Annotated in this window: 48 protein-coding genes and 1 pseudogene (1 of these 49 only partly in view); 37 read left to right on the forward strand and 12 right to left on the reverse strand. The window is 47.3% G+C overall.

What is annotated here, in order from left to right; all coding sequences use genetic code 11:
• Positions 1-867: the 5' portion of a sodium:proton antiporter NhaD gene (gene nhaD, locus R4537_RS00470; RefSeq protein WP_071178962.1), read on the reverse strand. It extends 567 nt beyond the left edge of the window; the window shows 867 of its 1,434 coding nt (coding positions 1-867); its start codon is at positions 865-867; its stop codon lies beyond the left edge, outside the window.
• A gap of 392 nt (positions 868-1,259) precedes the next feature.
• Here nhaD and R4537_RS00475 point away from each other — a divergent pair, with 392 nt between their 5' ends.
• Positions 1,260-1,991 carry a nucleoside recognition domain-containing protein gene (locus R4537_RS00475; protein ID WP_000083620.1) on the forward strand — a complete coding sequence of 244 codons (732 nt, stop codon included), beginning with the start codon at positions 1,260-1,262 and terminating at the stop codon, positions 1,989-1,991.
• Positions 1,988-2,455: a YjiG family protein gene (locus tag R4537_RS00480; protein WP_000073204.1), complete on the forward strand. Its 468-nt coding sequence runs from the start codon at positions 1,988-1,990 to the stop codon at positions 2,453-2,455. Before R4537_RS00475 ends, R4537_RS00480 begins: the two co-directional genes overlap by 4 nt.
• A gap of 217 nt (positions 2,456-2,672) precedes the next feature.
• Here the strand turns inward: R4537_RS00480 and R4537_RS00485 are convergent, their stop codons facing one another.
• On the reverse strand, positions 2,673-3,974 hold the full coding sequence (locus R4537_RS00485; protein ID WP_071178963.1) for a dicarboxylate/amino acid:cation symporter: 1,302 nt from the start codon (positions 3,972-3,974) through the stop codon (positions 2,673-2,675).
• 264 nt (positions 3,975-4,238) lie between these two features.
• Positions 4,239-5,132 carry a DMT family transporter gene (locus tag R4537_RS00490; protein ID WP_071178964.1) on the reverse strand — a complete coding sequence of 298 codons (894 nt, stop codon included), beginning with the start codon at positions 5,130-5,132 and terminating at the stop codon, positions 4,239-4,241.
• A gap of 229 nt (positions 5,133-5,361) precedes the next feature.
• Here R4537_RS00490 and R4537_RS00495 point away from each other — a divergent pair, with 229 nt between their 5' ends.
• Positions 5,362-5,658 carry a DUF134 domain-containing protein gene (locus tag R4537_RS00495; RefSeq protein ID WP_071178965.1) on the forward strand — a complete coding sequence of 99 codons (297 nt, stop codon included), beginning with the start codon at positions 5,362-5,364 and terminating at the stop codon, positions 5,656-5,658.
• A gap of 170 nt (positions 5,659-5,828) precedes the next feature.
• On the opposite strand, the pseudogene R4537_RS00500 reads toward R4537_RS00495, so the two are convergent.
• Positions 5,829-6,011: pseudogene (locus R4537_RS00500) on the reverse strand (triacylglycerol lipase); the annotation flags it as partial.
• Positions 6,012-6,313: 302 nt separating this feature from the next.
• Between R4537_RS00500 and R4537_RS00505 the strand changes: the two are divergent.
• The 3 genes from R4537_RS00505 to R4537_RS00515 all read left to right on the forward strand — a co-directional run bounded on the left by R4537_RS00505 (position 6,314) and on the right by R4537_RS00515 (position 8,920).
• A complete protein-coding gene (locus R4537_RS00505; RefSeq protein WP_080483442.1) occupies positions 6,314-6,670 on the forward strand; it encodes a winged helix-turn-helix transcriptional regulator in 357 nt (118 codons plus the stop codon).
• A 276-nt stretch (positions 6,671-6,946) separates the two neighbouring features.
• Positions 6,947-7,636, forward strand: a complete 690-nt coding sequence (locus tag R4537_RS00510; RefSeq protein ID WP_071178966.1) for a hypothetical protein — start codon at positions 6,947-6,949, stop codon at positions 7,634-7,636.
• A 42-nt stretch (positions 7,637-7,678) separates the two neighbouring features.
• A complete protein-coding gene (locus R4537_RS00515; RefSeq protein WP_071178967.1) occupies positions 7,679-8,920 on the forward strand; it encodes a zinc-dependent metalloprotease family protein in 1,242 nt (413 codons plus the stop codon).
• A gap of 12 nt (positions 8,921-8,932) precedes the next feature.
• On the opposite strand, the gene R4537_RS00520 is transcribed toward R4537_RS00515, so the two are convergent.
• Positions 8,933-9,649 carry an NUDIX hydrolase gene (locus tag R4537_RS00520; RefSeq protein WP_000637375.1) on the reverse strand — a complete coding sequence of 239 codons (717 nt, stop codon included), beginning with the start codon at positions 9,647-9,649 and terminating at the stop codon, positions 8,933-8,935.
• A gap of 398 nt (positions 9,650-10,047) precedes the next feature.
• On the opposite strand from R4537_RS00520, the gene pncB reads away from it, so the two are divergent.
• Together pncB and R4537_RS00530 are read left to right on the forward strand one after the other, a co-directional pair.
• Complete coding sequence (pncB, locus tag R4537_RS00525) at positions 10,048-11,355, forward strand: nicotinate phosphoribosyltransferase (RefSeq protein WP_071178968.1); 1,308 nt, start codon at positions 10,048-10,050, stop codon at positions 11,353-11,355.
• A gap of 31 nt (positions 11,356-11,386) precedes the next feature.
• Positions 11,387-12,427, forward strand: a complete 1,041-nt coding sequence (locus R4537_RS00530; protein WP_071178969.1) for an oxidoreductase — start codon at positions 11,387-11,389, stop codon at positions 12,425-12,427.
• 36 nt (positions 12,428-12,463) lie between these two features.
• Here R4537_RS00530 and R4537_RS00535 read toward each other — a convergent pair whose 3' ends face one another.
• The 3 genes from R4537_RS00535 to R4537_RS00545 form a co-directional block, all read right to left on the reverse strand.
• Positions 12,464-12,820 carry a rhodanese-like domain-containing protein gene (locus R4537_RS00535; RefSeq protein WP_001249602.1) on the reverse strand — a complete coding sequence of 119 codons (357 nt, stop codon included), beginning with the start codon at positions 12,818-12,820 and terminating at the stop codon, positions 12,464-12,466.
• Positions 12,821-12,834: 14 nt separating this feature from the next.
• The gene (locus R4537_RS00540; RefSeq protein ID WP_071178970.1) at positions 12,835-14,391 is read right to left on the reverse strand and encodes an EAL domain-containing protein; all 1,557 of its coding nucleotides are present in this window, start codon (positions 14,389-14,391) and stop codon (positions 12,835-12,837) included.
• Positions 14,392-14,567: 176 nt separating this feature from the next.
• Positions 14,568-15,218, reverse strand: a complete 651-nt coding sequence (locus R4537_RS00545; RefSeq protein WP_071178971.1) for an HAD family hydrolase — start codon at positions 15,216-15,218, stop codon at positions 14,568-14,570.
• A gap of 189 nt (positions 15,219-15,407) precedes the next feature.
• Between R4537_RS00545 and R4537_RS00550 the strand changes: the two genes are divergently transcribed.
• Positions 15,408-17,186 carry a SulP family inorganic anion transporter gene (locus tag R4537_RS00550; RefSeq protein WP_080483446.1) on the forward strand — a complete coding sequence of 593 codons (1,779 nt, stop codon included), beginning with the start codon at positions 15,408-15,410 and terminating at the stop codon, positions 17,184-17,186.
• A 41-nt stretch (positions 17,187-17,227) separates the two neighbouring features.
• Here the strand turns inward: R4537_RS00550 and R4537_RS00555 are convergent, their stop codons facing one another.
• Positions 17,228-18,907, reverse strand: a complete 1,680-nt coding sequence (locus tag R4537_RS00555; protein ID WP_071178972.1) for an RluA family pseudouridine synthase — start codon at positions 18,905-18,907, stop codon at positions 17,228-17,230.
• A gap of 764 nt (positions 18,908-19,671) precedes the next feature.
• On the opposite strand from R4537_RS00555, the gene R4537_RS00560 reads away from it, so the two are divergent.
• The 21 genes from R4537_RS00560 (at position 19,672) to R4537_RS00660 (ending at position 46,753) form a co-directional block, all read left to right on the forward strand.
• A complete protein-coding gene (locus R4537_RS00560) occupies positions 19,672-19,956 on the forward strand; it encodes a type VI secretion system PAAR protein (protein ID WP_000526403.1) in 285 nt (94 codons plus the stop codon).
• A gap of 67 nt (positions 19,957-20,023) precedes the next feature.
• A complete protein-coding gene (locus R4537_RS00565) occupies positions 20,024-20,944 on the forward strand; it encodes an SEL1-like repeat protein (RefSeq protein ID WP_071179042.1) in 921 nt (306 codons plus the stop codon).
• A 429-nt stretch (positions 20,945-21,373) separates the two neighbouring features.
• Complete coding sequence (gene tssB, locus R4537_RS00570; protein WP_071178973.1) at positions 21,374-21,880, forward strand: type VI secretion system contractile sheath small subunit; 507 nt, start codon at positions 21,374-21,376, stop codon at positions 21,878-21,880.
• Between the two features lie 43 nt (positions 21,881-21,923).
• Positions 21,924-23,399, forward strand: a complete 1,476-nt coding sequence (gene tssC, locus R4537_RS00575) for a type VI secretion system contractile sheath large subunit (protein ID WP_000108140.1) — start codon at positions 21,924-21,926, stop codon at positions 23,397-23,399.
• Positions 23,400-23,401: 2 nt separating this feature from the next.
• A complete protein-coding gene (tssE, locus tag R4537_RS00580) occupies positions 23,402-23,839 on the forward strand; it encodes a type VI secretion system baseplate subunit TssE (protein ID WP_000220999.1) in 438 nt (145 codons plus the stop codon).
• A 5-nt stretch (positions 23,840-23,844) separates the two neighbouring features.
• Complete coding sequence (gene tssF / locus R4537_RS00585; RefSeq protein ID WP_057643641.1) at positions 23,845-25,614, forward strand: type VI secretion system baseplate subunit TssF; 1,770 nt, start codon at positions 23,845-23,847, stop codon at positions 25,612-25,614.
• Positions 25,578-26,594, forward strand: coding sequence for a type VI secretion system baseplate subunit TssG (tssG, locus tag R4537_RS00590; RefSeq protein WP_000510174.1), 1,017 nt, complete (start codon positions 25,578-25,580; stop codon positions 26,592-26,594). Before tssF ends, tssG begins: the two co-directional genes overlap by 37 nt.
• 2 nt (positions 26,595-26,596) lie before the next feature.
• Complete coding sequence (tagH, locus tag R4537_RS00595; RefSeq protein ID WP_071178974.1) at positions 26,597-28,084, forward strand: type VI secretion system-associated FHA domain protein TagH; 1,488 nt, start codon at positions 26,597-26,599, stop codon at positions 28,082-28,084.
• Positions 28,085-28,086: 2 nt separating this feature from the next.
• The gene (gene tssJ / locus R4537_RS00600) at positions 28,087-28,563 is read left to right on the forward strand and encodes a type VI secretion system lipoprotein TssJ (protein ID WP_001045312.1); all 477 of its coding nucleotides are present in this window, start codon (positions 28,087-28,089) and stop codon (positions 28,561-28,563) included.
• 6 nt (positions 28,564-28,569) lie between these two features.
• Positions 28,570-29,904, forward strand: coding sequence for a type VI secretion system baseplate subunit TssK (gene tssK, locus R4537_RS00605; protein WP_000458007.1), 1,335 nt, complete (start codon positions 28,570-28,572; stop codon positions 29,902-29,904).
• 2 nt (positions 29,905-29,906) lie between these two features.
• Positions 29,907-30,680 (forward strand): type IVB secretion system protein IcmH/DotU, encoded by a 774-nt coding sequence (gene icmH, locus R4537_RS00610; RefSeq protein ID WP_000083407.1) that lies wholly within the window; start codon positions 29,907-29,909, stop codon positions 30,678-30,680.
• Between the two features lie 25 nt (positions 30,681-30,705).
• Positions 30,706-33,315 carry a type VI secretion system ATPase TssH gene (gene tssH / locus R4537_RS00615; protein WP_071178975.1) on the forward strand — a complete coding sequence of 870 codons (2,610 nt, stop codon included), beginning with the start codon at positions 30,706-30,708 and terminating at the stop codon, positions 33,313-33,315.
• A gap of 2 nt (positions 33,316-33,317) precedes the next feature.
• Complete coding sequence (gene vasH / locus R4537_RS00620; RefSeq protein WP_071178976.1) at positions 33,318-34,910, forward strand: sigma-54 dependent T6SS transcriptional regulator VasH; 1,593 nt, start codon at positions 33,318-33,320, stop codon at positions 34,908-34,910.
• The gene (vasI, locus tag R4537_RS00625) at positions 34,907-35,563 is read left to right on the forward strand and encodes a type VI secretion system-associated protein VasI (protein ID WP_071178977.1); all 657 of its coding nucleotides are present in this window, start codon (positions 34,907-34,909) and stop codon (positions 35,561-35,563) included. Before vasH ends, vasI begins: the two co-directional genes overlap by 4 nt.
• Before the next feature lie 9 nt (positions 35,564-35,572).
• Positions 35,573-36,982, forward strand: coding sequence for a TssA family type VI secretion system protein VasJ (gene vasJ, locus R4537_RS00630; RefSeq protein WP_071178978.1), 1,410 nt, complete (start codon positions 35,573-35,575; stop codon positions 36,980-36,982).
• A gap of 15 nt (positions 36,983-36,997) precedes the next feature.
• A complete protein-coding gene (tssM, locus tag R4537_RS00635; protein WP_071178979.1) occupies positions 36,998-40,543 on the forward strand; it encodes a type VI secretion system membrane subunit TssM in 3,546 nt (1,181 codons plus the stop codon).
• Between the two features lie 50 nt (positions 40,544-40,593).
• Positions 40,594-41,856: a type VI secretion system ImpA family N-terminal domain-containing protein gene (locus R4537_RS00640; RefSeq protein WP_071178980.1), complete on the forward strand. Its 1,263-nt coding sequence runs from the start codon at positions 40,594-40,596 to the stop codon at positions 41,854-41,856.
• Between the two features lie 255 nt (positions 41,857-42,111).
• Entirely contained in the window at positions 42,112-45,225 is a 3,114-nt protein-coding gene (tssI, locus tag R4537_RS00645) for a type VI secretion system tip protein TssI/VgrG (protein WP_071178981.1), read from the forward strand.
• The gene (locus R4537_RS00650) at positions 45,212-45,595 is read left to right on the forward strand and encodes a hypothetical protein (RefSeq protein ID WP_071178982.1); all 384 of its coding nucleotides are present in this window, start codon (positions 45,212-45,214) and stop codon (positions 45,593-45,595) included. Before tssI ends, R4537_RS00650 begins: the two co-directional genes overlap by 14 nt.
• Positions 45,596-45,824: 229 nt before the next feature.
• Positions 45,825-46,283, forward strand: a complete 459-nt coding sequence (locus R4537_RS00655; protein WP_338952847.1) for a hypothetical protein — start codon at positions 45,825-45,827, stop codon at positions 46,281-46,283.
• Between the two features lie 101 nt (positions 46,284-46,384).
• Positions 46,385-46,753 (forward strand): hypothetical protein, encoded by a 369-nt coding sequence (locus R4537_RS00660; RefSeq protein ID WP_055064149.1) that lies wholly within the window; start codon positions 46,385-46,387, stop codon positions 46,751-46,753.
• A gap of 147 nt (positions 46,754-46,900) precedes the next feature.
• On the opposite strand, the gene R4537_RS00665 is transcribed toward R4537_RS00660, so the two are convergent.
• Positions 46,901-47,161, reverse strand: a complete 261-nt coding sequence (locus R4537_RS00665; protein WP_000799239.1) for a DUF3012 domain-containing protein — start codon at positions 47,159-47,161, stop codon at positions 46,901-46,903.
• 283 nt (positions 47,162-47,444) lie between these two features.
• Here R4537_RS00665 and rbsD point away from each other — a divergent pair, with 283 nt between their 5' ends.
• The 7 genes from rbsD to R4537_RS00700 all read left to right on the forward strand — a co-directional run bounded on the left by rbsD (position 47,445) and on the right by R4537_RS00700 (position 54,629).
• Positions 47,445-47,864 carry a D-ribose pyranase gene (rbsD, locus tag R4537_RS00670; RefSeq protein ID WP_000749918.1) on the forward strand — a complete coding sequence of 140 codons (420 nt, stop codon included), beginning with the start codon at positions 47,445-47,447 and terminating at the stop codon, positions 47,862-47,864.
• A gap of 26 nt (positions 47,865-47,890) precedes the next feature.
• Positions 47,891-49,393, forward strand: a complete 1,503-nt coding sequence (gene rbsA / locus R4537_RS00675; RefSeq protein WP_071178983.1) for a ribose ABC transporter ATP-binding protein RbsA — start codon at positions 47,891-47,893, stop codon at positions 49,391-49,393.
• Between the two features lie 14 nt (positions 49,394-49,407).
• Positions 49,408-50,391, forward strand: coding sequence for a ribose ABC transporter permease (gene rbsC / locus R4537_RS00680; RefSeq protein WP_000107607.1), 984 nt, complete (start codon positions 49,408-49,410; stop codon positions 50,389-50,391).
• 60 nt (positions 50,392-50,451) lie between these two features.
• Positions 50,452-51,330, forward strand: coding sequence for a ribose ABC transporter substrate-binding protein RbsB (gene rbsB, locus R4537_RS00685; protein ID WP_000737176.1), 879 nt, complete (start codon positions 50,452-50,454; stop codon positions 51,328-51,330).
• Positions 51,331-51,468: 138 nt separating this feature from the next.
• Positions 51,469-52,389 carry a ribokinase gene (gene rbsK, locus R4537_RS00690; RefSeq protein WP_071178984.1) on the forward strand — a complete coding sequence of 307 codons (921 nt, stop codon included), beginning with the start codon at positions 51,469-51,471 and terminating at the stop codon, positions 52,387-52,389.
• Between the two features lie 10 nt (positions 52,390-52,399).
• Entirely contained in the window at positions 52,400-53,419 is a 1,020-nt protein-coding gene (locus R4537_RS00695; RefSeq protein ID WP_071178985.1) for a substrate-binding domain-containing protein, read from the forward strand.
• A gap of 136 nt (positions 53,420-53,555) precedes the next feature.
• Positions 53,556-54,629 (forward strand): DUF1566 domain-containing protein, encoded by a 1,074-nt coding sequence (locus R4537_RS00700; RefSeq protein WP_071178986.1) that lies wholly within the window; start codon positions 53,556-53,558, stop codon positions 54,627-54,629.
• Positions 54,630-54,746: 117 nt separating this feature from the next.
• Here the strand turns inward: R4537_RS00700 and glpQ are convergent, their stop codons facing one another.
• Positions 54,747-55,814 carry a glycerophosphodiester phosphodiesterase gene (glpQ, locus tag R4537_RS00705; protein WP_080483450.1) on the reverse strand — a complete coding sequence of 356 codons (1,068 nt, stop codon included), beginning with the start codon at positions 55,812-55,814 and terminating at the stop codon, positions 54,747-54,749.
• A 153-nt stretch (positions 55,815-55,967) separates the two neighbouring features.
• Positions 55,968-57,326: a glycerol-3-phosphate transporter gene (gene glpT, locus R4537_RS00710; protein ID WP_000462373.1), complete on the reverse strand. Its 1,359-nt coding sequence runs from the start codon at positions 57,324-57,326 to the stop codon at positions 55,968-55,970.
• Positions 57,327-57,671: the final 345 nt, after the last annotated feature.

Below are 57,671 nucleotides of genomic sequence, written 5' to 3' on the forward strand. Positions count from 1 at the left end.
GAGCCCCATCATCATGCCGATCACTGGCGGGAAGTGAAATAATGCATGGAAAGTGATGGCGGAGAGGATGGTAAAGAGGAACAGAATGACGATGCGTTTTGCTCCGCGTTTAAGCTCGACCACTTCTTGAATGCTGGAAGGCGTTTGATGTGGGACAAAGAGCGACATGATCAATGCAGGCACCAGATAGTTGGCTAAGGATGGGAGAAACAGATCCATAAACTCAAGGAAGCTGACATGCCCAGCCTGCCACACCATAAGGGTGGTGATATCGCCAAAGGGGCTGAAGGCTCCTCCCGCGTTGGCAGCAATCACGATATTAACGCAAGCTAAACTGACGAATTTAGGGTTTTCACCACCGACTTTCAGTACCACGGCACACATCAATAGCGCGGTAGTTAGGTTATCGGCAATAGGAGAAATGAAAAAGGCCAGCCAACCTGTTATCCAAAATAGAGTGTGAAAATTAAAGCCTCTGTTGATCATCCACGCTTTGAGTGCATCAAACAGACGCCGCTCTTCCATCGCGCTGATGTAGGTCATGGCGACCAATAAAAATAGCAGTAGCTCTGCGTATTCAAGCAAATTGTGTTCTAACGCCTGACGAGCTACCTCGGTCGAGCCTGTTTGTTGATAAACATAGCCAATCATGGCCCAAATCAGCCCAGCAGCCAGCAATACTGGTTTCGATTTACGTAGTTGCAGATACTCTTCCAGCATTACCAAGGTATAAGCGATGGCGAATATCAGGAGCGCAGCATAACCGATCGTCGAGTGGGTGAAATCTAAAGCTTGTCCATCTGGGGTAGACGCTAAACTGAGTGGCGAAAAAAGCGTAAGAGAAAGTAGTGCGATCCGGCCCGTCATAACAAAACTCCTGTTGATATCCCCTTCTATTGAAGATCGGCTTCAAGTTTTAAGGTGGTGATGGGAGAAAGTCCTGAGAAAGAGTAGACCTATGCGGAATTTGAAGTTGTGACTTAGCTTAGAAATGGTTGTTTATTCATCATTTTTTAGCAAGGTGCGATTTGCTTAACATTAGAAAAGGGGTGGATGCCATAGATGGCGTGAAGTGGTTTGTTGTGGTTTTAGGCTGAAATAAATTAATTCATCATGCTTTCTCGTATTGTTTTAACAAAATAAAATTTTATTTTTCATTGTGAGATGAGTTTCATCGACTCATTGACCTCGATCATTATCTCTAGCACGCAATCCGTGCACCATGACGTCCAATCTGTTCCAACTTCATAGAGGTAATTATGAGTCAATCGACAGCGCAGGAGCGAAAAGTGACTTGGGGATGCTACATTGCGTTAGCCTTCGCCGTAGTCTTTTTTTCTGGCTTGCTGCAATCCAACCAGTGGTATGGAGTATTTGATTTCACCACGTTAAACGGTGCCTTTGGCAAGGTAGCTTACAACGTGAGTGAAACGGCCGACGGCCTGCAAGTGGCGACCACTTCTTTGCGTGGTCAAGGCGGTAGCGGTGCGCGTGATGGTTTTCTTTTCGCACTGACCTTAATTCCAACCGTGATGTTTGCATTAGGCATGATCAATGTGCTGGAACATTACGGTGCGCTCGATGCGGCACGTAAGCTACTGACTCCTCTGCTTCGTCCAATCATGGGCGTTCCGGGTAATTCAGGTTTAGGGCTGATTGCTTCTTTGCAAAGTGCTGATGCGGGTGCGGCGATGACTCGTCAGCTCAAAGATGAAGGACATATGACTAAGCGTGAAGCGGATGTGTTTACCATGTTCCAATTCTCTGCAGGGGCCACCATAGTTAACTTTTTCTCATCGGGTGCGGTGCTGTTTACGCTCACGTTAGCGGATGGTTCCGCAGCGGTCACTTCTTCTATCGGTCTTGCGGTTGGTGTGATGTTTATCTTCAAAATTGTCGGTGCCAACCTGTTCCGTCTCTACCTAAATCTGACGGAAGGCAAAGAAGAATCATCTAACCCAGAGACCCAACTAGAGGAAGCGACCCGATGAGTAACGTCAATATGAAAAAGCCAATGGTGACGGATATTTTTGTCGAAGGGGCGAAGAAAGGCTGGGTAATTGCGACGACGTCTACTGTACCTAATGTATTGATGGCGTTTGTTATCATCAAAGCGTTGCAAATTACCGGCGCGCTAGAGCTGATGGGGACAGTATTTTCTCCTGTGATGGCGGTCTTTGGATTGCCGGGTGAAGCGGCTGCGGTGTTGATTGGTGCATGGATGTCGATGGGCGGCGCTGTGGGTGTGGTGATCACCTTGTTTGACCAAGGGATTTTGAATGGTACGCACATCGCAATTTTGGCTCCCGCTATCTATCTGATGGGTTCACAAGTGCAATACATCGGCCGTATTCTTGGTCCGATTGGTACTGAAGGGCGCTACATCCCAGTGATGATTGGTATTTCAGTATTGAATGCGTTTGGTGCGATGTGGGTGATGAACCTGTTTTTATAATCAGCTATACCCTTCCTACTTGAAGCTGCAGCGGTGTTGGCTACGTTCGTTCACCCCAATCACATAGTGTATCTATGCTCATGGGGATGCACTCACTTGCCGCCTACCTGCAACTCCAAGTAGTTTGGGTATAATCTCCTCGCTAAAATAGAAAAGGCCTCGCACAGTGCGAGGCCTTTTTTCTATGTCACATTCAATGAAAATGAAGTCGCTAAGTTTACTGAGCTTGAGATAAGTGAACCGCTTCTTCTTTTTCACCCGCTTTTGGATCGGCAAAGCGAGCTTCATCAAAGGCGTTTTCAGATTTCGCCACAATACAAGAGACACAGGCATCACCAGTGATATTCACCGCAGTGCGGATCATATCCAGTAGGCGATCGACACCCATAATCAGCGCAATCCCTTCCAGTGGCAGACCCACTTGGTTAAGTACCATGGCGAGCATAACTAAGCCAACGCCAGGGACACCCGCGGTGCCGACAGAAGCCAGCGTCGCGGTCAGGATCACCATCAGGTAATCGGTCATAGTGAGATCGATATTAAAGGCTTGCGCAATAAATGCCGTCGCCACACCTTGCATGATCGCAGTGCCATCCATGTTCACTGTTGCACCGAGAGGTACGGTGAAGGAGGCCACTTTGTTATCCACGCCCAAACGGTTTTTCACCGTTTCCATGGTGATAGGAATGGTGGCATTCGATGACGCTGTCGAAAATGCAAACATAATCGCATCTTCCATTTTGCGGAAAAACACCATTGGATTCAGGCCTGCGAAGGTTTTTAGCATCAACCCATAGGTGACGAAGGCATGCAGTAACAACGTCCCCGTAAGCACCACAAAGTATTCCGCTAAATTCAAAATTGCGCCAAGTCCGAGTCCGGTGAAGAGCTTGGCCATCAAGAAAAATACGCCGTAAGGAGCCAAGTGCATCAGCATCGCAACCAGTTTCATGATCACTTCGTTGAGATCATTGAACACCTGAGCAATGCGCTCTCCGGGTTTGCCAGCAGCACTGATCGCCACACCAAACAGAACGGCAAAGATAATGATTTGCAAGGTATTGCCTTGTGCCATTGCACTGATTGGATTGGTTGGGAACATATCCACAATCACTTTACCCAGAGACGGGGCTTCCGCAGAGGCAAAACTGCTGGCGGCGGTTAAATCTGCCCCTGCTCCTGGTTGAAACAAGCTGCCCATAGTGAGCGCAAGAGTAATGGCAATCGCGGTGGTGGCGAGATAAAAACCTAAGGTTTTACTGCCCATTCTGCCTAGCGTAGAGAGATCTTTGAGTGAGCTCGTGCCACAAACCAGTGAAACAAACACCAGTGGTACGACTAACATTTTCAAGCTGGCGATAAAAATCTTGCCGCCAACATCAAACAGTCCATTAACGATATATGCGTCTACAAATCCATTTCCTGCAAACAGGGCGCGAATCGCAAATCCAGTCAAAATACCGGCTACCATACCAAGGATGACCTTAGCGGTGAGCGATAACGGTTTTTTGGTATTCATCCAGAACACTCCTTATAGTTTTTCGCTCTGACATCATTGCAAAGCGAGCCGGAGGTTAGCAGGCGTAATCAAAAACTCGAAAATAAAAAGCAAATCTCGCTGTTTGGTTGTGATCTTTATCACTTAAATGGCTGGTTTTTGTCGTATTTGGTAACAAAGTTTTAGTTTTAAATCTTACCTTTATTATCAAATGCAACATATAAGTTTGTATATGCAACAAAAATCGCCATTATCATCGGGTGAAAATGGCGTGGGTGAAGAGGATTAATGCGGTTGGGGTTGGTGTGAAGTTAGGGCGCTACGTAGAGAAAAACCGGTAACCAACATGGTACCTGCCAAGACTAATAGAGTACCAAACAGGGTATTGAGCCCTATCGGTTCATCAAGGATCCAGTAGCCCCACAAGATGCCAAAAACGGGGATGAGGAAGGTGACGGAAAGTGTGGATGCCGCACCAATGGCTTTCACCAAACGGAAATAGATCAAGTAGGCTAGCCCAGTACAAATGACCCCAAGCAATATCACCGCTCCCCATTCAAGGCTGGAAGGCGTTTCACGTAGAGGAACAAACCACATCAGTGGGGCAACCCATAAGCATGCGGCCCACATACTGCCATGAGCATTTTCAAAAGCGGAGACTTGTGGTGCTTGTTTGGTGTAGTTGGTGGCTAAGCCGTAACTGGCTGCTGCGAGCCCGGCGCATATCATTGGTAGCAGAGCTTGATTTCCTATCGCCACCATATCCCATCCTACAATAACCGCCACACCGCTTACGCCTAACAGAAGCCCAGCCACCGCTTTACGGGAGAGGGGAGTACCATGCCAGAGAAAGCCAATCACTGCTCCCCAAATGGGTGCTGTGGAGTTGAGTATGGAGAGTGTTGACACATTTAGAGTTAACGCCGCATAAGCAAACAGTAAAAAGGGAACGGCGGTATTGATTAAACCCAAAATCAAAAAATGTGGCCAATGCTGGCGTATCGGTAGTGATCGCCTAAATAGTTGCGCCACCAAAAAGAGACTGAGCGCGGCAAATCCTACGCGAGCTTCTATCAGGTAAGCGGGACCAAAGCTGTGGGCAGCAATACGCATAAAAAGAAATGATCCGCCCCAAATCGCAGCCAAACAGAGCAGTTGCAGAAAGTTCACCAACGACATACTTCTCCCTCCCTCAATCTAAACTGCACTCACTCTCGGCTACAAAGCGAAAATATGCAATCAGCAAATCGATTGGATTGCCAGAAATGGCGTGTGTTCTGTTAAGTGGGCAGTTTATGCGGCCAATTGGACTAATGCCTGAAGTTATGCTGTCTGAGTCATCTGTCAGTTGAATTCCCTCTGCATTTGCTTTTCAATGGCCCGGTGAATAGCAAAAGGAATCTTTCTCGTGGCTCGTCCTAAAATTCCGCGCCGAATTGAGTGTCACCCGCCAGCATCGTGTTTTAAACCCAATGGTGTTCCTATCAGCCAACTCGATAGTGTTGAGTTAGCCCCAGATGAACTGGAAGCATTGAGATTAGTTGATCAGCTTGGCTTGCAGCAACAGCAGGCTGCATTGCAAATGCAGGTATCACGACAAACCTTAGCCAATCTGGTCAAAGCAGCACGTTTTAAGGTGGTCGATTGCCTGCTTCATCAAAAAGCGCTTTATATTCAAGCTATTGATAATAAGTCATCGGGTTAAGCTATTAAACCAATTGGGATAAACAGCCTGCTAAATGCCAGAGTGAGTGATAGATTGTCTGTCACAGAACCGCTGTGACCAACCACTTTCTCCTTCTATCCATGCGTTGAGAGTGGTTCTTTTGCCAAGCGCATTATTCACCTGGCTCCCCCGAATAGAGGCTTATCATCTCATTCGGGTTTTTTTTCATGCTGAAATTGATTGTGGCGAATAAAGTAGTCAATTTGACGGGCGGTTTTATGGCTGTAAACCAATCCAGTATGGCTTTGATGCAACAGAAGATGATCAGTCATTCCTGAGATTTGAGTCTCGGCAACCGTGACCGTGCCATCACACATTCCTGCAACTCCAAGTCGTTTGGCTAAAGGCCAAGAGAAAGTTCACCATGATGATTGCTTGTTCAAAAAATCAGAATAAGACTTAATGTAAATTATCGTATTTTTATGATTTTTTGTTGCAAATATGTTTCTTGTATATTGATTATTGGATATTCATATAATGAAAGCACTAATTACCGTTTTATAATATGTAGATAAAAGGAAACATAATCCACCTACTAACTATTTGTAATCGGATTATCGATGAGCGAATAATTTTAATAAATCTATTCCAGTGTTATGATGGAAAATCAAACACAGCAAAATAGAGAATATTCGTGGACGTAAATATCAAATCACCAAGAATACCCATTAATGATACGGTTGCCTTACAGCAGTTAGAGAGAATATCAATGAAGTGGGTCACGCATATACTTTGGCATTTAGACTCTTCTGAGTCCGCTCGTTTTGGTGAACTTCAATATTCATTGAATGGCATTTCAGCAAAAATGTTAAGCCACAGATTGAAGATGCTTGAAGAGATTGGCTGGGTATGGCGTGAGCAGCAGCCTACCATACCCGTTACGGTTTATTACGGCTTGACCAAATCGGGTAGAGTCGTGGCGAACGGATTATATCGGTGGATAGATCATGTCATCGAAAATGAACGAGAACCACTTTTAGAATGTACTTAAGTAACGAATTCACTCACTTTAGCCTGCAATCTCCTTTGCAGGCTTTTATTTATCTAATCTAGACTGTTTTAAATATGTCATGAAATATTCAAATCAATGTCATGAATTAAATTATGATAAATATACGTATTGATAAAATTTGATCACCATTCAGTGATTTATTTAATTCCATTATGTTGTTTTTTATTTCTGGTACAAAGTCACACAATCTAGATTGTGATCCTATGTCGTTTTTATTTATAACAACAACACTTATTCATCACGGATGTGTATCAAATGAAGCTATCAAGATTGTTATTTTTATCGTTTGTTGTTCTATTATTTTTAGGTATTTCTTTACTCTATTTTACCTATTCAAGTACACCGCGTACTAACTTGCCTGATGAGCGACAGGAGCACGTCATCGCTCCGAAACCAGCACCTGAGATTGAGTTATCGATTCATGAACACCCTGCTGTTGAGCTTGAGTCAACGGAAAATCGGGTAGTGAATGAGCAGGAAGAAGTGCAAGAGCTAGGTGAAGATCCTCGCGTGACCGAGCCACAAAACGTAGAGCAAGTCTGGCAGCCCATCAATCCTACGCCTGAACTGGCAGACCTGAAGCCGAAGAGCCAAGCCGTCACTGATATTCAAGCGATTGAATTTGAAAATATCGATCAGTTTCGCGTGTTAATGGCGGGGGATTCAGCCACTTTGCAGCTTCCAAATGGAGAGAGTATTCGAGTTCTGATTGATGAGGCGCAAACTCAAGCTCAAGGCATACAAACATGGGCCGGAAACTTTGAGACGCAGGGTGGCACTTTTCCGGTGACGTTCACTTTTGGCCAACATTCCATCATGGGTTTTATTGGTCATCCCCAAGGTTCTATCAAAATAGAAGGGGTCGGACACCAAGCATGGGTGTACCAAGTCCCTGATAGCCACGGTTTCGAGCACGATACGCAATCGCACGATCGCGCTCATTAACCTCGCGCTTATCGCGCATTTACACAAAAACTAGGAGTTATTATGAAAAAGGCGTCATTGGCACTGGCCGTAAGTGTCGGACTTTGCTCACCCGCGATTTGGGCTACGACCCAAATTGATGTATTAGGCTTATACACCCCAGATACTGCGAAAGGGTTTAAGCAAGAGCATGTCGCTCAAATGCAGCACAGCGTGAACGTAGCGAACAAAGTCCTGAAAGACAGTGGTCTGGACATCAATGTTAATTTAGCCGCAACCAAAGAAGTGCAATACGACACACAACCGGGATTGAAGAAATCTCAGAGTGAAGTGCTCTATGCTGCAACTCCATCTAATCGGCTCGACCCAGCTTTTGCGGATGTTGAAGCTTACCGTCAACAAGTTGGGGCGGATATGGTGGCTATTTTTCGCTACCTTAATGTCAATAACTCGCCCGATTATGAGCGTCTCTCGAATGGTGGTTACTCAATTAGCTGTGGTTTGGCTTGGATTGTGGCTCCTTCAGCGTGGAAATATCCACAAAATGCAAAGAAAAGCATGTATAGCCATAGCTATTTAAATGAGTGTGGCGCGGAAACCTTTATCCATGAATTAGGGCATAACTTTGGTCTTCAGCATGCTCATGAGCAGTATCAAAATAAAGATGGTTCACTCTATCTTCCACATCTTAAAGATGGCACGGAAGTCGATGCTTATGGCTATGGGATTAAAGGGCAATTTGCCACCATCATGGCATACCCGCACTTATTTGGCGTGGGGCGCAGTTATAAGTTCTCTAGCCCCAATTTACAGTGTGAAGGTGCTCCTTGTGGTGTGAAAGATTATGCCAACTCAGTACGTGCGATAGGCCTCACGGCCCCACATATTGCGCAAGTTTACACGGGCACAAATCCTCCGGTTGATGATGGAAATCCCGGGGATACAGAACCGACAGACAATACGAATAACGTTTTTACGATAAAAGGCCCGCTTGCATTACCGGATATGAAGATCCTGACTTTGCCGATCGTGGTAAGTGCTCAGCAATCCAGCACAGCACAGGTTGCGATTGACATTACCCATGAATACCGTGGCGATCTGAGCATTAGGCTGTATGCTCCAGATGGAAGCTATTGGGTATTGAAGCAAGCAAACCGTTATGATCGTGGCCAAAGTTATAAAGTGCAATTCACGCTAAATGATGTTGATCCGTCTGCTGCTGAAGGAGAGTGGCGTCTTGAGATCCAAGATCACTTCGGTGGTAAATTGGGCACCTTGAACCAGTTCCAAATCACCTTCCCGTAAGTGTTTAGTTTTTTAGCCACGCAAGCAAGTTTGAAAATAGATGACTTCGTTACTGGCTAAGCGATAAACCGTCGCAGGTTTGCCGCCTTTACCTTTGCTAGAGGCGGCAATTTTATTGGTACTGACAATTACCCCGGTATCGATCAGCCGACGTTTTACCGTCATGCGATTGACGTCCACTCCGAATTTGGCGTAAGCCTCAATAATATCCGCCACCAAAAACTCCTGCTCAAGTGAAAACAGCACTACTGAAGTGTACTCAACCGCTGCGCGCAGTTTTTTCCATGCATGCTGAATTTGCGCCACATGATCAAACGCCAGCACTTGTTTACCTTGCAAAATCGTCTCTAGTGCAAACCAATTAACACGGCTCTTATCCATCCCAGCCTCTTCAATCTGCGTGACGTTGGAATGATTGAGCAGGGCATAGTGAGAAATACTGATGCTCCAACCGCTTGGGTCGCGCTTAGGATTACCGTCCACCAAAGGATCACTGATGAAGTTGGGGTAAGTATGGATTTTCTGGCGGCAGATGCGCCGACGCGCAGAATCAAAATCTTTGTCAGCGGGTTCGCCACCTTGTGCGCTGAGATCCTCATCAAACACCCAACCACCGGGAATCGCCCAAAGACCGCAATCAGGGCGGTTTGGATTGCTGCGTTTGACCAACAAGGTCTCAATGCCCTTGGGGGCAAGGCGCAAACAGATCATATCAATGGTGACAATCATACAAGGTTCCTACATTAGGGTGCGGCTATTCTAGGTAACTGAATGGTAAGGGTCAAATGTAAATAACAAAATGTGATTAACCGAATATTGGGCAGTTTATAGCAGACTGAATACCATATACCCTTCCTACTTGAAGCTGCAGCGGTGTTGGCAGCATTCGCTCACCCCAATCACATAGTGTACCTATGCTCATGGGGATTCACTCATTTTCCGCCTACCTGCAACTCCAAGTAGTTTGGGTATAGAAGGCGTGCTGGCTGTGCTTTAACCGAAGATTCCTTCTCTTTATTGTGGGTTTGTCACAAAAGTTGACAAACATAGAGGGCTCCATTATCGTGCCTGCAAAAGTTAGCAACAAAATGTTACTAACATCCGAAGTGTACTGAAGGACGGCAATCATGAATCCACGCCTGTTTTCTCCCCACATCATTCGTAGCCTGCTCGATCTTGATGCTTATAAAATCAATATGATGCAAGCGATACACCATTTTTATCCGGATGTGTCGGTGCGCTATGAATTGATTGTGCGCAGTGAAGAGGATGCTAGCGGACTTCTTGATGCCATCCGTCAAGAGATAGCTCATCTTGGCACATTGCGCTTTTCGGATGCCGATATTCATTATTTGACTCAGCATGCGCCGCATCTCAAAGCGACCTTCTTGCAATCGCTGCGTTACTTCCATTTTGTGCCTCAAGAGCAAGTAGAAATGGGGATTGTCAAACAAGGTGGAAAACAGCAACTGCGGATCAGTATTCGTGGCAGTTGGCGTGACACGATTTTGTATGAAACCTTAGTCATGGCGATCGTATCTGAAGTACGCAGCCGTCAGCGTTGGGCTGAGGTGCCTGCTGATTTACCACTGAAGGTGCTCAAAACCAAGCTTGAACAATTAAAAGCGGAGATTGAGCGTCGTGGGATCAACAACTTTTCTTTGACCGAAATGGGGACCCGCCGCCGCTTTTCTAGCCAAGTGCAGCGTGATGTGTTGGCTTGCCTGAAGCAAGAGATCCCACAATGGGTGCTGGGTACCAGCAACTACCATTTCGCTCGTGAATTTGATTTAAAGCCGATTGGCACCATCGCCCATGAATGGTTTATGGGGCATCAAGCTTTGGTTAATGAGCGCGATTCACAACAAGTGGCGTTAGAGCGCTGGTTGACGGCGTTTGATGGCATGCTCGCCATTGCCCCGACCGATACTTTAACCATCGATGCCTTCTTGAATGATTTCAACCGTCATTTTGCAAACGCTTATGATGGTGTACGCCATGATTCGGGCTGCCCATTCCGTTGGGGGGATAAAATGATTGCCCACTACCAGCAGTTGGGGATTGATCCCACCACCAAGCTTTTCATTTTCTCGGATGGTTTGGATTTCGGGCAGGCACTGGATCTGTGTGAATATTTTGCTGGGCGAGTGAAGATTTCTTTCGGGATCGGCACCTTTTTAACCAATGATTTAGCGAATTGGCGTAATGCGGCGGGGGTTGAGTATCGCCCACTCTCGATTGTGATTAAGCTTGCGGAGTGTCAAGGTCGCCCGGTGGCGAAAATCAGCGATCAACCGGAAAAAGCCATGTGTGAAGATCCGATCTTTTTGGCCAATCTCAAACGGCGCTTTAACATCGAATTGGATGTGGATGCGCTTATCCAAGAGCTGCGTCATCAAAAGCGTTCACCACGACACTATATTTCAGCGGCCTAATCGCCCGCGAAGCCATTGGAGGCGACTTGCTATGCCCAATACCCCACTTAAGGTTGGCGTTATCGGTTATGGATACTCTGCGAAAACGTTTCATTTGCCGTTTATTGACACGTTAGAATCGCTCACCTTAAGCGCGATCAGCTCTAGCCAGCAGCCAGTGGTACAAGAAGATTGGCCACAGATCGCCTACTTTGATTCGGCGCAGCGGCTCATCACAGAAAGTGATGTCGACTTGGTGATTATCACCGCACCAAATGATGTGCATTTTCCTCTGGCGAAACTCGCTTTAGAGCATGGCAAGCACGTGATTGTCGAAAAGCCGTTTGTGACGCAGATTGAACAAGGCCGCACCTTGATTGAGCTCGCGAGGCAGCAAGGGCTGTTATTGAGTGTCTTCCACAATCGTCGTTGGGACGGGGATTTTTTGACAGTCAAAAAGCTGATTGAGCAAGGACAACTCGGTGACGTGAAGGTATTCGAATCACACTTTGATCGCTATCGTCCTGTGGTTCGTCAGCGTTGGCGGGAACAAGCGCAAGAAGGGGGCGGCATTTTGTTTGATTTAGCGCCCCACTTACTGGATCAAGCCTTAGTGTTGTTTGGTCTTCCGCAGTCGTTATCCGCAGATTGCCGGATGATGCGACCAGAGGCCACCACCATAGATTATTTTGATCTGCAATTGTATTACCCACAGCATGTGGTGCGCTTACACGCGAACTTGTATAGCCCAGAGCCTAATGTGCGTTATCAAGTCCTCGGCAGCCTAGGTAAATACGTGAAATATGGCTTAGATCCGCAGGAAGATCGTTTGAAAGTCGGAGAGCGTCCTACTCACCCTCTGTGGTCGCAGGAAATGTCCGAACAATATGGCATCTTGTATCACGCAGAGGGGAGTGAAAACGTCATCACTGAGCTTGGGGGGTATCAGCACTATTTTGCACAAGTGGTTGAGGCAACCCGAAACGGTGCATCCAATCCCGTGAGTGCAGAGTCGGCGCTGCAATCGATCCAACTGATTGAGTTAGCGTTAGAAAGTAGCGCCAAAGGCCAACGCTTAGCGGTGACTCTCTAACGTTAAAGCACTCACGCTTTAGGCTAAGCAGCGCAGCTATTTGTTCGCTGCTTGGCGCATTTCTTCATAACCACCACCGTTATGCACTCGAGTATAGCCCTGTTCAATCAAATATTTCTGAGCGATGCCAGAGCGATTGCCACTGCGGCAGTAGAGCACGATAGGGCGCTCTTTCTCGATGGCGTTAAACGCGGTTTCTACCTCGCTCAGTGGCCAGTTTAGTGCTGTATCGAGGTGCCCTTGCGCATATTCTTCGACGGTTCGAACATCAATCAAGAGCGCACCTTCATTGACCATCTGCCATGCGAGCTCTGCGCGCTCGGAAGCTTGAGCTCCAGAGCTAAACCAAGCACTCAATAAGGCCAATAACGCTTTTAATCCATTTTGCCGCATAACGGGTTCCTTCATTATGTTTTGCTTGTGGCAAAGTCTAACGGTATCGAGGGTTGTTTTTCAAATGCCAAAACTTGCTCTAATGGCATCGGTTTGGCGTAAAAATAGCCTTGAATCCAAAACACATTTCGTTCTGCTAAGTAATCAACTTGGTATTGGTGCTCAACCCCTTCTGCGATGACTTCAATGTTTCCTCCTTGAGCGGAAGCGATGATCGAATCTAATACACTGATTTTTACATCGTGGGTGTTGATGGTATCGACGAACATTTTGTCGATTTTGATGCTACTGATTTGTAAGTTTTGTAGATAAGCAAAGCCACCGTAGCCAGTACCAAAATCATCAATTTTAAACTGATACCCTTTCTTCAAGAGGTAAAACACTTCCTCTTGCGCTTGAGTCATGGCCTTGATCGGGACTCGTTCGGTAAGTTCAAATTTAAGGCGCTCACTGTATGGCCAATGTAGCTCTTCCAATAAATGTGTTAGATGGTGTTGCTCAAGGTGGTCGGCTACCACATTGATACTCACCCAACGTTCGGCTGGGAGCAGCGCGAGATCGCGATAGACTTGTTGAATAAGTTGGTTGGTGATCTTGACGACCAAGCCAGAATCTTCTGCTACAGAGATGAAAAGGCTGGGTGGTACAAGTTGGTGGCCTTTTTGCCAGCGTAGTAGCACTTCGTAACCTACGACCTCTTGCGTTCTTGAATCGACAATGGGCTGATAATAGGGAATAAACTCTTCATCTCTGATGCCTTTTTCAATCAAGCCTTCAATAGAATTACGATAGTTACGTAAAATCAAATAGCTTGCTGAGAGAAACACGCCAAGCAGTACTGCGAGAGGGATCCCCCAAGTGAAAACCTGTTGTCGTGCAAAAGTGAGTAAAGTCTCACCAGCAAGCAGGGTTTGTTCACTATGGAAAGGAGCGTTACCCGAATGCTGGCGAATAGAAAGCGGATTGGATTCCCCTAGTATGGCGATGTTGCCGCGCTGAATGGCCAACTCACTGAGCATAGGATCCAAAAACTTAAACTGTAAGTAAAAACAATTAGAGCAAGGTTCGCGAAGCAGCTCTTGCGCCCAACTGCCATCGACTACCCAAAAGACGCGGCCTCTTGGTTCGCTATATTGGATCAACAATTCTCGTGAAGCTGTTTGGGTTTTAGGTGTTGCAGAGAGAGTGAAGCCCATCGGCTCAGAGGCCGATGAATCCGCCGCAAGAGCAATCGGATAACCTACGGTGGAACAGCCATCACCTTGTGCATTTTCAATGCCGATCAAACGAACAAATCGGTTGTAAAACTGTGGGTCGCGGATTAGCTGTAGATCATGGCTGCTACAAGTAAACGTCAGCGACTGGACTTGTTGCGTGATCATACTGTCTAAAGCCAGACTGCGTTGCTCAAGATATTGATTAATTTCAGCAAATTTCTGATTAAGCAGATGTTGTGCGACAAGCGGAGCCCAGAGCGGCTGAGCCAATAAAAAAATAATCAAGGGTGAGAGTAGAATGGCAAACGCGATTCTCATCGGTGCTTTTGAAATCACAGTCTTTTCCTTAGCCATTATAGAGCGTCAGCGTGGCAGATAGGTCCAAACTATGTAACACAATGAAATGCAAAGCAATGCATTGATAAGTTTTGTTTATGAAAGCCGTCCTTGGCTCTCACTAAAGGCCAAAAGCTGTGCAAATGTGTGCCAGATAAATGGGTCATTTACTTGCCGCCTGTCAGCAGCAGCTCCTAGTCATTGGCGGATAGCAGATCAATCACCTCATTTAGGCTAGTGCAAATAGGATGACCAAGAGCGATGACCTCGGGGCTCGGTTTGACTAAATCTGGGATCTGGAAAGCTTGCATTTGCGCTGCCATAGCGGCTTTAATGCCATTATTCGAGTCTTCAAACGCAAAGCATTGTTGAGGTTTGACCCCTAAGCGCTCTGCCGCAAGTAAATAGATCTCTGGATGAGGTTTACCTTGAGTCACTTCACAGCCCGTGGTGATGTTCGCAAAATAGTGATCTAAACCAGCCAATTGCAACTTGATAAGCGCCACTTCTTTTTGAGTGGAGGTCGCGACAGCGGTTGGTATTGAACGGGCTTTCAGCCACTCAAGAAGTGCGATCACCCCATCTTTATGTGGTATGGCTTCATGCATAACCACTGCGTTATAACGCTGCCGCCACTCGTTATGTAACCTTGGCAAATCTTCACCGTAAGCTTGGCTCAAAATGCCATTAATGGTTTGGGCATTACAGCCGATCACCGAGAGATAGACCTCTTGCTGAAAAGGCAATCCACAAGCGGTACACGCTTCTTGAAAGACTCGCATACAGACACGTTCGGTATCGAGCAGTAGACCATCCATATCAAAAATAGCGGCTTGAAATTTCATCGTTCCCACCTACCACAAAAAAGTGAGCGGCTATTGTCCCATACTTTCCTGATGTAAGAGAACCCAAAACTTAGAACTGCAGTGGTTGGATCAGTACATAAGGGTATTTTAGATCAGTAAATTAGCGAGAGAGTTGCGGTAATTTCCGCTAAACTATGTTGCAAAACAATGACGATTTAGTGTCAGCAGGTGAATGAAGTGAAAGCAGTGTGGATAAGGCAGTGGTTCCCCGGACTCTACCAATTTAAAGATTATCAACGGGGATGGTTAACCGATGATGTGCGAGCAGCCTTTTCTGTTGTGGCTGTAGCGCTGCCTGTAGCGATCGCTTATGCGCAGTTAACCGGTGTGCCTGCTATTGTCGGACTTTATTCGTGTGTTTTGCCTATGTTGGTCTATGCGCTGATGGGTACCTCACGCCAATTGATTGTGGGGCCAGATGCTGCCACTTGCGCGGTGATTGCGGCTGTGGTGACCCCTCTTGCCGCCGGAGATACCACGAAGCACTGGCAACTGGTGATGACCATGACCGCCATGACCGGATTGTGGTGCATATTGGCGAGTCGGCTAAAACTGGGCATTTTCGCCGATTTTCTCTCAAGGCCGATTTTATTAGGTCTACTCAATGGTGTGGCGTTGACGATTATTGTCGGTCAGTTTGCCAAAGTGTTGGGGCTCAAGTATGAAAAACGTTATCTGCTCGAACGGATTGTTGAAGCGCCAGAGCTGCTGTATTCCTTGCATTGGCAAACGTTGTGCTTGAGTGCACTCACTTTAACGATTTACTTAGTGGTTAAGCGCTGGCAGCCGAGATGGCCAGCGGCGATGTTTGCTATCATGGTTGCGGCCTTATTAGTGTGGGCATTGAATCTTGAAGGCGTGGGTGTGCAAGTGGTGGGGGTTATCCAAGGCGGTTTACCTGAGTTCCAAGCTCCGGTTTTTGATTTAGGGATCAGCCGTGAACTCGTTATGCCTGCACTCAACTTAGCTATGGTGAGCTTTGTGAGTATGATGCTCACCGCTCGCAGCTTTGCGGCCAAAAATGGCTACGATATTGATGCGGATAAAGAATTCCGAGCGCTTGGTGTAGCGAATGTCGCCGCTGCTTTTTCGCAAGGCTTTGCGATCAGTGGTGCCGATTCCCGTACCGCAGTCAATGACGCCAATGGTGGTAAATCGCAACTGGTTTCGGTCATCGCAGCCTTGTTTATTGCGCTGGTGGCGGTTTTTGCTTATCAGCCTTTGCAATTTATCCCTGTCGCGGCTTTGGGTGTGGTGCTGATCATCGCCTCATTGTCACTGCTCGATTTAAAAGGCGTTTGGAATTTAAGAAAGCGCGATAAAGATGCGTTTTACCTCGCACTCATCACCTTTATCGCTGTGTTAGTGATTGGAGTTATTCCTGGGATCACCTTGGCGGTACTGCTGGGTTTATTCCAATTTCTCAAATTGGTGATGCGCCCCACTGATCAAATGATGGGATTGGATGAGGAAGGAACGCTACGCACACTCGATGGTTCTGAGAAAGCAAAACCGATCCCCGGCATGGTGATTTTCCGTTTTAATTCACCGCTGACCTATTTTAACGCGCCTTATTTTAAGCGGCGTATTCTCGATCAGACGGAGCGTGAAGGCACCCAAGTGGGTTGTGTGATCATTGATGCCGTGGCCAGTTTTACCCACTTAGATCTGAGTGTGATGGCGATGCTAGCTGACTTACATGGCATCCTGAAAAAACGCGGTATCCGTCTCATTCTGGCGGGACGCAAGCGCAGTTTACGCCATTGGTGTGACCTTACTGGGATCAATACTGCAGAAGGTGGAATTGTCCTGCGTGCCGATATGTACTTAGCCATCAAACTAAGTGGTTGTTACTTAAGTGCGATGGAAGAAGGCCATGTCCCTGCGGTACAGAAGGAGCCAGACATCAGTGTGCTGTTAAAACCAACCACGACCGAAGTGGCTTAAGAATGGTTAGGGGCTCAAGTGGAGCCCCTTTCCTTATTCGGTTAAAAATCTGCTTCGACTTGGAAAGTCATGGGTTGCTTAGTGTAGGGATGAGCAAAGCTCAGCTGTTCGGCATGCAAAAACAGACGTTTGTCTTGCAAGCCATACAAATCGTCACCGACGATCGGCGCATTTAAGCCAAGATGATGGGCACAATGTACTCGCAATTGATGGGTACGTCCTGTATGTGGGTAGAGGTAAACACGAGTTCGGTTTTGCTCCACTTGCACGGTTTCCCAATGAGTGAGTGCGGGCTTACCTTGTTGCCAACACACTTTTTGTCTTGGTCTATCATCCAGATCGCCACACAAAGGCAACTGGATCTCACCTTGTGTTTCGCTCAATTTTCCTTCGATAAGCGCGACATAGCGCTTTTGGACGGCACGAGAAATAAACTGCTTTTGCAACTGTTTGTTAGCACGTCGCGTCAGCGCAAATACCAAGAGGCCAGATGTAGACATATCGAGACGATGTAGGGCAAATACCCCTTCTGCTTGGGTAAATTGAGCCTTTAAGCGCGTCAATACAGAATCATGCACATGCACACCGGGTACAGAGAGAAATTCAGCAGGCTTATTGACCACCACGATGGCGTCATCTTGATACACAATGGTGATGTCTTGACCTTGCGCCGGATTGCTGAGCAGAGGATTATCTTCCAGAGGCATCCCTTCTAGCATGTGCGCTAAAATCGGTTGGCATTTGCTCTGACAAGCAGGGTAGAACTTCTTATGCTGACGAATTTCCGATTTGGGGGAGCGCCCCCACCAGAATTCTGCCAATGCAATAGGGCGCAGCTGATGTTGGAACGCATAGTGTAATAGTTTTGGAGCCGCGCACTCGCCTGAACCTGCGGGTGGGAGCGGGTTTTTGGTCACGGAAAATAGCTCAACCAAATCTTTTTCAACACCACGGATATTGGCAAAACGATAGGCTGAGAAAAGCTTTTGCTGCAGCGCCGCAGAGCGCTGTTTACGTTGCTGTTTCAGTTGCTCAATGCGCATGAGTTTATGATCTAACCTATGCTGTAAAGCTGCGATACGCTGTTCCCACTCTTGTTTGAGGCTCTGTAATTGGCGCTTTTGTTGCACACTTTCTTCCGCTAAACGAGCCAACAGAGTGTGTTTTTCTTTTTCTGGTAACGCTTCTGCTTGTAAGCGTTGCTGTTTTCGAAAGTGACGCTGCTTGCTGAGCAATGTACGCCGATGGCTCAGCTCATGCTCGGCTTGTAACTGAGATTGCTTAAGGGCACTAGCGAGTTCTGCAAGCTCCGGATCAGTTTCTTGCTCTCGCACTTGTTGGTTAATGACCGCAATCTGATCGCCATCCACTCTGAAAAAAGACGCATCAGCAAAGCGATCAAACACAGGAGGAACAAATCCCGGCAACCGATTTTGTTCAGCCAGTTGACCAGAGAACGCCGCCAAATAACCCAAGGTTCCAGAGCGGTGCTGCACAACCAGTACTCCAAACATTTTGCCGTGAGCTTGTGGGTCGGTTTCCGTTAAACCAAAAGGGTGATACCAATCGGTTTGAGTGAGCAAATGTTGTTGTAGCTCATCAGCTGCAATTTCAGACAATGGGTGTGGCTGATAACAAAACGGATAAGTAAAGCGCTCGGGTAGCGCGATATGGGTGATGACAGAAGTAAAACGAGTGAAGCAATCGGGCAGTGCAGACATACAAATGACAGAATGGGCAAAGCAAAGACGCATCTTACCTGCTTGGGTGAAACTTGTCAGTCTATGTTTCTATTGGTGATTGTTGACCTATACCGTGCCTACTTGAAGTTGCAGCGCTATTGGTTACGTTCGCTCACCCCAATCACATAGTTTATCTATGTGATTGGGGATTCACTCACTTGCCGCCTTTCGGCAACGCCAAGTAGTTTGGGTATACAACTTATAACAGTTCAATGGAGGGATGTTTTTTCACCCTAATTAATTGTCGATGTTATATGTTCAAAACATATCGTTCCATAACACTACATCTGTCTGTTATATAATCAATATGAGTGAATTCTGGCCAAATGTTCGTGATAAAGGCTTATTAACGCTAATGTATAGTCTAGGATTCTATTAAGTAAAAATTACTTAATAAGGATGAGCTAATTAATAAGCTCAAACTCTGCGACTAAACTATAAGCTTGAAAGGATATTAATTTAATAGATTTCTCAATTAAGAGATAATGAAATAAAGCTATTAACCTTATTAACTTTAAATTTTCCATTTAAATGAAGAGAAAACACAAAAATGAACTGTTTTTTATTTTTCTGACATTTGCTTGACAACTCTGCGTTGTGGGTAAGATTTTGCCTGGTTGGCGAGGATTAGTTCCATTTGGGCAAATAATTGCCCAGCTGTGAGGTTGATAAGCAAAAATGACCTCCCAAAGTATGGAACGTTAATTGCTTTAATCTATTTTACTAACCGATGAGGACAGAATATGGGTAACGGAATCGTAGTAGGGCATTTAGGTACAGATCATGATGGTTTCCCGCCAACGCCAGTGACCGCAGGCTCAGCAACTGTGCGTTATGATGGGATTCCAGCTGCTCGGCTTGGGGACCCCTTGGCCCCTCACGATAAACCAAAGCATCCCTCACATGGCCGAGCGATTGCTGCGGGTTCTGGGACGGTGATGATTGATGGAAAACCCGCAGCAAGGGTTGGAGATGCGGTCGATTGTGGTGGCGTATTACAGGGAGCAAGCAGTGTCAACATTGGTTAAGACTCTGATTTTCATCGTAACTCTTCTGTTTATAGGACGTAGTTTTAGCGAAGAAAAAAACTACGATATGCAGCAGTTGAGTGCTACACAAGCCTACGAGAATGGTCGTTTACTTCGCGCCCAGTTTAAGAATTTAGCGGCTCGCGAATATTTGAAATACGCGGCAGACCTTGGTGAGCCTAATGCGGCTTATCTTTACGCGATGGAAGTGGCCAACTACCGAACTACCATTCGAACCCCGCCTGAAAGCCAGCACTATTTATTGCTCGCCGCCCAAGGTGGAAGCCGTCAAGCAATGCGAGTGCTGTATCAAAACGGTGAGTGGCTCAGAGCTGCAGAACGCAGTTTATGGCAACAAACTTATTACCATACTTTGATTGACCTAGGCTCGCGTGAACCGAGTCAGGCCGCTTATGAGCTCGCGCTGTACCATCAAAAGGATAACCCCAAGCTTGCCCAGCATTATTTAACAATTGCAGCTGAGTTTGAACACCCTGCAGCTCTGATGCTTATGGCGCAACAGATTGAGCAAGGAGAGGGCAGTTATCCCATGCCTGGTAGCCGAGCAACCGAAGCTCGAAAAACGTTTCTGAAAGCGGCGCAAACGGGCTATATCCCTGCGATAAGAAACTATATTCAACTTCTTGAAAATAAAGGTAAATACCAAGATGCCTATTATTGGCGCCAGCAGGCAGTACAGCGTGGCGATCTCACTTCTTTGGTGGCGATGGGCGGTATTCTCAGTGGGCAGAGTGAGTTTTATCGTTTTGTCGAGCCTGATCTTAAGCAGGCCAAGGCTTACTTCAATCGATATTTAGAAGTGGCAGGCAGCGATCGCTTGAGTCATGTCTACCAAAATAGCCAAAAGCAACTGCTCGATATTTCAATGCAATTAAATGAGCATGAAAAAGAAATTGCAGAGAAAATAGAGCTTCAACTCGAAAATTACCAGCCATTTTTCAACCATGATGCTTACTGGGATAATTAGTTCCCTGTTAAGTATTATTTAAGTATGGTTATTGGATATATTTTTGGGTAAAAGATCACGCTTTGGGTTTTTTTTCGATTACTTTTTTGTCTCCATGAATAGAATGCCATCTCATATTTATTGGGTATTAGATCATCGCAAACAATATTTAGACCAGATAACTGATACATGGCAGCAAAAAGCTGCTAATGATAAGTTTGCATAATAAGCCCATTTTTCATCAATATATCAAAATATAACAACACTCTGTGACATGGCTTAGTGTGGGATTTATTTTCTCACAGTGTCACGGAAGTGATTGACTCTATTTCATATTTTGAAATGAGAGCCCTTAGTTATCACTAAGGATGTTCAAGATTCTTGGTTGATTGAATGATTTCAATCAACTGTTTCATTGACAACGTTTGGCATAGGTATTGGAGACGTAATATGTCTAAAGAAGGAAGTGTAGCTCCCAAAGAGCGGATTAATATCAAGTATATTCCGGCGACGGGGGATGCACAGGCTGAGGTTGAGCTACCACTCAAAACCCTGGTTGTAGGTGATTTCAAAGGGCATTCGGAGCAAACCCCATTGGAGGAGCGTGCAACAGTCACGGTAGATAAGAACAACTTTGAAGCCGTAATGCGCGAGAGCGAGCTGAAAATCACCGCTACGGTGAAAAACAAGCTGACTGATGATGAGAATGCCGAGCTTCCTGTTGAACTCAATTTCAAATCCTTAGGTGATTTCGCTCCTGATGCGGTGGCATCGCAAGTTCCAGAACTGAAAAAATTGATTGAGTTGCGTGAAGCGTTGGTTGCCCTTAAAGGGCCGCTAGGCAACATTCCCGCATTTCGTGAGCGTTTACAGTCATTACTCAACTCAGAAGAGTCGAGAGAAAAACTGTTGGCAGAACTGAATCTGCTCAGTGGTCAAGAAGAGCGACAAGCGTAAGCAAACGTTATTAATCAATTAATCACTCATTAGGAACTTAATGATGTCTACGACTGAAAAGGTATTGGAAAGGCCACAGCTTGCTCAAGGCAGCCTTCTTGATGAAATTATGGCGCAAACCCGTATCGCACCAAGCGAAGAGGGTTACGACATCGCGAAAAAAGGTGTTGCAGCGTTTATCGAAAATCTTATGGGTTCACAGCACTCTGCTGAGCCTGTCAACAAATCTCTGGTTGACCAAATGTTGGTTGAACTGGATAAGAAAATCAGTGCACAGATGGATGAAATCCTGCATAACTCGCAATTTCAAGCGATGGAATCGGCGTGGCGCGGTTTGAAGCTGTTCGTGGATCGCACTGATTTTCGTGAAAATAACAAAGTCGAAATCCTTCACGTAACCAAAGATGAACTGCTGGAAGATTTCGAGTTTGCTCCAGAAACGGCTCAGTCCGGTCTTTACAAGCACGTTTATTCTGCCGGTTATGGTCAATTTGGTGGCGAACCTGTTGGCGCGATCATTGGTAACTATGCGTTTACCCCTTCAACGCCTGATATGAAGCTGCTGCAATACATGGGCGCACTGGGTGCCATGGCGCATGCTCCTTTCATTTCAAGCGTAGGTCCTGAATTCTTTGGTATCGACTCCTTCGAAGAACTGCCTAACATTAAAGATCTCAAGTCGACATTTGAAAGCCCGAAATACACCAAATGGCGTTCACTGCGTGAATCGGAAGATGCGCGCTATCTTGGTTTGACTGCGCCTCGTTTCCTGCTGCGTGTTCCTTACGATCCAATCGAAAATCCAGTGAAGTCGTTCAATTATGCGGAAAACGTCAGTGCTTCGCACGAGCACTACCTGTGGGGTAACACGGCATTTGCCTTCGCAACTCGTTTGACGGATAGCTTTGCTAAATATCGCTGGTGTCCAAACATTATCGGTCCACAAAGTGGTGGTGCAGTTGAAGATCTGCCGGTGCATGTCTTTGAATCTATGGGTGCATTGCAAAGCAAGATCCCAACCGAAGTCCTGATCACGGACCGTAAAGAGTTTGAACTGGCGGAAGAAGGTTTTATTGCTCTTACTATGCGTAAAGGCAGTGATAACGCGGCGTTCTTCTCTGCAAACTCCATTCAAAAACCTAAGGTTTTCCCAAATACCAAAGAAGGCAAAGAAGCGGAAACCAACTACAAGTTGGGTACCCAGTTGCCGTACATGATGATCATCAACCGTTTGGCGCACTATGTGAAAGTTCTGCAACGTGAGCAGATCGGTGCTTGGAAAGAGCGTCAAGATCTTGAGCGTGAACTGAACTCATGGATCAAACAATACGTTGCTGATCAAGAGAACCCACCCGCAGACGTACGTAGCCGCCGTCCACTTCGTGCCGCACGCATTGAAGTGATGGATGTGGAAGGCAATCCAGGTTGGTATCAGGTGTCACTCTCGGTTCGTCCTCACTTTAAGTACATGGGTGCGAACTTTGAGTTGTCATTAGTTGGACGTCTTGATCAAGCCTGATTATGACGTACATCGCACCTGAAGAGAGTGCATTTGGTGTTGGCTTTTTCGAACGTTTGGAAGCCAACGCCAAACCTATGTCGCTGACCCGTGGGCCAGACGCGTGGGATGTACTCGAATCGATCAAACGGAATGTCTCTAACATTCTGAACACTCGAATTGGCGGAGCGCAAAGTGCCCCTCATCTCGGGTTGGTGGATTTTAATGATGCAACGTTGGAAACCTTAGATCTCTCCGTGCGAATTAAATTGGCTATTCAACAGTGCCTTGAGCGCTATGAGCCACGTTTAACTCGCGTTCTGGTGAGAGCGGATCAAGATAGCTTTAACCCGCTGACTTTAAGGTTCCACATTACCGCGACCATCAATAGCGAAGCGTTGCACGATAAAGTTCAGTTTAGTTTGTTACTGGATCAAAGCAGAAAATATCGAGTGTTTTAACCTCTATGACGCAAGACAAGTATTTCAGGGAAGAGCTCGCTTTTTTAAAAGAGCAGGGGAAAGAATTTACCGAAATTCACCCTCAGCTTTCGCGTTTTCTTCATGGCCGTACGACCGATCCTGACGTTGAGCGTCTTTTGGAAGGTTTTGCATTTCTTACCGCGCGTTTGCGCGAAAAGGTGGAGGATGAGTTCCCTGAACTTACTCACTCCATCATTAACATGCTGTGGCCAAATTATCTGCGCCCTATCCCGAGCATGAGTGTGGTGGCGTTTGAACCTGACAAAAGTGTCAGTGAAAAACAACTGATCCCACGTAATACTCAATTGGATAGCAAGCCAGTATTTGGCACCGCATGTCATTTCAACACTTGCCGTGATGTCGCGCTGTATCCGATGCAGTGTCAAGGTGTTCATGCCGAGCACACACGTGAAGCCACGACCATTCAGATCTCGTTGCGCATGCTGGGCGATATGACAGTAGGCGACGCTAAGCTCGATACCGTACGTTTTTACTTAGGTGGTGATAAATACAGCTCGCAGACTCTCTATCTTTGGTTACACCATTATCTACAAAAAATGACCATTGAAGTGCAAGGTGTCGAGTTCGCACTGCCTGCTGATGCGTTTTCAACCGTTGGTTTCTCAAGTGACCAAGCTTTGCTGCCTTATCCAAAGAATGTCTATGACGGTTATCGTATTTTGCAAGAGTACCTGTCGTTTCCTGAAGCCTTTCACTTCTTTGATGTAAAAGGTTTTGCCAAAGCTTTACCGAAAGCGGTCAGCGGTGATTTCACCTTACGCATCCATTTTTCGAAAACATTGCCTGCTGATACGCGAGTGCGTCAGGACAATTTTCAACTCTATTGCACACCGGTCATCAATCTGTTTGAGCATGATGCCGATCCGATCGATTTGACTGGGCGTCGTTCAGAGTATCGAATCGTCCCGTCCAGTCGCTATCCTGCCCACTATGAAATTTTCAGCGTGGATCAAGTGGTTGGTTGGCAAGATACCCAGTCAGAAGGCAAACGGATCCGCGGAGAAAAGCGTATCTACTCTTCTTTTGAAAGCTTCCAACATGAAGTGGAACGGGTTCGTCATCGTCAAGCGCTTTACTATCGCACACGAGTCAAAGAGAGCATCCGGGGGGATGGTTTTGATTCATTTATCTCTTTTGTGCGCGGTGATGAAACCTTATCAATGGGCGTAGATGAAGCCGTCTCAATCAAACTCACCTGCACCAATCGCTTGCTGCCATTGGAACTTGGGGTGGGGGATATTTGTGTGGCGACCGACAGCTCACCCCCTTTTGCCACATTCAAAAATATTACGGTGCCTTCGCAGTCACTGCGCCCGGTTCTCGATGGCAGCTTACTGTGGACGCTGATCTCGAATCTATCGCTGAACTACCTATCACTGCTTTCAAAAGATGCACTGAGCTGTGTGCTACGCGCTTATGATTTTCGCGCCTTAGTCGATAGGCAAGCTGAACGTGTCGCACGGATGCGCCTTGATGGCATAGTCAAAATTGAATCTAAACCGGTTGATAAAATCCTACGTGGTTTGCCTGTGCGTGGTTTGCAATCGACTTTGTATGTCGATCAAGCGGGATTTGGCTCGGAAGGTGATTTGTTCCTGTTTGGTACGGTACTCAGTCATTTCTTCGCACTTTACGCCAGCATCAACTCATTTCACGAATTAGTCGTGGTTAACATCAGCAATCAAGAGAAGTACTCATGGGGCACACAGAGCGGAATGCAGCCGTTGATCTGAATTCAGATCCAGCGCAAGCCTCTCCGTTGAGCTTGCCGGGCAATGTACGGGAATACAACTTCTACCAACTGGTTGAGCTGTTGCAAAAACTGGCTGATATCAATCCCGAATCGGAAGAGTGGGAGCGCGATTGCCGCTTGGTATTCAGTGCTAACCCGAGCCTTGGTTTTTCGCCCAGTGATGTGATGGCGCTTGAAGCGCGTGACGATGATCGCTGGGTTATGTTGACCAACTTTTTTGGCCTTTCCGGTGCACAGTCACCTCTGCCGGGGTTCATCCTTGAGCAATTGGTGACGGAAGAGCCAGGAGGGTATAAGCAGCCGTTTCTCGATTTTTTCAATAACCGATTGATTAATTTGGTTTATCGCGTTTGGCGTAAATACCGTTACTACGTACGTTTTCAGCCCGGTGCGCAGGATGTGTTCTCTGCACAGCTGTTTGCGCTGGTGGGGTTGGGCGATCCTGACCTTCGCGGTGAAACGCCGATCAACTGGTGCAAAATGCTGGCTTACGCGGGCACGCTGGCCGGACGTAGCCGTTCGCCACAAGTCGTGGCCGGCATTATTGCTCACTGTTTTGATTTACCGGATGTCTCAATTCGCCAGTGGGTCAGACGTCGGGTATCGATTGACCGGAGTCAGCAACTGGCGCTGGGCAAGCAGAATGCGCGGTTGGGGATGGACACGGTGATTGGCGAGTCCGTTATTGATTGCAGTGGAAAATTTATTATCTGTATCAAACGGTTATCTCGCAGTCGTTTTGCTGACTTTTTGCCCTCCGGTAAAGAGTATCAGCCACTTTGCAAGCTGGTTGAGTTTATTTTGCGCGAACAGATGGCGTACGACCTCGAGCTGGCGATGGATGAACGAGAAGCGCCGCTGTTTTGTCTGGATGCGAAACAGAATATCGCCCTCGGCTGGACTTCGTTTCTTGGCCAAGATGCAGCCAATAAACATGTGTTAATTCAAGTAAGGCAATAACCATGAACTCAGTGACATTACCTTCGTTGACCCTATTAGTCACCAATGCTCAGCGCTTAGAGTCTGGCTTGTCCGCTCAGCATACGTGGACCTCGTCAGGTGGGGTGATCGGCTCATCGCCGAATGCGCAGTGGCGTTTGGTCGATGCGCAAGGCAGTGTAAAACCCATGCACTGTGAAGTGATGATGGTGGACGGGGCGTATTGTTTAAAAGACAGCTGCGGCAGCACGTATGTCAACGGGGCAGACATGCCACTGGGCGTTGGGCAAATGGCACGCCTGACTCACAAAGATGAAGTGAGTGTGGGGCCTTACCGTTTGCGAGTGCTGTTTGGTAACGCCATCGAAGTGGAAGAACAATATGGATCTTTAGATGCGCTGTTTGCCTCTAAGGATGAGGATCTGCTGGCGGATTTGACGCTCGACATCGAACCAGAAAAAAACGAATTACCAACCAATACAGACCCATTACAGGCGCTCGATAACCTGATGGGCGCGGCGGGCAGTTCGACCTCCTTACTAGATGATCCTAAAAGTGAGCAGCCGTTATCCGCTCAACCTAGCCTCGTGCCACAAGATAACCTAGTGCTGCAAAATGCCGATTTTACGCCACAAGCGGACAGTGAGTATGAGATGACCTCATCGATCCGCCTTAAGAAAATTCTTGGTTTTGCGAAGGCCACTTTTGCTAAGCAAGCCAAATCAGAAGCACCGAACGTGACTTCTGCCACCCCCACAATTTCTCAATATAAAACCAGCGAAAGCAACGTATCAGAGGGCTTCACAATGGATGAAAAAGTACTGGATTTGTTAGAAGAGGAAGTCGCGAAAAGTTTCCAACCACAGTTGGAGAAAAGCGCGTATTCCACTATGCACACAAGCTCAACCAGCCAAGCTAACCACTTGGTGACAGGTCCGATCTTGGAAGGGCTCGGCGTAGATCTGAGCGATGAAAATGATATGAATCGTATGCATCTTTTATCGCAAGAGTTGGGTGAGTCTTTGCAAGCTTGTGTGCGCGGTTTACTCGATTTACATCAACAAGTGAGTGAAAGCCGTTTCGGTACTTTGAACCGTAATCTGCAGCCCATTGAAGATAACCCGCTGCGTTTAGGTCTCTCCTATGAAGAGACGATCCGCACTCTGTACGATGCTGATAAGAGCGTTGTGCACCTTTCTGCCCCTGCGGCGATTGCTGAAAGCCTAAAAACCGTTCGCGATCATAATGAAGCGATGCAGTTCGCCACGTCAGAAGCCTTGAGCCAAATTCTCAACGCTTTCTCACCACAGGTGATGCTGCGCCGTTTCCACCACTACAAGCGCAATTCTGATACCACACAAACTTCAACGGATGCTTGGGCGTGGAATATGTACTGCAGCTACTACCAAGAGCTGACCTCTAACCGCCAACGCGGCTTTGAGAAGTTGTTCTGGGAGATCTTTGAGCAAGCCTACGATCGCAAAATTCGCGAGAAGCAACTGGAGCTATAACCGTGAACAAAGTGCTGTGGATGCTGTTTGCCTTGACGGTGCTGACCGCGTGCAGTTCGTCGGATAAGTACGAGCCTGCGAAAGAGCCGACCAAGGTGACTTTTAGCTTAGTCAGCGATGAAGGGGTGAACCCGAACATCTGGGGTGAAGCGTCACCGATAGAAATTCAAGTTTTTGAGCTAAAGGATGACTCGATGTTTATGTCGTCCGACTACGACCAGATCAAAACCGATTATAAAAAAGCGCTGCGCAGTAACTTTGTTAAAAACTACGACTATGTACTGACTCCAGGGCAGTTCAAATTCGTCAACGCTTTCGAAGTCGATGAGGAGACCAACTACATCGGCGTAATGGCTCATTTTGCCGAGCCTGAACTCAGCGAATGGAAGAAAGCGGTCAAGGTGATCAATAAAGGGCGAGAGTATCACTTGCTGATGCAGTTTAAAGACTACGATGTGAAATTGGATAGGGTGGAATAACAAACGATGTTTGCGCGTAACCGAGTGATCTGGAATGAAGGGCTATTTATTAAGCCGCAACATTTCCAGCAACAGCAGAGATATACGGAGTACTGCCTAGACGAGCGCCTGAGCACCGTGAGCCGTTACTTGTATGGGATTTCCGAGTTGTCGCTCAACCCGGAATACCTCTCGTTTGGCCGTATTGCGATTGAGCGTGCGGTCGGCGTGATGCCCGATGGCACCACCTTTCGTATTCCTCAAGAAGATCATCTTCCCGATGCGCTCGAAGTAACCGATGCGTCATTGGCAAACCAGATTGTCTACTTAGCCGTACCGCTACGTAGTGAGTCGCTGATGGAGATTAACTGGCCAGAAGAGCGTGGTACGGGGCGCTATGTCAGCCGTCGTCTCGAAGTGCGTGATGTCCACAGCGTGCAAGGTGATACCACGACGATTGATGTTTCCCCTGTGCGTTTGCAACTCATGCTTGAGCGAGAGGATCGCAGTGCGTATGCCTCAATTGCTATTGGCCGTATTTTAGAAAAACGTCCTGATGGCAGCGTGGTGCTCGATCCGGATTTCATCCCTTGTCACTTGAATGTGGTGGGCATCTCTGCGCTGCACCGCTTTATTAATGAGATGTCAGGCCTGATGCGTGAGCGAGCGAAAAATATTGCTCAGCGGATCAGCTCTCCAGCACAAGGTGGGGTTGCTGATGTTTCGGACTTTATGTTGCTGCAAGCCTTAAACCGTCTGCAACCACAAATGAAGCATTTGGCAGAGCTGCGTAGCTTACACCCAGAGCGTCTGTTTGAATGTCTCTCGTGTGTGTGCGGTGAGCTGGCAACCTTTACTGACGAAAGCCGTCTGCCGCCCAGTTTGCCAAGCTATAACCATGATTCACCCAGCCACTCTTTCCAGCCGCTGATCCGCAGCTTGCGTCAGAGCTTAAGCGTGGTGCTAGAGCCGCGCGCCGTCTCTATCCAACTGGATAAACGTAAGTACGGTTTGATGGTTGCGCCAATCCACGACCCACAGTTGATGGAGAGTGCAGAGTTTATCATCGCGGTTAAAGCTCGCATGCCGCTAGATGAGCTACGTCGTCTGTTTACTCAGCAAACCAAAGTGGCATCGGTTGAGAAAATTCGTGAACTCATCTCACTGCAACTGCCGGGTATTCCATTGACGCCGTTACCCGTTGCACCGCGCCAATTGCCTTACCACGCTGGCTACACCTACTACCAATTGGATAAAACCAGTGCTGCATGGGCGATGTTGACTCATTCCAGCGGTTTTGCGTTCCACGTTGCTGCAGCTTTTGACGATCTTGAGCTGCAGTTCTGGGCTATCAGGAGCTAACCATGTCACAGAGTAAAAAAGAGACGCCATTAGCCAGTTTGTTGTTCGACGATGTGGAAAAAATTAACCACGACCAAGACTACTGGTTCCAATTGCGTGGGGACAATCCGAATGTGCTGATTGATGCCGCGACACCCTTGTTTGGGCTTTCTCTGCGGGTTCGTACTCTCACCGAATGCGACAACATTGAACAGATCTACCGTCAGACGATTGAAGAGATCAAAGCGATTGAAATTGAGTTGACGGAGCAAGGTTACGAACACGCCATTTTGATGGCTTATCGCTACATCTTGTGCGCCTTTTTGGATGAATCCGTGATGGGAACCGAGTGGGGAGCGTCCAGTTTATGGGCCGAGCACTCCATGCTGTCACGCTTCCATAATGAAACGTGGGGCGGTGAGAAAGTGTTTACGATTTTGAGCCGTCTTGAAGGCGAACCACACCGTTACCAAGCACTATTGGCCTTTATTTACCACTGCCTGATTTTGGGCTTTGAAGGCAAATACCGTGTGATGGAAGGGGGACAAGCCGAACGCGAAAAAGTGATAAGCCGCCTGCATCAACTGCTGAGCAGCTTGGAAGAGAGCGAGCCACAAGACTTAACCCGTCCGACCGATCATGTGGTGCGCGCTAAATACACTTTAAGCAGACAGATGCCTGTGTGGTCCGTGTTTGCTGGCTTTATCGTACTTTGGATAGGTCTATTTCTCGGCTACAGCTATGTGCTGCATAGCAAATCCAGCGATGTGCTCAATCAACTCAATCAAATACTTTAAATATAATTAGGCTAGGTGGTACGTTGTGATCCGTATTGAATTACCCACTCTTATTGCAAAACTGAATGCACAAAGCAAATTGGCTCTGGAGCAAGCGGCCTCTCTCTGTATTGAGCGCCAACACCCTGAAGTCACTCTAGAACATTATCTGGATGTGTTACTGGATAATCCCCTCTCTGATGTGCGTCTCGTACTCAAGCAAGCGGGGCTGGAAGTCGATCAGGTGAAACAGGCCATCGCATCAACCTATAGCCGTGAACAGGTCTTGGATACCTATCCAGCGTTTTCACCGCTGCTGGTCGAGTTGCTGCAAGAAGCTTGGCTGCTTTCCAGTACCGAGTTAGAGCAGGCTGAGCTGCGTTCAGGGGCGATTTTCTTAGCCGCGCTGACCCGTGCGGACCGTTATTTGTCGTTCAAATTGATCAGTTTGTTTGAAGGCATCAACCGCGAAAACCTCAAAAAACACTTTGTGATGATCTTAAGTGATTCTGCAGAAACCGCAGTGGCTAAAACAGACAAAAATGCGGCCAATCCACTGCAAGCCGCCGCAGAAACACCACTCGGACGCTTTTGCACGAATGTGACTGAGCAAGCCCGTAACGGTGAGCTTGATCCTGTCCTGAGCCGTGAAAACGAACTCAACTTGATGGTGGATATCTTGTGCCGTCGCCGCAAAAATAACCCGATTGTGGTGGGTGAAGCGGGTGTTGGTAAAAGTGCCATGATTGAAGGTTTGGCGCTGCGTGTGGTGGCTGGCAAAGTGCCCACCCAACTGCAAAATGTAGAACTCTATTCGTTGGATCTTGGTCGCTTGCAAGCGGGTGCATCGGTGAAAGGCGAGTTCGAAAAGCGCCTAAAAGGGGTGATTGATGCGATTAAGCAATCGCCTAAACCGATCATTTTATTCATCGATGAAGCGCACACCTTAATTGGTTCTGGTAACCAAGAAGGGGGCAGTGATGCGGCAAACTTGCTCAAGCCTGCGCTGGCGCGTGGTGAGTTAAGCACAGTGGCGGCTACGACGTGGAAAGAGTACAAAAAGTATTTTGAAAAAGATCCCGCGCTGACGCGCCGTTTCCAACTGGTCAAACTCGATGAACCAACGATCGATCAAGCCGTCGATATTCTGCGCGGTCTTAACAGTGTCTATGAAAAGGCACACAATGTACTCATCACTGATGATGCACTAAAAGCTGCCGCTGAACTGTCAGCGCGTTACATCTCAGGTCGTCAACTGCCCGATAAAGCGATTGATGTGCTGGATACCGCTTGTGCGCGGATTGCGATCAATATGACCACGCCACCTAAGCGTTTAGCGCTACTTGAAACCTTGTGCCATCAGCGTCAACTCGAAATTGACATGCTAGAGCGGGCGCAATTCCTTGGCCAAGAGGTCGATAGCGAGCGCCTTGATGTTCTGCGTAATCAAGAGTTGGCCGATGAAGCGGAAAAAGCCGCGTTGACACAGAGTTGGCAGCAGCAAAAAAGCTTGGTGGAGTCGATCATCGCACTGCGTGCTGAGCTGATGGAGTTAAGCCAAGCGCAAGAGCAAGATCCCGACCATTTATTGGTGGTGCGTACGGCGCTGCAAGAGCAGTATCAAGCACTCGATGCGATTGATCATGCTGAGCGCTTGATGCACCCGCAAGTCGATGCGGATCAGATTGCTGAAGTGATCGCCGATTGGACGGGCGTGCCTGTTGATCAGATGAACACCGATGAGCTGCATAAAATCACCCATTTGACCTCGATTTTAGGCCAAGCGATCAAAGGCCAAGAAACGGCCATCGAACGTATCCATCGTCATTTACTGACAGCGCGCGCCGATCTGCGTCGTCCGGGACGTCCGAAAGGGGCATTCCTGCTGGTGGGGCCAAGCGGTGTAGGTAAAACCGAAACGGTAGTGCAACTGGCAGAGCAGCTTTACGGTGGTAAACAGTTCCTCACCACCATCAACATGTCGGAATACCAAGAGAAACACACCGTTTCCCGCCTGATTGGTTCACCTCCGGGTTATGTTGGCTACGGTGAAGGCGGTGTGCTGACGGAGGCTATCCGTAAGATGCCTTATTCGGTGGTTCTGCTTGATGAAGTCGAAAAAGCCCATCCAGAAGTTTTAAATATCTTCTACCAAGGCTTTGATAAAGGCGAAATCGCCGATGGTGAAGGTCGTGTCATCGACTGCCAAAACATCGTGTTCTTCCTGACATCGAACTTAGGCTACCAAACCATAGTCGATTATGCCGATGAGCCCGCCAAGCTTGATGAAGCGCTTTATCCTGAATTGGCCGCTTTCTTTAAACCTGCTCTGCTGGCGCGTATGGAAGTGATCCCTTACTTACCACTGGGTAAAGAAGTGTTGGCACAGATTGTTCGCGGCAAGCTGGCTCGTCTCGAGAAACTGTTCAAGACACGTTACAACGCAGAAGTGGTGATTGAAGAGAGCTTAATTGACGAAATCTTAAGCCGTGCGACACGCAGCGAAAACGGTGCGCGTATGCTGGAGGCGATCATTGAAGGGCAATTGCTGCCGCCCGTTTCATTGGCGCTGCTGAATAAACTCGCCGAAAGAGCGCCCGTTGAGCGCATTCGTTTAGCGGCAGAAGCGGGTGAATTTATCGGAGAGGTAGCGTAACCATGAGTCAATGGCTGGCGTTTGCAACCCAATTGGTGGGAGTAAGGAAGTCCCACCAGCTTGCGCTGCAATTTGTTGATCTGCTGACTCAAGGCTTAGATCTGAGTGATAGCCTTTTGTTGTTGCCATCGTCGGATGGGCGTTTACTTGTGCCTCATGATCCACAGCGTCAGTTCGCGTGGTCAGTGACGGATTTTGATGTGCCTTTTGCCCATGTTTTGCAGTCATCCAATGCGATGCATTTGACCGCGGAAGAGTTGGTGTTTTGGCAATCCAATCGCACTTTTAGCCAGTTAACCTCTCGCGTGGGGATGTTTGATTCGGTATGGATCCAACCCCTGCCGATGGATACTCGTCAAGTACACTCGATCTTGCTGTTGATGGGCGAGAGTCACGGCATCGTGAGCGCTTTTGAAAACGCGGACTTTTTGAAGTTTATCGAGGTCTTTTCCCAGCAATGGTCACTGCTCAACGATATGGAACGTGAAGAGCAGAGCCGCTTGGAGCTGAAACAATCGCTGACGGATATTGAACGCGACTCGGCGCAGCGCTCACTGGCCAATGCGTTATCGCGTACTTTGATTGGTGAAAGCGCTGCGATGCAAAAGCTGCGTGAGCAGATTGTCTCTGCCGCCAACGCTCAGCTCTCGGTCATGGTGCAAGGTGAAACTGGCACGGGTAAAGAGTTAGTCGCCGCGGCCGTGCATGAACTTTCGTCACGTAAGTCTGCGCCGTTTGTTGCGATCAACTGTGCGGCGATCCCTGAGCATCTACTGGAAAGTGAACTGTTTGGTTACTGCAAAGGGGCATTTTCTGGAGCGGACAGCGATAAACAGGGACTTATCGCACAAGCAAATGGTGGCACGCTATTTTTGGATGAGATTGGCGATATGCCGCTCACCTTACAAGCCAAATTATTGCGTGTGCTTGAATCACGTACTTTTCGACCGCTCGGTGGTAAGCAGGAGCTCAGTTCTGATTTCCGTTTGGTATCGGCCACACACGTCAATCTGCTGGATCAAGTACGCAAAAAAGAATTTCGCCAAGATCTCTATTACCGTCTGTTCCAGTATCCGATCACCTTGCCGCGTCTGGCGGCACGCTTGGAAGATATTGATCTGCTCAGTGAGCACTTTGTGCGCGTGTTCAACTTGCAACATAACACGCGCATTCGTGGTTTGAACTATCGAGCCATCGACTGCCTTAAGCAGTACGACTTTCCGGGGAATGTGCGTGAGCTGAAACATTTGATTGAGTTTGGTTGCGCGCAAACAGCGGATGGTACGCAGGTGGAAGCCAGTTGCTTTGCCCATCGTTTACAAAGCCTACCCTGTCTTGCGTCTGAAGCGACGTCGGTAGCCGTTTCTGTCGAAACTGAGAACTTGGATCTTGAACCCTCGGTTGCGCTGGCTGGAGAACCGAATTTTGCGGTTATCCATGATTTGAAACAGGCGGTCAGTCAGTTTGAAGCGTTGATCATCAGTGAGCGTTTGAACCGCTTTGCTGGCGATCGCGCGAAAGCGGCGAAAAGTCTCGGTATCCCTAAGCGTACCTTGGCCTACAAGTGCCTGAAATTGGAGATCAAAACCCCATGAGAATTACCGTTTTAGTGGCCAGTTTGATCTTGGGTTGCGCGGGCTCTGCGCATGTTCTAGCGGCCTCGCAAGCGGCGGGATCACAGGTTGAGCAAGCAGAGCTGTGCCGCGAAATTCCTGCGCGTTTAGAGCGTTTGGCCTGTTTTGACCGTGTCTTTGCCACGCCCCTTGAGCAAGTGGCTATCGCACCGTCCAATCCTTATCCCGCAGAGTGGCAACGCGCCATGGCGGCATTGTCTGAGTCGCAGTCCGAATCGGGTTGGGTATTAGGTACGCAAGGTGAAGGGCGGGGCAGCAGCGCTTGGATTGCTTTGCCTGCGCAAAATCGCAGCTCAGGGGAAACATCTCCGCCAGTGCTCTTGCTCAGTTGTATTAATAACCTGAGCCGCATTGAGCTGGCTTTACCGAAAGAAGTGGCTGATGCACGGATTCAAGTCTCTATCCGACACGAGACACAGTTCTGGCGCAGTGACGATCACGGCGTACTGTTTTCCTCGGCTCGCGGCATGCCTGCGATCGAAATGATGAAATTGGCCGCCAGTGAGCCTCGCCTGTTGCTGCGCTCTAATGCGCGGTTTGCTGACGGGTTACAGTTTGATACTCGAGGTGTCAATGAAGCCCTTGATGCTTTGCGCGAACGCTGTGGTTGGTAAGGAGCCCGTATGGAAATGACTGAATACCGTCAGTGTGTGGCCAAACCGATCAGCAGTAGCAATCCTGTCGGAGAGCGGCTAGTCGATCACCCACTGTTTGATTTTATTGAAGATCAGATGATGAAAGTGGGCTCTCTCTCTCACGCTTCAGTGCAGTGGGATGAAGTGGAGCACAGCACTCTCAAACTGATTGGTGAACAGAGTAAAGACATCAAGCTTTTGGTTTACCTGCTGCAGTGTCTGCATAACCAAGTTACCCCGACGCGCCTTATTACCTCGTTTGCGGTGATGAGTGAGTTCCTCAATCAATATTGGAATGACAGTTATCCAGCGCCGGGCGCACGTGGAAATCTGCCGCGACGTAAATTTTTCAGCCAGATGGCGCAACGTTTTACAACGGTGATCGAAAAGTTCGATTTTCATCATCTGGATGAAGCGGATCGCCAAGCGCTGCAAGCGGCGGTCGAAGAGTGGCAACAAGCCGTTGAGAAACAAGGGCTCTCTTCTGAGCTGGTGGAGTCTGTGGTGGTGCGAATTACCGCGGAGATCAAACGCGCAGAGCAGCGCCAGCAAGTGACGGCGCAAAGCAGCGCGGAGCGTGAAACACCAAGTGCTGCAACGCCTTCTCCTGCGGCGAGCATGGTGGTGGATCATTCGAGTGACAAAGCAGCGAAACAAACCCTACTCAAAGTGGCAGATTTTCTTGCCGAACAAGAGTTTGGTATCGCGCTGTCGATTCGTCTGCGCCGCTTTGCGGTGTGGGGCAGCATTACCTCATTGCCCGATCATAAACCCGATGGTGAAACACTGTTGCGTGGAATGCAGGCGGATCGCGTCAAGGATTACCAAGATCAACTCCGTCACCCCGATTTAGCCTTGTGGCGCAAAGTCGAACAGAGCTTAACCATGGCTCCTTATTGGTTTGAAGGACAGTGGATGAGTTACACCATTGCCCAGCAACTTGGCAAAAGTGATTGGTCTCAGGCGATTGCCGAAGAAACACAACAGTTTTTACGTCGTTTGCCTTCGCTGCTTGAGCTCAAATTCAAAGGCGGAGAGCCGTTTGTCAGTGATTCGGTCAAAGAGTGGCTGGCGAGCGTAGGCCAGAGCCAAGGTGCTGCGGGGCAGTCTGTCGGCGGAGATTGGCAAGAGAAGCGTAAAGAGGCGTTTCAACTGGCCAAAGAAGGAGGAATCGCGGTGGCACTTTCCATGCTCAATGATGGCTTGGTCAGTGCGGTGGAGCCGCGAGACAAATTTTACTGGCGATTGCTATCGGCGGATCTGCTGCGGGCAAATCATCTCGATGCGATGGCTGGTGAACAGTATCAAACTCTGCTCAATCAGGTAACGACGCTGTCTGTTCCTGAGTGGGAGCCGAGTTTAGTGGAACAAATTCAAAGATATACAACGTCAGAGTAAACAAGGACACAATTCATGTGGAAATTCATTGTTGGAATAGTAAGGCGGCTTAAACCCACGGTGGTGGCAGCACTTCCCATTTTGCTATTCACTACGTTCATTTTGCTGAACGTTGCCATTTGGTGGGCAGGCCCTTGGTTAGAAGTGGCTGGCTATAAACCGCTGGAGTCGATCATGGCTCGAGTTGTGGCAAGCAGTCTGTTTACTCTCGGCTGTTTAGCCGTGTGGGGCATTTGGCAGTGGCGTAAGTTGCAAGCCTTTCAATCGGAACAAAAGCGCGAAGAACAACTGCGCCAAGATCCGATCAAGGTGTATGAGCAGCGCCAAGAGGTTGAACTGAATCAGGTGATGCTCAACATGAAGCAGAGCCTAAATAAACACAACTACTTATATGCACTGCCTTGGTACTTGGTTCTGGGTCTAGAAAATGCGGGTAAAACCAGCCTGATCAACCGCTCTGGCCAGAACTTTGTGTTTTCTTCGGTCATGCGAGCTTCGGGACAAAAAAGCGAAAACCCGTACTCGTTTGATTGGTGGATTGGTGATGAATCTGTCCTGATTGATCCTGATGGTGAGCTGTTAACGCAAGGCAATCGCAGTGAAGAGAATGATGGTGCGTTAGAGCGCCGCTTATGGTTGCATTTTGTCGATTGGCTCGACCGCACTCGTAGCCGCCGCCCGCTGAACGGCATCGTGTTGGCGTTGGATGTGGCGCATCTTGCTACCGCCACCGCCTCAGAGCGTAAAGCTTATGCCAACTTGCTGCGTGCTCGTCTGCGTGAGTTGATGGAAACCTTATCCACTCGTCTGCCGGTATACATTGCACTGACTAAGCTCGACTTACTGCACGGTTTTGAGCCTTTCTTTAAGCACTACACCAAAAGTCAGCGTGAAGAGGTGTTGGGTTTTACCTTCTCAATGGACTCGGTAGATAACCTAGATTCGTGGTTGGAAGAGTTTGCCAACGAGTACACCCAATTTGTGTCACGAGTTACTGGCATGCTGCCACATGCGGTGGCAGCGCCAATGACGCTTGAAGAACGTAACGCGATTTACAGCTTCACGCGTCAAATCTCAGGTTTGAAAGAGATTTTGCAGCAGTTTCTCCAAGAGGCTTTGGCGAGCGATCAATTCTCAACCTCAGCACTGGTGCGTGGTGCCTATTTCACGTCGGTTTACCAACAAGGTGTACCCACTAACGCTTTTGATGATGCGGCCTCACGTCGTTATGGTTTGTCTCATGCGATTAATACGGCGCAGCGCGCGAAAAACTCCACAGTTTATTTCACGCAAAAACTGTTTACCCACATCATCTATCCTGAAGCGGGTTTAGCGTCGGATAATTTCCGAGTCGCGAAAAATAAACGCCGTTTGATAGGACTCTCTTTCGTCGCGTGCTCAGTGGCGACTTTGCTGTTGGCGGGTACTTGGCATCGTAACTACCTCAATAACGTGCAACACGCCGATACTGTATTAACCAAAGTGAATCAGTATAAAGAGCAGTTCCCGACCAGCCGTTCACTGGCCTCACAAAGAGAGGTATTGGATCCGTTGAACAAGATCCGTGAGGCGACACTGGAGTTTGGTTTCTTCCGTGATAAACCTCAGTACATCTCCGATTTTGGTCTCTACCAAGGGCACACCATTGGCCCGAAAGTAGAAGAGACCTACTTAAACTTACTCGAAACCCGCTTCTTGCCTCTGTTGATGGCGGACACCATTGTCGCGCTCAATCAAGCTGAGACAGATGAAGAAAAATTAGCGGTGCTGCGTGTGTATCGCATGCTGGTCGATAAAAGTGGTCGTTACCAAGACTATGTGATGGATTATTTTGCAAAGTATTGGCAAAAATCCTTCTCAGGTCAGCGTCAAATTCAGGAAGAGCTGCTCGGTCACTTAGATTACGCGATGCGTCATACGGATCTCACTGCAGAGCGTCTCAATGGTGATAAAGGGGCGGAGCAGGTGATGCGCCCTTACGATAAAGTGATTGCTCATGCTCAGGTTGAACTGGGTTCAATGCCAAACGACCAGCGCGTCTACCGTAACTTGAAGCTGAGTGCACAAACGGTGCTTGGTCCTTCGGTTAACTTGCGTAGCTTGATTGGGCCGGTGTTTGATGTGGTGTTTGAAGAGCGCGTACTTAACAGTAGCAGCCTGTTTATTCCTCAAATGCTCACCAAGCGTGGTTTTGATGACTACTTTATGCCGCAATCTGAATCGGTCTCTGAGCTGGCACTGATTGACAGTTGGGTTCTGGGACAGAGCAAAACGGCGCAGTTTAGTGAAGCAGACAAGCAGGCACTGCGCGAAAAAATTCGCGATCTTTATGTGGCGGATTACACCAACACATGGCGCGCGGCACTCAATGAAATTGATGTGAAGTATTTCAATGACATCAATGATGCGGTCATGGTTTTGGAAAATATCACCAGCAACCTTGAGCCGATGCAGCGTCTACTGCGCACATTAGATGACAATACCCAACTGTACAGTGCGTTACCTAAAGATGAATCGGCGTTAAAAGAGCTGCTGAAAAGCTCGAAATACAAAGTGGCTTCGATGATTGAAACTCCGTTTGCTGATCTGAACGGTATGCTCAAACCGGTGGGCAGCAAACCAGCGTACATGACGGAAGTCTTGGCTTCGGTGGATGAGCTGAAAAGCTACTTGAAATCGATTCAAGATGCTCCCGATGTCGGTATGGCGGCGCTCGATGCGACCAAAGCGCGGGTCAAACTGGTTAATGCTGACCCTATCTATACCTTAAAGCGTATCTCGTCAGGACTGCCGAAGCCGCTGGATAGCATGATGGCAAAGCTTGCAGATGAGAGCTGGTATGTGGTCAAGCAAGAAGCAATCAAGCATCTGGAAGTACGCTGGACGGAGGATGTGTATAAAACCTTCCAAAGCAAGCTGGCTGGGCGTTATCCATTCAACTCCGCATCAAATAAAGATGTGGCCTTGGCCGATTTTGAAGCCTTCTTTGCGCCGAATGGCACGTTAGACAACTTCTACAATCAGCAACTGAAGATGTTTATTGATGAGAACATCAGCGTCGCGTCGGATGACTCAGCACAGTCGATCATTCGTAAAGAAGTGCTGGATCAGATCAAGCAAGCGCAGAAAATTCGTGAGGCTTTCTTCAACCGTAAAGGGATTTTGGATGTCAACTTCTCGGTTGAGCCGCTCAGTTTGAGTAACAACAAGCGTCGTAGTGTGCTGAATGTGGATGGTCAGTTCTTAGCTTACAGCCATGGACCGCGTGAAAATGTGGAGCTGATTTGGCCTAACACGCTGCGTGATTCTGCGGTGTCTAAGGTGACCTTGATTCCAACCCAAACCAATATGTCACCGCGCAGTTTGCAAATCCAAGGACCATGGGCATTCTTCCGCTTATTGGATCAAGGTGATGTGGTTTCGGCGAGTCAAACATCGGTTGATTTCAAATTTATCGTCGATGGCGGTGAGATGATCTACCGCATTAAGGCAGAGGCCGATGCCAACCCATTTACCGAACGCCTGTTCAAGTCGTTCAAACTGTCTAAAACACTCTATTAATAGGTTGCCAGAGCGAGTTTTTCGCTCTGGCTTTTTAGGACGAAGTTGTGATGTCCAATGTGATTTTTATTGATAACGTTTGCTACCGATTAACCAATGATTCTGAGGAGATTCGCGGATTAGAGCCCTATGCGAAGGTTCGTGAGGAGATAAACCGCCGCTTTAATCCGATTGCCGGGGGCACGGATTGGGCAGTGGTAAAAGAGTATTGTGAACAACTGGCCTGTAACCAAGGAATGGATTTTCTGATCTGTGGTTACTATGCGGTTGCCTGCCTGAAAACTCAGGGGCTGGCGGGGTATGCCACCGGCATGGAGCTGATGAGTGCAAGCCTTGCCAACCAAGGTGAGTGTGATGTGAAAAGCGCCAAAGTGCGCAAAGAGATCCTTGATTGGGTCAATGCACGTGTGGTACAGGAACTGAAAGCACTTAAACCAACTTATGAGTCTCTGCGAGATCTATATCGGGCTGAGCGCCATTGCGAGCGGTTACATCAGCTGTTTGAACAGCAACAAACCGAATACAAAGTAGACTTTGAAGGGGTCGGGTTTGCTCTGTTTGAACACATAGACAGAATTGAAACCCAATACCACAGCTTATTGAAAAAGCAGGAGAAGGCTCAGCCACCTAAGCTTAAGTTTTGGCAGCACGGTTACGCGTTGTTCACTCTAGGTGTACTTGGGGTTGCAGTGGGAGTGGTGGGGGGCTACTGGGGGTGGCCTTGGTTTTATACCACGCCTTATGCCGCGCCACAGCGCATCACCACGTTGAATGAGGCATCTCAAACTCAAGCACTGCTCAACGACTCTTCCACAACTGAGCGTGCGCGTTGGCAACATGATCTGATCCCGCTGTATCGCGATACTTTGCAGCAGAATTTAACCATCTCGTTTAGTGAACCTAAGCGACATGCCATCACTCAGCTGAATCTATTGCGCACTCTTTATCCTGAAAACGAGCAAGTGAATGCCCTGAGTCAAGAGTTTGCCCTTCAGCAGCAACAAGCGTTGGAGCAAACCGCGCTGTTCGTGGCTAAGTTCAGCGAAATTCGTACCAAAATGGCCAATATCTCGTTACTGGCTAAGCGGGGGAAATGGGCTGAGTTAGAAAAGCAGACCAAATCATTAGAAGAGTTCGCGGTTAGCCTATCACCGATTTATGGTCGAGTTGACTATGTGCAAGGCCTTCTTGAACAGGGCGATGTCACGAATGCCCAGAAAGAGTTTGCGATCCTCAAACAAAGGCTAGATAGCCTAAGTTGGAAAATTGCCGATCTTGAGCAGCGTATCGGCGATGCGGCTTTGTTGCAGTGATGGCTGAATGAAGCGTTGAGGCAAAAACTCGCCCATAGGCAGTTTTTTGCTTGATTGGGGCAAGGGATTGCTCAGTGATCAGAGTTAGCCTTGGTGGAAACAGGAAAATGTAGACAAAAAGCTGGCATTGAGTTTGCCATTGACTGCCACACAATATTTATTTTCAACGAACCATTTTCAACGAACCATTTTCATCGAACTTAAGATGGCCACATATTGAGTGCTATCGTCGAAAAAAAGAACAAGGAAAACAGCATGGCAAGGTTACAGTTTCAATTAAAGGTGGATGGCCTTGAGGATGAATCCCTCGTTGTACGCGGATTTGAAGGGCAAGAGTCCTTGTCTGATTCGGTATGGCGCAGTGAGCCCTGCTATGGTTTTCGCTATCAGGTTGATTTAGCCAGTGCGCTAAGCAACCTTGCTGCTGAGCAATTTGTCGACCAAACTGCGCATTTAACCATTCTGCGTGACGGGCAAGTGGTGCAGCAAATTAACGGTATCGTACGCCAATTGAGCAAAGGCGATACTGGGCATCGGCACACGTTTTATTCACTTACACTAGTGCCTGAGCTGGAGCGGCTTTCTTTACGCAGCAATAGCCGTATTTTCCAGCAGCAAAGCGTGCCGGAAATTATCTCTATTTTGCTGCAAGAGATGGGGATTGAAGATTACGCCTTTGCCCTTAAGCGTGAGTGTGCCCAGCGTGAGTTTTGCGTGCAGTACCGTGAAACGGATTTGCAGTTTTTACACCGTATCGCCGCCGAAGAAGGTTTGGTTTATAGCCATCTCCATGAAGCGCAGAAACACACCTTGCTGTTTACCGATAGCTCGGACAGCCAACCGAAGTTAGCCAAGCCAGTACCTTATAATGCGCTGGCGGGTGGCGAGATCAATATCCCTTATGTGGTCGATCTGCAATTCAAGACCACCGCACAAGTGAGCCATACCGAGCTAAAGGATTACAGCTTTAAAAAGCCAGCTTACGGATTTACTCAGCGCACGCAGGGTAAAGACATCGCTTATCAGCAGCCAAATTATGAGCATTTTGATGCTCCGGGACGCTACAAAGACGATGCAAATGGCAAGGCCTTTAGCCAAATTCGCTTAGAGTATTTACGCCGCGATGCTTTGCTTGCTGATGCGAAGAGTGACGAACCTTTGCTGCTGGCGGGAGTGCGTTTTGACTTGCAAGATCACCTTGATCTCGCAATGAATCGAGATTGGCTCGTGGTACAAGCCAATCACCAAGGGACACAGCCACAAGCGTTACAAGAAGAGGGTGGTTCAGGCGCTACCACTTACAGCAATCAGCTAAAACTTATCCCCGCTCACATCACTTGGCGAGCAAGGCCTTGTGCTAAGCCGCAAGTGGATGGTCCCATGATCGCCACCGTGGTTGGGCCACAAGGTGAAGAGATTTATTGCGATAACTTTGGTCGCGTGAAAGTGCATTTCCCGTGGGATCGCTACTCAAGTAGCAACGAAAAAAGCTCTTGCTGGGTGCGAGTGGCACAAGAATGGGCGGGTAGCCAATACGGTAGTATGGCGATTCCGCGAGTCGGCCATGAAGTGATTGTTTCATTCCTCAATGGCGATCCGGATCAACCCATCGTCACAGGTCGTACGTATCATGCGACCAATACCGCGCCTTACGCCTTGCCTGACCACAAAACCAAAACCGTACTGCGCACTGAGACTCACCAAGGGCAAGGCTACAACGAACTGAGTTTTGAGGATCAAGCGGGTAGCGAACAGATTTTGCTGCATGCACAAAAAGATTGGGATGCGTTGATTGAGCATGATCACACCGAAGTGATTCGCCACGATCAGCATCTCACTGTGGACAATGACCGCTTTACTCGCATTCAGCGCAACCAACATTTAACGGTTGAAGGTGAAGTCCGTAGCAAAATCGCACTCGATAGCAGCCATGAAGTCGGCGCGTCACTACAACACAAAGTCGGGCAACGCATTGCTGTCGAGGCGGGTAAAGAGATTTCACTCAAAAGCGGCGCAAAAATCGTGGTTGAAGCTGGAGCGGAGTTAACCCTAAAAGCAGGGGGCAGCTTTGTAAAAGTCGATGCAGGTGGCGTGCACTTAGTCGGTCCTGCCATTAACCTAAACGCGGGCGGCAGTGCAGGCAGCGGTAGCGCTTATGGCGGGCAATTAGCCGCAGCACCAAGAATGTTAGCGCAAGCTAAACCAGTAGCAGAATTGGTTCAGCCGGATATTGCTGCCTCAATGCAATCAGGCGCGGCGCGTGTTATTGATGTGGCATCACTCCCCACTATGATGCCGAGTTCAGCCAATAACACGGCAAATGATGAGCCTGTGGCTGAAGAGAAAACACCGGAGCGAATTTTAAAATCCGATCTTCTCAAACCATCCGATGAGTTAGAGAAACTCGCCAAGCGACAAGCGAGTGCTTATCGTCAAGGTAATCACAGCGATGAGGTTAAGTTACTACAAGAAGCGCTCATAAAACTGGGGTTTGATCTCGGGAAAGCAGGAGCTGATGGTGACTTTGGGAGCAAAACTAAAACCGCGATTGAGCAGTTCCAGAAAAGCTATCAACCAAGCCACCAAACCCACCCGTCTTACAGCATTGGCCCCGTTGACGGTATTGTCGGCAAAGGTACACTACTGGCACTAGACGAAGCTTTGATGGATGGGGGGATGTATGAAAATGATGAGATGGATTTGAAATGGTTGATCGTACCTAAAGGTCAGCTCACTTTTGATGCTGAAGGGAATGATGTTGATTCATCAACTTTTTTTTCTAGAAAAGTGCACGTACCTAATATGAGAGGTAGCGTTATTGGAAATTCAGGCGTGACCATCGGGCGGGGACTTGATTTAGGTAATCCTCCAAGTGCTGCCAGTGGGCAAAGACCTTCAAAAATAAACTTGAAAGAGTTATTTGAATTGGCCAACCTTAATCCGAAATTGTCAAAATGGTTATTAAGTGTTGAGGGAAAAACGAAGGATTCGGCATTAGAGTCTCTTAAGAATAGTGGTTTGTCTGATGAGGAGTTAACGATTACTAGAAAGCAACAGTACATAATGTTTAATCATGTATATGACTATCTAGAAGAGAAGACAAGGGTATTAATTACAAAGCCAGACGTAAAAGCTGCATATGGTTCTGTTGATTGGGATGGAATGCCAAGAAATGTGAAAGATGTATTAGTAGATATTACATATCGTGGTGATAGTTATTCTAAAACACGAGCATGGTATGTTCCAACTTTAGTTAATGACAGAAATTCTGTAGATTATTCAAACTTCAAAAAATCGTTGGATTATAAAAATTCAATATGGGATAAAGTGCCCTTGAGTAGAAAGAGAGTAAGATATGAACATCTTTAAAAAAATCATTTATTGCATCATATTAATTATGTTTTCATTACAAGCCGTTGGGGGCAGTATTCCTTCCAGTAGCCAATTGAGAAGTTTACTTCGTTCATATGACATACAAACCGGCAATATAGGCGAGACAATAGCCTATATACCAATAGAAAAGCCATGCTTAAATTTGCTTGCTAGAAATGAGCATTATGAATATTGTGTAATCAATGAAGGAGAAAATCTTTCAAATGGTGATAAAGAAGGCTTTTTTATAACATTAGATAGTGTCTCAGAGAGTTCGGTTAGTTTTTCATATAATACCATTTGGTATTCAGTAAACTGCCGTTTATCAACTAGAGATAAGGAAATTAAATGCGATCAATCGAAATAAATAAAAATAATATTTTAAATTAATATGGTTTTAATTATATTAAAATTGGCTAGTGTCGTTTCGTCTTTCATGGTCTGGCTCAAGCAAGTCTTAACAATAAATTATATTGAAAGAATTAGTCAAGATGTAAACGGTGGTGTTTATGTACACTCAAATGGTTTAGATGACCTCATTGATAAATCCAATAAAATAAAGAATAACTTGGGGTTGTGATTTTATGAAAAATTGTTTGTATCTTATCGTCTTAATACTATGTTTCAGTATAGCTCGAGCTAATGATGAAAATGTTGATGATTTAATTGTATCATCATATATAGAAACTCAAGATGAGAAGATAAAAGATTTCCAAGGAAAAGAGTTTCAAATTTCTTTCCAGAAAGAGAGTATCCTGAAAAAAGAAGGTCTCAATGATGGTAGCCTTAAAGCATTTATCAGAATCTCTGGTAGTCAAAGTTTATTATTTGAACAAAAAGATTTCAAGCCATATGGACAAGATGTATTTGTTTTTTCTTGTAAGGCATCAGATGCCAACATGAGAGTTTTTATCCAGACGAGATATGCAAGTTCTGATAATATAACACCTTGGTTTGTTCAGTTTACGCCGTATATTTTTACGATTGAATCTGGTTCAGTAAGGAGAGAATATAAATTTGAAAATGAATATTTTTATGGTGGCGATTTTTTATAGAAGAATAATTGATGATGAGAAATTAATCATTAAATATCCATTCTATACAAATGACAAATTCATAGAGAAATTATTTGAATCTAAATTATGTATTAATTATAGTGAATAATTTAATTTCTGCGTATTCTACTATTTTAGTTATATGGTTTGGTGTTAGTGGTGACGCTATTGCTAGTGAAAACTGCAATGATATATCTGGAGTGCATCAAAAAATTCTAGTGTGTATCCAAAATGAGATAGCTAAGTCAGAGACTCAGATTAGAAATAATATTTCTTCTAAGTCTATAGATTATGGCTTTCCTGATGATTTCTACAGCAAGCAAAGATTAGCTATTCATGAAAAGTGTATGCTTTATATAAATGTCGGTGGCCAACGTGGTGAATTGCTAATGAACCAATGTGAACTTTCGATGCTACAAGGCCTTGATATTTACATTCAACAGTATATAGAGGATGTTGATAATAGTTAGGATTAGCATCACAAATAAGTTTGTGATAATTAATTCTTTGGGTTTACTACGGATTGTTAATTAAATATCAATGATATTAAAAATACATCGATTAAATTGGGTCGTTGTTTAACCCCCAGAGCAATTAAATACTGGGGGTTTCCCTTCTCACAGCACACAATATTTAGCGTACGAACCTGCTTCTTTGGCTGTCCAGTCACCTTTGGATTTCTCATCCATATCTTCGCACCAAGATTTGCTGCCGACTTCATTGTTGAAAATGCAGTGTTTGGCGAAGTCGAGCGTGTCTTGAGTATTCCACTCGCTTTTTGGTTTTTCGCGCATATCTTCACACCAAGCTTTGCTGCCCACTTCGCTACAGGCCGAAAGCGTAAGCGCACTCATGATCACCAGTAGAGTGTTTTTCATCAATTATCCTCATCAAATCTTCATTATTTGCTGCCACTATACCGAACCGAGATGCCGCTGTGTTAAATCGGCGCGAAATGATCACCGTTCGACCCTATCACTATTCATCAAAGTGAGTATTCAGTACATCATTTTGCTGATCGTTTTCACACTCTGTGGATTTGTCGCGTGCAAACTTAATTGACTAAACTATTATGTCATCGAAACGTTTCGATGTGCATTTTTTCGCCAATTGAAAGTGATGCTGTCGTTATTCAAACGTGAATCAATAAAAGGTATCACCATGAAAAAAAGTACCCTACTAAACTCTGAACTCTCTTACTTGGTGGCAACACTCGGCCATACCGATGAAATCACGATCTGTGATGCTGGGCTGCCAATCCCTGATGAAGTGACGCGTATTGATCTCGCGCTGACTCACGGGGTGCCTTCTTTTTTGGAAACAGTACGGGTGATTTTGTCTGAATCGCAGATTGAAAGTGTCATCGTGGCACAAGAGTTTGCTCAAGTAAGCCCTGTGTTACATGAAGCCTTATGTCGCGAGCTGAAAGCAGAAGAACAGTTGTGCGGTAAGCCGATTGCTATCCAATACATCAGCCATGAAGCGTTTAAACAACGCACGCTGCAAAGCCGTGCGGTAGTGCGCACCGGTGAATGTACACCTTACGCCAATGTGATTTTCCAAGCGGGTGTCGTGTTTTAACCACGCCCAACCATGGAGGAACCACTATGACTCAAGCAATTTTAGCCCTGAGCCAAATTGAAAAAGCGTTCCCTGGCGTAAAAGCCTTGGACAAAGCGAGCCTGAATGTCTATCCGGGGCGGGTAATGGCGTTAATGGGTGAAAACGGTGCTGGCAAATCAACCTTGATGAAAGTGCTGACCGGCATTTATAGCAAAGATGCGGGCAGCATTGAGTATCAAGGCCAACCTGTCAGTTTTAAAGGCCCGCGTGATTCGCAACTGGCGGGCATCAGCATTATTCACCAAGAGCTCAACCTGATCCCGCAGCTGACGATTGCGGAAAATATTTTCCTTGGTCGTGAGATGACTTCGCCATTCGGACGCATTCTGTGGGATGAAATGCATCGTAAAGCGGATCAACTGCTCGCACGTTTGAATGTAAAACACAGTGCCAAAACCTTGCTCGGAGAGCTGAGCTTGGGTGAGCAGCAGATGGTGGAAATTGCCAAAGCGCTGTCGTTTGAATCGAAAGTCATCATCATGGATGAACCGACGGATGCGCTGACCGATACCGAAACTGAATCGCTGTTCAATGTCATTAATGAACTGCGCGAACAAGGCTGCGGCATTGTGTATATCTCACACCGTTTGAAAGAGATTTTTGAGATTTGTGACGACATCACGGTACTGCGTGACGGCAAATTTATTGGTGAGTGCCGCGTGTGCGATACCAATGAAGATGGCCTGATTGAGATGATGGTTGGCCGTAAACTGGAAGAACAGTACCCACGCATTGCTGCGCAGCAAGGTGACATCAGCCTTGAGGTGATTGGCCTAACTGGCTCGGGTGTGCACGATGTCAGCTTTACGCTCAAAAAAGGTGAAATACTTGGCGTTTCTGGCCTGATGGGGGCTGGGCGCACTGAACTGATGAAGGTGATTTATGGCGCGCTGCCTTCGGAGCGTGGCGTGATTAACCTCAACGGGCGCACGGTTAACCCCGTCAGCCCGCAGGATGGTTTGGCCAATGGCATCGCCTATATCTCTGAAGATCGTAAAGGCGATGGCTTGGTACTCGGTCTTTCGGTGAAAGAGAACATGTCACTTTGCGCGCTCGATCAACTGAGCAAAGGTGTGCAAATTCGTCATGCCGATGAAGTGATTGCCGTGGATGACTTTATTCGTCTGTTCAACATTAAAACCCCAAGTCGTGAGCAAATCATCGGCAATCTTTCCGGTGGCAATCAGCAGAAAGTGGCGATTGCCAAAGGGCTGATGACTAGGCCCAAAGTGCTGATTTTGGACGAACCGACTCGCGGTGTTGACGTGGGCGCGAAAAAAGAGATCTACCAATTGATCAACCAATTCAAAGCTGAAGGCATGAGCATCATTTTAGTCTCCTCAGAAATGCCCGAAGTGCTGGGCATGAGTGACCGCATTCTGGTGATGCATGAAGGGTGGATTAGCGGCGAGTTTATGGCGAGCGAAGCCGATCAAGAGAAATTAATGGCGTGTGCGGTAGGGCGTAACCCTGCTCACGCAGCATGAAACAAGGATACAGCATGAGTACCCGAACCATGACTAATACGACATCTGATAACCGTAAAAAACTGCTCAGCAAAGAGTGGTTGATTGAACAAAAATCGCTGATCGCACTGCTGTTTTTAGTGGTTGTCGTCTCTTTCTTAAACCCGAATTTTTTCACGGTTGATAACTTACTGAACATTCTGCGCCAAACTTCGGTCAACGCGATCATCGCGGTGGGTATGACCTTGGTCATCTTAACCGCAGGGATTGATTTGAGCGTCGGTTCGGTGCTCGCCTTATGTGGCGCTTTTGCGGCCACCTTAGTGGCGATGGAAGTTCCTGTTCTGGTAGCAGTGCCTACGGCTTTGCTGGCCGGTGCTGCGCTTGGTGCAATCAGCGGCATCATCATTGCCAAAGGTAAAGTGCAGGCCTTTATCGCGACATTAGTGACCATGACTCTGCTGCGCGGCGTGACCATGGTGTACACCGATGGGCGTCCGATTTCGACCGGATTCACTGATACGGCGGACACCTTTGCATGGTTTGGTACTGGCTACGCGTTGGGCATTCCGGTTCCGGTATGGCTGATGGTGGTGGTATTTGCCGGCGCTTGGTACTTGCTCAATCACACTCGCTTTGGCCGCTATGTGTATGCCGTGGGCGGCAACGAATCAGCAACTCGCCTTTCAGGTATCAACGTAGATCGCGTCAAAATCGGCGTGTATGCCATCTGCGGTTTACTGGCTGCACTGGCGGGCATTATTGTCACTTCTCGCCTCTCTTCAGCGCAACCTACCGCGGGTATGGGTTATGAATTGGATGCGATTGCGGCTGTGGTGCTCGGGGGCACCAGTTTGATGGGCGGTAAAGGTCGCATCATGGGCACGCTGATCGGCGCTCTCATCATCGGATTTTTAAACAACGCATTGAACTTGCTCGATGTTTCCTCCTACTACCAAATGATTGCGAAAGCTGTGGTTATTTTGCTGGCGGTCTTGGTAGACAACAAAAATAAATAAAACGTGAATTCGCCTCGACAGGGCAAGGGCTGCGAGGCTAAACCAAAAAGGACTATGAGAATGAAAAAACTGACCACTCTTATCTCTGCTGCTCTACTTTCCACTTCGGTTTCTTTTGCGGCGCAAGCGCAAGATACCGTGGCGATTGTACTTTCAACGCTGAACAACCCGTTTTTCGTGACCATGAAGGATGGAGCCGAAGCGAAAGCCAAAGAACTTGGCTACAACCTGATTGTGCTGGACTCGCAAAATGACCCAAGCAAAGAGCTTTCGAACGTGGAAGATCTGACCGTGCGCGGCGTAAAAGCGATTCTGATCAACCCGACTGATTCGGATGCGGTTTCTAACGCGATTCGTATCGCGAACCGCTCAAAGATCCCAGTGCTGACGCTTGACCGTGGTGCAAGCCGTGGTGAGGTAGTGAGCCACATTGCGTCCGATAACGTAGTCGGCGGTGAAATGGCAGGCCATTTTATTGAAGCGAAGATTGGCAGCGATGCCAAAGTGATCCAACTGGAAGGCATCGCCGGAACTTCAGCGGCGCGTGAGCGTGGTGAAGGTTTCATGAATGCAGTGAAAGGCAGCAAGATGCAACTGCTGGCTAGCCAACCTGCGGATTTCGACCGCACTAAAGGTTTGAACGTAATGGAAAACCTACTGGCAGCGAACCCTGATGTTCAAGCGGTTTTCGCGCAAAACGATGAAATGGCATTGGGTGCACTGCGTGCAATTCAAGCGTCAGGCAAGTCGGTGATGATTGTTGGCTTTGATGGCACCGATGATGGCATCGCAGCGGTAGAGCGCGGTCAATTAGCCGCCACTGTCGCACAGCAGCCAGACATGATTGGCGCGATTGGTATTGAAACTGCCGACAAAATGCTCAAGGGTGAAAAAGTGGAAGCTTACATCCCAGTCGCTCTGAAAGTGATTGCAAAATAATCTCCTCTTTCCCTCCTCACATGAGGAGGGAAAACCGAGCGGTTTACTGGTTCTATTTTCCTCGTTTACTCAATGAAGAAAGAGGGTATCAGCCATTAAACCACTCTGTTTTTCCTCATCAATACAAAGGATAACCGTATGAATAAGTTGGTGGTTCTGGGTAGCGTCAATGCAGACCATGTGCTGCAAGTGCCTTCATTTCCTCGCCCCGGAGAAACCCTACACGGGCGCAATTATCAAGTCATTCCGGGCGGAAAAGGGGCAAACCAAGCTGTTGCCGCCGCGCGTATGCAAGCGGATGTGGGTTTCATTGCTTGTGTTGGCGATGATTCGTTTGGCATTAATATTCGTGAAAGTTTTAAGCTAGATGGCATTAATACGGCGGGCGTGAAGCTACAACCGAACTGCCCAACCGGCATTGCGATGATTCAAGTCTCCGACAGTGGTGAGAACAGCATCTGCATTTCTGCAGAAGCTAATGCCAAGTTGACTGCTGCCGCGATTGAGCCTGATCTCGCAGCGATTCGGGATGCACGTTATCTGCTGATGCAACTAGAAACGCCGCTTGATGGCATTTTAAAAGCGGCGCAAGAGGCCAAAGCGGCCAAAACCAATGTGATTCTTAACCCTGCGCCTGCCCGTGAATTGCCGGATGAACTGCTGAAGTGTGTGGATCTGATCACGCCGAATGAAACCGAAGCGGAAGTGCTCACCGGAATTACGGTCTCGGATGATGCTAGCGCGCAGCAAGCGGCGGACGCTTTACACTGTAAAGGCATCGAGATTGTTATCATTACTCTTGGCTCAAAAGGTGTTTGGCTAAGCGAAAATGGTCGTGGGCAACGAATTCCCGGTTTTGTGGTGAAAGCCACGGACACCACTGCCGCAGGTGATACCTTTAACGGTGCATTGGTGACTGGCTTGTTGCAAGAAATGCCTCTAGAATCAGCCATTAAGTTTGCCCATGCTGCCGCCGCAATTTCGGTAACACGCTTTGGTGCGCAAACCTCGATTCCCACTCGTGCGGAAGTTGAGGTCTTTTTAGCAGAACACTCATAGGAGAAAACACATGGCCACCATGAAGGATATCGCTCGACTTGCAGGCGTCTCCACTTCAACGGTAAGCCATGTGATCAATAAAAGCCGTTTTGTGAGTGATGAAATTGCTGAGCGGGTGAACAACGCGGCTCAGCAACTCAATTACGCCCCCTCCGCCCTCGCGCGTAGCCTCAAAATGAACCGCACCAAAACCATCGGTATGTTAGTGACCACTTCAACCAACCCATTTTTTGGTGAAGTGGTAAAAGGCGTAGAGCGAAGCTGTTATCACCAAGGCTACAACCTAATCTTGTGCAATACCGAAGGGGATAACCAACGCATGAAAGCCAGCATCAACACCTTGCTGCAAAAGCGTGTCGATGGTTTGCTGTTGATGTGCTCAACCCTTGAGGGTGAAAGGTTGGATGTGTTTGACCGCTATCCCGACATCCCGATTGTGGTCATGGACTGGGGCCCGATCCTTTTTGCGAGTGACAAAATTCAAGACAACTCACTGCAAGGTGGCTACATGGCGGCCAAACATCTGATCGAGTGTGGACATAAAGAGATTGGTTGTATCACAGGTCCGCTGATTCGCCACCAAGCACAGATGCGTTATGAAGGTTACAAACGTGCGCTCGCGGAAGCGGGAATTGCCATTAATCCAGATTGGATTGTGGAATCTGACTTCGAATGTGAAGGTGGCTACCAAGCTTTTGAAAAGCTGTATGAGCGAGGAAAGCTGCCAAGCTCACTGTTTGTGTGTAACGACATGATGGCGATGGGCGTGATTCAAGCCGCCAGCCAACGAGGTTTGCGAGTACCGGACGATCTTTCCTTGATTGGTTACGATGATGTGCATATTGCTAAGTTTATGACCCCGGCGTTAACCACCATTCATCAACCCAAATACCGTCTCGGCAAAGCGGCGGTGGATACCTTGCTTTATCGCTTGGAAAACCCAGACACCACTGCGCAAGTTGTGCAATTAGAGCCGACTTTAGTGGTGCGTAGCAGTGTACGAAAACTCGGCTTGATAATTCCTAGTTGAGGCTATCCAGTAGTAGTGTTGACAATGTTCGTTTACTGCAACCATGTAGACGGTTTGCGCTCATGGGAACGCATTGACCTCTGCTTGCAATCAATTAAACTGTATATATATTTGCTAATCGTTGCGTCAGAATGAAATGAAAATACTGATTAGTGTATTGTTTATTGTTTTGCTGTCATCCTGTAAATTGGATACTTGCAATAAAATAATACAGATTTGTCATACTAATTCTTCAAATGAAGACTCACCAGAAGGTGGAGCGTCATCAGAAGGTGGAGCGTCATCAGAAGGTGAAGAGTCATCAGAAGGTGAAGAGTCTGAACAATGTATAGACGATTCTTGTGAAGAAGGAGAGTCTCCCGCCTTATTTGCAATAACAATAAGCCCCGAATTTATCACAACTTATTTGTCGTTAAACTATACAGCGACAGGAGCCTATGCGGATGAAAGTCAACATGATATTACGTATCAAGTTGATTGGATTAGTGAAAATACCACTGTTGCTACTATAAATGAAGATGGTATTGCGACCCCTTTGGATGTCGGAGTTACTCAAATAACTGCAAGTCTAGAGGGTATTGTCTCCGAACCGGTGGTGTTAGAAATAGAGAGATCACAAGTATGTGGTCATCTAATAGGACAGCCGATTGACAAGGAAAGTGGTGGTGGAGTGAACGATAGTGATATGGTCAACGCTAGCGGTTCTTGTCTAAAACTCAGAGAGATTATTGACCCTAATGACTCCTTAACCAAATGGTTTACAAGTAGCCCCTCTCTGACATTGGTACAAAATCTAGGTTATCAGCAGATGAATTGGGCGACTGGAAATCATGGAGACACTTACGCAACTATCCGAGTTGAAACGGCAGTCGGGGTAAGCCCAATAGGATCCTTTGTAAATTTTTATAAACAAGGTATGGAAGGAGGTCAAGCCGCTCGTTGGTGTCAGAAATTAAACGAGATTAATTTTGCGGGCCAAAGTAATTGGCAGCTTGCAACGATTAACGAGCTCTATGAGCTGTATTGGTATGAAAACGACTCTAATCTAGGAATGTACCTTAGATATGGCTGGCCATCTCGTTTTCACCTGTCAAGTTCGTCCGACGAGAACAATACAAACTATTGGTTTTATCAAATGAATCATGGCTTTCATCTTTTCCATCCCGAGTGGGCGGCTCAAGTGTCTTGCCGTTCTGTCATCTTACCTTGAGGCTGCATGGTGTGGGCGGCTATATCCATTAACACCAATCACATAGTGTCTCTATGCGCATGGGGATTCACTCATTTGCCGCCTACCTGCAACTCCAAGTCGTTTGGGTATAGATCATTATTGATTTAAGAACGCCACCGCTTTATCGGGGAAGTCAGTGAACAGACCATCGACTTTCACTTGGTTGTAGAACACATCCAACATCCCTTCGAAGCTATTTGCCCAAGGCGATACATGACCTTGGTCGGCGCGGAAGGTGTAAGGGTGCACCACGAGACCAGCCTCTTTCGCTTGCTTCATCAACGGCTTAATAATGATGTTGTCTTTGGTTGAAGCATCATCAACCAACATAGGTTTCCACGGGCCGATGCCATCGGCGTATTGCGCGACTTTGGCCATGCCCCCTTCGGCAAACATCCAGTCATAGTTATAGGGTGTGGCTTGGTCACCTTGATAAACCATGGTTTCATTCCAGTCGGTGTACGCCAGTAGCTGAACTAGATTGAGATCCATCTTCATCGCTGGCAGCAGCTCATCATGAATGCGTTTTAGCTCGATAGGGTCAAAACATTGCAGATAGATTTTGTCGTCTTTGCTGTCGTAACCATACTGCTTTAGCACTTTGAGGACTGCTTGAGAAATATCTTTGCCTTCGTGGCGGTGAAACCAAGGCGCTTTGATTTCAGGGTAGATACCAATGTTATAACCGAGCGTCTTGTTGAGCCCTTGGATCAGCTCAATTTCTTCTGCGAGAGTCGGGACGGTGAAATCCCCTTTCCAAAGAGGGAAACGATCAGGAAAACCGGCGACTTTGTTACCTTGCGCATCAATATCAAACCCTTCCGTGACACGCAGGGTTTTGATTTCGGCTAAGGTAAAGTCAATCGCGTAATAACGGCCATCGGCTCGTGCGCGGTTAGGGAAACGCTCCGCAACATCGGTGACGCGATCCAAATAGTGATCATGTAATACCACCAGTTGATCGTCCTTAGTCATCACCACATCTTGCTCGATGTAATCCGGTTTCATCGCATAAGCCAGTGTTTTGGCTTCTAATGTATGTTCTGGCAAGTAGCCAGAGGCTCCACGGTGAGCAATCACTAATGGTTCTGCAGAAACAATGCTTGAAAATAAATAAGTTGAGCAGGCCAGAGCCAGCAGAGAAAGCGAGAATGGTTTTAGCATCATGAATTCCTTTTTTGTTCTTCCCAGCCCTAAGGCGTCAAATGACACGTGACGTTAGGGTGGGAGAGAGAGTTGCCGCGCTCCTAATCAGGCAAGAGCGCGGCGAGGGGGACAAGCTATACTGACGATGTTATTGCTTGATGACACACGCTCTTAAATGGTCGCTTGTTTAAGCTTATCGTTATGGTGAGCGCGTTCGCCAACGAAAGCGTAAATCAAGCAGATCACAGAGAGTACACAAGAGGCAACCAAGACCATGAAGCCGCCATCCCAACCGAAGTGGTCAACGGTATAGCCCAATATCGCGTTAGCTGCCACAGCACCACCTAAGTAGCCAAAGAGACCAGTCAGACCTGCTGCGGTACCGGCGGCTTTCTTCGGAGCCAGTTCCAGAGCGTAAAGGCCAATCAGCATCACAGGGCCGTAGATCAAAAAGCCGATCGCGACCAGAGCTGCCATATCTACCGCTGGGTTGCCTGCTGGGTTGAACCAGTAAACCAGAACGGCAAGCGTTACCAACACCATGAACAGGATGCCTGCTGGAGCGCGGCGGCCTTTAAACACTTTGTCGGAAATCCAACCACACAACAAAGTACCCGGGATGCCCGCCCACTCGTACAGGAAGTAAGCCCAAGAAGATTTATCAACCGTGAAGTGTTTGGCTTCTTTGAGGTAAACCGGAGCCCAGTCAAGTACACCGTAGCGGATCAGGTAAACGAAGGCGTTAGCAATCGCAATCGACCAAAGCAGTTTGTTGTTGAAGACATACTTAAAGAAGATCTCTTTCGCAGTCATCTCATTTTCATGCGACTTATCGTAATCATCGGGATAGTCGTTTTTGTACTCTTCAATCGGTGGTAAACCACAAGATTGGGGGGTATCGCGCATGACTAGCCAAGTAAATACGGCCACCAGCACCGCAAAGAAAGCGGGGACATAAAAGGCCGTGCGCCAATCATCGTTAAACATCCATAGGCCGAGCAGGAAAATGGGGCCAATCAAGCCACCACCGACGTTGTGAGCGACGTTCCAGACTGAAACAATCTCACCACGCTCTTTGCGTGACCACCAGTGCACCATAGTACGGCCACAAGCAGGCCAACCCATACCTTGGAACCAGCCGTTTAAGAACAGCAGAATAAACATGGCAGTAATGCTGCCCGTTGCCCATGGCATAAAGCCGAAGCAGAACATCACTAGTGCCGAAAGGAGTAGACCTGCACTCAGAAAGTAACGCGGGTTAGAACGGTCAGAGACGTTCCCCATCAAAAATTTAGACAGACCATACGCGATTGAAACCGCACCGAGAGCCACACCCAGATCGCCACGACTAAAGCCTTGTTCAATCAGGTAAGGCATTGCCAAGCTAAAGTTCTTACGAACCAAATAGTAGCCAGCATAGCCAACAAAAATACCGATGAAAAGTTGCCAACGAAGGCGTGAATAGACGCTGTCCACCTTATCTGATGGCAGCCGCTGCGTATGCGCAGCCGGTTTGAAGAGCTCGAACATAGTGACCTCATTGTTTTTGCGATGGTATAAACCTCTACTATCGGAACTCACAGTACAGATGTGAGCATCACCGCAGTAAAGAAATGGCGAACGAGCAATTTATTTTCGTTCGAAAGTGTCGAGATTCTTATGTTTCTGAATTGTTATTACTGTGATTGATGTGGCACGTGAATTATTTTACGTATAGAAACAAATTGTAAATTTTCGATTTTGTTGACTTTAATCGCAAAATTAAGCGTTTGGATTATTTCCATTGCTTTTGTGGTGATGAAATTTTCGTCTGAAATTAAATGTAGATTGAACGAAAATAAAACAGTTTCGTAAATTGAGTGTTGGAAGTGCAGA

It is taken from the genome of Vibrio paracholerae (assembly GCF_037672085.1).
Lineage (GTDB): Bacteria > Pseudomonadota > Gammaproteobacteria > Enterobacterales > Vibrionaceae > Vibrio > Vibrio cholerae.

Coding starts and splice junctions, on each gene's coding strand:
- R4537_RS00475 (WP_000083620.1), top strand. CDS start 1,260: ATGAGTCAATCGACAGCGCAGGAGCGAAAAGTGACTTGGGGATGCTAC.
- R4537_RS00480 (WP_000073204.1), top strand. CDS start 1,988: ATGAGTAACGTCAATATGAAAAAGCCAATGGTGACGGATATTTTTGTC.
- R4537_RS00485 (WP_071178963.1), bottom strand. CDS start 3,974: ATGAATACCAAAAAACCGTTATCGCTCACCGCTAAGGTCATCCTTGGT.
- R4537_RS00490 (WP_071178964.1), bottom strand. CDS start 5,132: ATGTCGTTGGTGAACTTTCTGCAACTGCTCTGTTTGGCTGCGATTTGG.
- R4537_RS00510 (WP_071178966.1), top strand. CDS start 6,947: ATGAAGCTATCAAGATTGTTATTTTTATCGTTTGTTGTTCTATTATTT.
- R4537_RS00515 (WP_071178967.1), top strand. CDS start 7,679: ATGAAAAAGGCGTCATTGGCACTGGCCGTAAGTGTCGGACTTTGCTCA.
- R4537_RS00520 (WP_000637375.1), bottom strand. CDS start 9,649: ATGATTGTCACCATTGATATGATCTGTTTGCGCCTTGCCCCCAAGGGC.
- pncB (WP_071178968.1), top strand. CDS start 10,048: ATGAATCCACGCCTGTTTTCTCCCCACATCATTCGTAGCCTGCTCGAT.
- R4537_RS00530 (WP_071178969.1), top strand. CDS start 11,387: ATGCCCAATACCCCACTTAAGGTTGGCGTTATCGGTTATGGATACTCT.
- R4537_RS00535 (WP_001249602.1), bottom strand. CDS start 12,820: ATGCGGCAAAATGGATTAAAAGCGTTATTGGCCTTATTGAGTGCTTGG.
- R4537_RS00540 (WP_071178970.1), bottom strand. CDS start 14,391: ATGGCTAAGGAAAAGACTGTGATTTCAAAAGCACCGATGAGAATCGCG.
- R4537_RS00545 (WP_071178971.1), bottom strand. CDS start 15,218: ATGAAATTTCAAGCCGCTATTTTTGATATGGATGGTCTACTGCTCGAT.
- R4537_RS00555 (WP_071178972.1), bottom strand. CDS start 18,907: ATGTCTGCACTGCCCGATTGCTTCACTCGTTTTACTTCTGTCATCACC.
- R4537_RS00560 (WP_000526403.1), top strand. CDS start 19,672: ATGGGTAACGGAATCGTAGTAGGGCATTTAGGTACAGATCATGATGGT.
- R4537_RS00565 (WP_071179042.1), top strand. CDS start 20,024: ATGCAGCAGTTGAGTGCTACACAAGCCTACGAGAATGGTCGTTTACTT.
- tssB (WP_071178973.1), top strand. CDS start 21,374: ATGTCTAAAGAAGGAAGTGTAGCTCCCAAAGAGCGGATTAATATCAAG.
- tssC (WP_000108140.1), top strand. CDS start 21,924: ATGTCTACGACTGAAAAGGTATTGGAAAGGCCACAGCTTGCTCAAGGC.
- tssE (WP_000220999.1), top strand. CDS start 23,402: ATGACGTACATCGCACCTGAAGAGAGTGCATTTGGTGTTGGCTTTTTC.
- tssF (WP_057643641.1), top strand. CDS start 23,845: ATGACGCAAGACAAGTATTTCAGGGAAGAGCTCGCTTTTTTAAAAGAG.
- tssG (WP_000510174.1), top strand. CDS start 25,578: ATGGGGCACACAGAGCGGAATGCAGCCGTTGATCTGAATTCAGATCCA.
- tagH (WP_071178974.1), top strand. CDS start 26,597: ATGAACTCAGTGACATTACCTTCGTTGACCCTATTAGTCACCAATGCT.
- tssK (WP_000458007.1), top strand. CDS start 28,570: ATGTTTGCGCGTAACCGAGTGATCTGGAATGAAGGGCTATTTATTAAG.
- icmH (WP_000083407.1), top strand. CDS start 29,907: ATGTCACAGAGTAAAAAAGAGACGCCATTAGCCAGTTTGTTGTTCGAC.
- vasH (WP_071178976.1), top strand. CDS start 33,318: ATGAGTCAATGGCTGGCGTTTGCAACCCAATTGGTGGGAGTAAGGAAG.
- vasI (WP_071178977.1), top strand. CDS start 34,907: ATGAGAATTACCGTTTTAGTGGCCAGTTTGATCTTGGGTTGCGCGGGC.
- vasJ (WP_071178978.1), top strand. CDS start 35,573: ATGGAAATGACTGAATACCGTCAGTGTGTGGCCAAACCGATCAGCAGT.
- tssM (WP_071178979.1), top strand. CDS start 36,998: ATGTGGAAATTCATTGTTGGAATAGTAAGGCGGCTTAAACCCACGGTG.
- R4537_RS00640 (WP_071178980.1), top strand. CDS start 40,594: ATGTCCAATGTGATTTTTATTGATAACGTTTGCTACCGATTAACCAAT.
- tssI (WP_071178981.1), top strand. CDS start 42,112: ATGGCAAGGTTACAGTTTCAATTAAAGGTGGATGGCCTTGAGGATGAA.
- R4537_RS00650 (WP_071178982.1), top strand. CDS start 45,212: ATGAACATCTTTAAAAAAATCATTTATTGCATCATATTAATTATGTTT.
- R4537_RS00665 (WP_000799239.1), bottom strand. CDS start 47,161: ATGAAAAACACTCTACTGGTGATCATGAGTGCGCTTACGCTTTCGGCC.
- rbsD (WP_000749918.1), top strand. CDS start 47,445: ATGAAAAAAAGTACCCTACTAAACTCTGAACTCTCTTACTTGGTGGCA.
- rbsA (WP_071178983.1), top strand. CDS start 47,891: ATGACTCAAGCAATTTTAGCCCTGAGCCAAATTGAAAAAGCGTTCCCT.
- rbsC (WP_000107607.1), top strand. CDS start 49,408: ATGAGTACCCGAACCATGACTAATACGACATCTGATAACCGTAAAAAA.
- rbsB (WP_000737176.1), top strand. CDS start 50,452: ATGAAAAAACTGACCACTCTTATCTCTGCTGCTCTACTTTCCACTTCG.
- rbsK (WP_071178984.1), top strand. CDS start 51,469: ATGAATAAGTTGGTGGTTCTGGGTAGCGTCAATGCAGACCATGTGCTG.
- R4537_RS00695 (WP_071178985.1), top strand. CDS start 52,400: ATGGCCACCATGAAGGATATCGCTCGACTTGCAGGCGTCTCCACTTCA.
- R4537_RS00700 (WP_071178986.1), top strand. CDS start 53,556: ATGAAAATACTGATTAGTGTATTGTTTATTGTTTTGCTGTCATCCTGT.
- glpQ (WP_080483450.1), bottom strand. CDS start 55,814: ATGCTAAAACCATTCTCGCTTTCTCTGCTGGCTCTGGCCTGCTCAACT.
- glpT (WP_000462373.1), bottom strand. CDS start 57,326: ATGTTCGAGCTCTTCAAACCGGCTGCGCATACGCAGCGGCTGCCATCA.